Here is a 57671-nt window from a genome sequence, read left to right as displayed (position 1 = left end):
TGTAGGTTTTATCGGTTGGCGTGGTATGGTCGGTTCAGTTTTAATGGATCGTATGGTTCAAGAAAACGACTTTGCAAACATTAACCCAATTTTTTTCACTACCTCACAAGCGGGTCAAAAAGCACCGGTTTTTGCGGATAAAGATGCCGGTGATTTAAAGGACGCTTTCGATATTGAAGAACTGAAAAAGTTAGACATTATCGTAACCTGCCAAGGTGGTGACTACACTACCGAAGTGTATCCTAAATTACGTGCTGCAGGCTGGAACGGCTATTGGATTGATGCCGCATCAACCTTACGTATGGAAAAAGACGCAATTATCGTATTAGACCCTGTTAATCAACATGTTATTACAGACGGTTTGAAAAATGGTGTAAAAACATTTGTTGGCGGTAACTGTACCGTAAGTTTAATGTTAATGGCGATCGGCGGTTTATTCGAAAAAGATTTAGTAGAATGGGTTTCTGTCGCAACTTACCAAGCAGCTTCAGGCGCAGGTGCAAAAAATATGCGTGAGTTACTCTCACAAATGGGTGAATTAGAAGATTCTGTAAAAGCAGAATTAGCAAACCCTGCATCATCAATTTTAGATATTGAGCGCAAAGTAACGGCGAAAATGCGTGAAGACGGTTTCCCAACCGATAACTTCGGCGCACCGCTTGCTGGTAGCTTAATTCCTTGGATCGATAAATTATTAGAAAGCGGTCAAACTAAAGAAGAATGGAAAGGTTATGCGGAAACCAACAAAATTTTAGGTTTAAGCGATAACCCGATTCCGGTTGACGGTTTATGTGTGCGTATCGGTGCATTACGTTGCCACAGCCAAGCATTCACTATTAAACTGAAAAAAGACCTACCGTTAGCGGAAATCGAGCAAATTATTGCGGCGCATAACGAATGGGTGAAAGTAATTCCAAACGACAAAGAAACCACCTTACGTGAATTAACACCGGCGAAAGTGACCGGTACATTAAGCGTTCCGGTCGGTCGTTTACGCAAATTGGCAATGGGTCCGGAATATCTTGCGGCATTTACCGTAGGTGACCAATTATTATGGGGCGCGGCAGAGCCGGTACGCCGTATCTTAGTTCAATTAACCAAATAATTCGGATTAATTAGAGACGGACAAGCAGTCGGATTTTGCAAAAAAATTGCAAATTTTGACCGCTTATTGATGACATTAAAAAGCCCAAGCAATGCTTGGGCTTTGTTGTTTTCGGATAATATGAAATTACCAATAAGCACGGAAACCAACAACGGTTGTATAGTCACGTGATTTATTTACACCACGTGCTACTTTAGCTTCCGGATGTTTAGTGCGAGTTGCCTGCCATTCTACGAAAAGTTTAGTTTTTAGCTGATCAACCACTTTTGGTAAATAATATTCGGTACCCACCATAAATTGGTGTTTTCTTTCGTTATTGTCTCGACCAATCGCACGTTCAAGCTTATTGGTTTTATAAGCATACATGCCGTATGCACGCCAGTCATCGGTTAAACGATGATAAACAAGGGTGCGCACTTCTTTCTCTGTACGTTCGTTGCCTTGTACCGATTGGTTTTCGGTTTTACGACGTTCTAAATCCACACCGAATGTGGTTTTATCGTAAGTATATGCTGCACCTACCGAATAAGCATTGCGATCGTAAGCGGGCGCTGAACCGACACGCTCAAAACGCTCACGCGAGAAACCGGTTGCCACTTGTACGCTTTGTACATCATCAAATTTATGATTATAAATTGAACCGAAACCCCATGCTTCTTTGCGATCTTGGCTTAAATCCATATTCGTATTTGAGCGTTGGCTATGACCGCCATAGTACGCACCAACTTTTAAGCCTTCAATACCTTTGTAAACATACTGAACTGAACGACGAGCACTAGAAGCTAGTAAACCGTCTGATAAGCTTAAGGTATTTGGAATATCGGTTTGTTTTACTTCATCGGTAATTACCGTTTGATTACCGTAAGTCACTTCACCGTATTGTTTATGGCCTAAACCTGCATAAAGTTGGTGAGCATAGATGTGGTCTAAATCGTGTTGAGAACTAGATACGCCACGTTCGTCCGCACCGCGTAAACGCCATTCTACACGGCCTAAAGCGTAGAAGCCGCTACCAATCTGTTGGGTTAAACGGAAGCCGAAACGTGAACCGTTATTTTGTACCGGTTTATTTACGTGGTTACGGATTGCCGAACCGTTTTGGTAAGTGTCTTTGGTCGAAATACTTGTCCATTTTAAACGAGCAGAACCGATAAATTCCGCTTTAGTACCGGTTGAATCTAAGTTAAATAATTCAACCGCTGATGCTGAGCTTGCCACAAGAGCAGAAGCTAAAAGGGCTAACGTTGTTTTTTTCATATTCACTCCAAATGAAATATAAATTAAAAGCTATAGTTTACTTAGAGTGAAAAATTCAATCAATGTGATTTTGTTAGTTTATATTGTGATTGGTTATAATCAGCCTATAATAAAAGTGATGAATAATTGATGAGAGTGAAATTATGATGACAAAAGAAGCGCCTCTTATTGCCCTGGTTGCTGGTGAGATTTCCGGTGATATTCTAGGTGCAGGGCTGATTAATGCCCTTAAATTGCATTATCCAAATGCCCGTTTTATTGGGGTTGCAGGCCCGCGAATGATACAAGCCGGCTGCGAAACCTTATTCGATATGGAAGAGCTGGCAGTGATGGGGTTAGCAGAAGTGGTAAAACATTTGCCTCGTTTGCTCAAACGCCGTAAGCAAGTGATTGAAACAATGTTGGCGGAAAAGCCGGATATTTTTATTGGTATTGATGCGCCTGATTTTAATTTAACGGTTGAAGAAAAACTCAAAACGAGCGGAATCAAAACTATTCATTATGTTAGCCCATCAGTTTGGGCTTGGCGTCAGAATCGAGTGCATAAAATTGCCCGTGCAACAAATTTAGTGTTGGCATTTTTACCGTTTGAAAAGGCATTCTACGATCGTTTTAATGTGCCTTGCCGTTTTATTGGTCATATGATGGCGGATACCATTGCACTGAAACCGAACCGTTCCGAAGCTTGTGCAGCTTTGGAATTAGATGAAGCAAAACGTTATCTTACAATTTTAGTAGGTAGTCGGGCAAGCGAAGTCTGTTTTTTAACAGAACCTTTTTTAAAAACCGCACAGATTCTTAAACAGAGATATCCGGAATTAGAATTTTTAGTACCGTTAGTTAATGACAAGCGCATTGCTCAATTTGAACAGATTAAAGCGCAAATTGCGCCGGATCTGGACGTGAAAATTCTTAAAGGTAATGCTCGCCAAGCGATGATTGCGGCGGAAGCAACTTTGCTGGCTTCCGGTACTGCGGCGTTAGAAGGAATGTTATGTAAATCACCGATGGTCGTGGGCTATAAAATGAAAGCCAGCACTTACTGGCTGGCTAAACGTTTAGTGAAAACTAAATATATTTCCCTACCTAATTTATTAGCGGACGAAATGTTAGTACCTGAATTAATTCAAGATGAATGCAATCCTGAAAATTTAGCATGGTATTTGGGTAATTATTTGGCAGATGATGCAGACCATAGAAAACAGCGAAACGAATTAAAACAACGTTTTACTGAATTACATAAATTGATTCAATGTGATGCGGATACACAGGCGGCACAAGCAGTGGTCGATGTGTTAGAAGCGGAAACAAGCGGTCAAAATTAATTTTATTTTTACAAAAGGAACTTCACAGAATGTGGAAAGAAATTTTACTTAATTACGGTATTTTCTTATTGGAATTACTCACGATATTCGGCATTGTTGCGGTTGTTGTTATGTTGATTTTAGAAGCGAAAAAACAACCTGAAAATGGTGCAATTTCAATGACAAATTTAACTGAAAAATACAAAGAACGGAAAAAAGCTTTAGCGAGTTTTTTCCTTAGCGAAGAAGAGCAGAAACAGCAGGAAAAAGATGAGAAAAAAGCCGCAAAAGAAAAAGCGAAAGCGGAGAAAAAACGCCTTAAAGAAGGTGGAGAGAAAACCAAAGCGAAAAAAGCTCGTTTATTTGTGTTGAAATTTAACGGGGATTTACAAGCCAGTGCAGTTAATGCGTTAAGTCAGGAGATCAGCGCCGTGTTATCGCTGGCTAAATTGGAAGATGAAGTGTTACTTAAATTGGAAAGTCCCGGCGGTGTCGTTCACGGATATGGCTTAGCGGCTTCACAATTACAACGTTTACGTGATCACAACATTCCGCTCACGGTTGCGGTGGATAAAGTGGCGGCAAGCGGTGGCTATATGATGGCGTGTGTGGCGAATAAAATTGTTTCGGCGCCTTTTGCGATTATCGGTTCGGTTGGTGTGGTGGCACAAGTACCGAATATCCACCGATTACTGAAAAAACACGATATTGATGTAGATGTAATGACTGCCGGTGAGTATAAACGCACAGTCACTTTAGTCGGTGAGAATACTGAAAAAGGTAAGCAAAAATTCCAGCAAGAATTGGAAGAAACGCACGAATTATTTAAACAATTTGTGGCACAGAATCGTCCGCAATTAGATATTGAAAAAATTGCTACCGGCGAACATTGGTTCGGTAAACAAGCGTTGGCGCTTAATTTAGTCGATGAAATTTCAACAAGTGATGATTTATTGTTGAATGCGGTAAAAGAAAAAGAAGTGATTGAGTTAAGTTTTAAAGAGAAGAAAAATCTAACTCAGCGTTTAGGCGTACAAATGGAGCAATCGGTAGAAAATATTATTGCGAAGTTATTATATAAAAATCGTACCCCAATGATGTAAATCCTTCATGTGATAAAGATAAGCGGTCGAATTTCTGCAGTTTTTTACGTATTGGTAAAAATCTAACGAAATTCGACTGCTTGTTTTAGTGAACAAGTTCAACTGACTTGTTCAAGATTAGATAACTGCAGCTTCGTATTGCGGTGTGGCAAAGCCGGAGAAATTAGCCGCTTCAGGGTAGCTAAATTCACCATCATTCGCTGCTAAGCTAACTTCATCTAGACTGTCGTCATTCACACTAAATTCACTTAGTAAGTTCAATGTTTCAGCTTCAAGCGGTTGTTCGAATTCAGTCGCTAATAAGTTAGATTCAGTAGTTTTGCTTTCTAACGCCATCGGAGCCACAGTTTCTACTTTATGTGATTCAGCCATTAATGCTATAGGTTGCTCCGCATGAATACTGTATGCGGTACTGTTGCTATTTGCATTGAGATCAACGATCTGGATACCGTTGTCCGTAAGCGTTGGAATAATATTTGATGCAAGTGCGTCAGAGCCTAAGTGAGTTTCAAGCCCATCTGCATAGCCGTCATTATCTGTATCTGCATTGTTGATATCAGTGCCAATACGTTTTTCCATCACATCGGTTAAGCCGTCATGATCTCTATCATCATTTGAATAATGATAATCCATACGGTAGCCTTGAGAGAATTCTTCTTTTAGTTGATCGTCTTTTTCAAAGAAGCTAGATAAAGCGTGTAGTCCGGATAACTGACCTTTTTTGAAGTCAAAAGAGGTTGTTCCGTCATAACGGCCAAGGAATTTATCTACAAATTCGCCACTAATGATATAAGAATCCGTTTTATGTTTGGTGACAATATTTGATTTATCACTATCATCAATCATATCTGTTTTGGTAAATTTATTGGCTAAATCAGCCGCTTGTTTGAGTGTTTGGCTTGAAAGACCGTGATGTTTTAAAATCGCAGGGTTAAATAATGCGCTACGCTTGAACATATCATCCCAACCGGCACGGCTTTGAATGGTATGTGCCACGAAATATTCCGCTAAATAACCGCCCAGCGAGTGACCTGTCGAGTAAACATTTTTCGGTTTATACGCTTCAATATATTGCGCAGCTTGATCTAAGTAAGCAGTTTGCATTGGCGTATCGCCGAATGCTAGGCGTAAATCTGCAGTTAAATCCGCAAATTCGCTCGTACCACGGAAAGCGATGACGACATTATCATAGCTACCATCGGCATTTTTTCCGTTACCGAAGATCACGTAATCCAAACCGCTTCCTGGGCTTTCGGTGCGTAAAATTTCCCAGTTATTAACAACTTCCTTAATTTGTTGGGCATAAGGTGAGTCTGAATATTTACCGCTAAAGTAGGTACTGAGTTTGGCTTTGTCTTGATAGGAGAGAGAGGAGAAAATTCTCAGATCACGATCTGAAACATTCCACATATTTGGATTTTTATCATGTAAATCAATGATGCCATCTTTATCCGTATCGGGTTTATAAGCCGAGTTTACATTTTTAAAAGACTCTAGCTGATGTTGTGCAGCATAATCTTCTAAAGCTTTAATAACATTGGTGGGAATGGATGGTTTGGAGGATGTGGATAAGGCGGAAGGGTGCAATTCTAAATTCGGTTCGAATGTCGTCTCAGCTCGAGAGGCTGACATCAACTTCGAAATATTAGGGTATATGTGTGCATATTTTGCTAAAACATTATCAACGATATGTGTTGATGCGGTGTGTTTAGTAAATGTGTTGATCATAGTGATCTCCTTATAATTATAGACTGGGATAATTCCCATGGAGATTCTATGATAGTCAAATTTTAGCCGCAATAATGTTTACAAAAAAGCGGCTGAATTGGTAAAAAATTATTTAAATTCAACCACTTATTGTTATGTGTTTTGATCTATAAATTTAACTTTGTTAATTTGTCCACTTCTTCTTTAAATTCCATAATGGCATTTTTATCAAAGAAATATTGGGTGCCGCAGCACTCGCATTGCATATCAATTACGCCATTTTTTTCGGCAAGCATTTCATCAATTTCTTCCATTGGTAATAATAAAATCGCATTGCCTGAACGCTCACGAGAACAGCCGCAATGGAATTTGATCTCTTGCGGTGGATAAACTTCTACCTGTTCTTCGTGATATAAACGGAATAAAAGTTCTTCCGCTTCTAAGCCGAATAATTCTTCGTCTTTCACTGTTTCGGCAAGCGTCATTAAATGCTCGAAGTCTTCCGGCATACCGGTACCGTCAGGCATAATTTGTAATAATAGACCGCCGGCAACCGCTTTACCTTCATATTCGCCGGTGCGAATAATTAAATGGGTTTGAAGTTGCTCTGAACGAATAAAATAATCTTCTAAACATTCACGAATGGTCGGTCTGTCTAAGGCGATCACACCTTGGTAACGTTCTCCGTCATTTGGCATAATCGAAATGACTAATACGCCGTTACCAATCATTTCGCTCAATGTTGCGTTATCAGCAATTTCAGCTTGAGTACGCGCTAATGCACGTAATTGTTGCTGTTCATTACTATTTACCACTGCTAATTTGAGCGGGCCGTCACCTTGAATTTGTACCGTAATCGTCCCTTTAAATTTCATAATTGCGGTGAGTAAACTGGTTGCGACTAACATTTCACCTAATAGATTTTGTACCGCTTTCGGATATTGGTGGGTATTCAGCGTTTTGGTAAAGGTATCGTTTAAACGAACCCATTCACCACGCACGGCACGGTTTTGGAATAAATAGCGATAAAGTTTGTCGTTGTCTTTTGTATAACTCATGGTTTTTCCTAGTAAAAGCGGATCTGCAAAAAATTTGCAAATTTTACCGCTTGTTAAAATAAAAGAAGGCCCACGTAAAACGTGCGCCATAAATTTAGCCTGAATATGGAGATTAATTTATAAATTACAATATTTGATCTTTAAATTTTAGCAAATCACGGCGCTCTTTTTTATTTGGGCGGCGATCAGGATGTGGCATCGAAAGCGCATTCGCTTTGCGGGCAAAGGCAATTGCTTCACGTTGCTTAATACTTTTTTCGGTTTCTTGGTAAAGTAATTGCGCTTCCGGTGCGCCTCGGCGTTGGTCACTGAGTGCGGTAACGATTACTTCTTTTTCATCATTACCTTGGCGTAGTTTAATCGTTGCTCCAACTTCCACCGTTTTACTGGTTTTTGCCCGTTGCCCGTTATAATGTACTTTACCGCCTTCGATCATCGCTTTGGCAATCGAACGTGTTTTATAAAAACGTGCCGCCCATAACCATTTATCGAGGCGAACTTCATTATCTTCTTTTGATGTCGGCTGTTTCATTTTATTTCTCTTTAGTGCGTTTTTTATAGGCAATTCGCTGATGATTTCCTGTAAACACACATTAAAATTCAGAAAGTATTATGATAACAAGGTCATAAAAAAGAACAAATAATTTTGAGTAAATGTGGTATCTTAGTGACATCATTTTGATGTGGGAGCAAAGTATGCAGACTCAACAACTTCCTAAAATTTTGAATGTTGAAACAATCGCGAAAACCCGGATTTTTGAGGTTCAGTCGGTTGATTTGCGTTTTTCAAATGGTGAAGAGCGGACTTTTGAACGCCTCACACCGCAGCGCCGTTCTTCCGTAATGGTGATTCCGATTCAAAACCAAGAACTGATTTTTGTTAAAGAATATGCGGTTGCTTCCGAGCGCTATGAATTAGGATTTCCAAAAGGGATTGTTGATCAGAGCGAAGAACCCATCATAAGCGCAAATAGAGAATTACAAGAAGAGATCGGTTTCGGTGCAAAACGAATTGAATTTTTACGCTCGCTTTATACCGGTCCGAGTCATATGTTTGGGCTGATGCACGTATTTATTGCACAAGATCTCTATCCGTCTAAATTAGAAGGTGATGAGCCGGAGCTGCTAGAAGTGGTAAGAATGCCTTTGGCAAAAATAGATGAGCTACTTGCTGATCCAAATTTTGCGGAATCACGAAATCTGGCAGCCCTTTTTATGTTAAGAGAGTATCTTATAAGCGGTCAAAAATAGGGAAATTTAGCATGCAATCATTGAATTCAACGCTTTTACAATCAGTCAAACAGATTGCACAGCAAGCCGGAGAATATCTGAAAGATTTTTATCAGTGCTCGGTCGAAATCAAGATTAAAGCAGATCATACGCCGGTAACCGAAGCAGATCTGTTTATTAACCAATTTATCACGGAGAAATTGCGCCAACTCACGCCAAATGTGCCAATTTTATCGGAAGAAAATTGCAATATTCCATTGGAAGAGCGCCAGTCGTGGCAAGAATATTGGATTATTGATCCGTTAGACGGTACACAACAATTTATTGATCGCACCGATCAATTTGCAGTGGTGATCGGTTTGGTTCAACATAATCGCCCGGTGTTAGGTGTGATTTATGCGCCAATTTTAGCAAAAACGTATTTTGCCATGGTGGGAAATGGTGCTTTTTTGCAAAAAAATGGTGAAATTCGACCGCTTGTAGGGCATCAAGACTTGCTTAATCACAACCGCTTAAAGATTGCGATGGGGGCATCGGCACAAAGTAAAGTATTAAATTCGGTCAATCAATCTTATCAAGCGGAAATTTTTCAATATGGTTCAAGCAGCTTAAAAGCCGGTTTGATTGCTGAAGGAAAAGTCGATTGCTATGCACGGTTCGGAGATACCGGCGAATGGGATACCGCTGTGGCAGAAGTGTTATTGGCTGAGGTTGGCGGCAAAATTTTTGATTTGAATTTTGAGCCGTTAACTTATAATCAACGTCCGACTTTTGTAAACCCCCATTTTGTGATGGTGGCGGATAAACAGCTGGATTGGGAAAAAATCTTTCAATTTAATTCGTAATAGCTATTTGCAACATCAGTAAAAATGTTACATATTAGTTAAATGACTCACGAACTCGGGAATAATATAAAAATGAATATCGAAAATAGTTGTATTGTTATTTTTGGCGCATCAGGCGATTTAACCTTCCGTAAATTAATTCCTGCACTCTATAACTTATTTAAAATTGGTCGACTCGGGGAACGTTTCTCTGTATTAGGTGTGGCTCGTTCCGAGCTTACGGATGATTCTTTCCGTAGTAAAATGCGTGATGCGTTAATCAAGTTTGAAAAAGCAGAAGGACAATCATTAGAAGATTTCTGCTCCCACCTTTATTATCAAGCGATAAATACTTCTGATGCGGTAGATTATGCGAAGTTATTGCCTCGTTTAGATGATCTACATGATAAATACGGTAGTTGCGGTAACACGCTTTATTACCTTTCTACACCGCCAAGTTTATACGGCGTTATTCCTGAATGTTTAGCCGCTCACGGCTTGACCACTGAAGAGTTCGGTTGGAAACGTATCATTGTGGAAAAACCGTTCGGTTATGACATTAAAACTGCCAAAGAATTAGATGAAAAAATCCATCATTATTTTGAAGAGCATCAAATCTATCGTATTGACCATTATTTAGGTAAAGAAACGGTACAAAATTTACTTGTATTACGTTTTTCAAACGGTTTATTTGAGCCTTTATGGAACCGTAACTTTATTGATTACGTAGAAATTACCGGAGCGGAAGCGATCGGCGTAGAAGAGCGTGGCGGTTATTATGACGGTTCGGGGGCTATGCGTGATATGTTCCAAAACCACCTATTGCAAGTGTTAGCTATGGTTGCCATGGAGCCTCCTGCAATTATTAATGCCGACTCAATGCGTGATGAAGTGGCGAAAGTATTACATTGTTTACATCCGTTAACTGCTGAAGATGTGAAAAATAACGTAGTGTTGGGTCAGTACGTGAAAGGTGAAGTGGATGATCAAATGGTTGCCGGCTACTTAGAAGAAAAAGGCGTACCGGCTGATTCAAATACCGAAACTTATATGGCGCTTAAATGCGAGATTGATAACTGGCGTTGGGCAGGCGTTCCTTTTTATGTGCGAACAGGCAAACGTTTGCCGGTGCGTGTCACGGAAATAGTGATTCACTTTAAAACGACTCCGCACCCGGTATTTAGCCAAAATGCACCGGAGAATAAACTGATTATTCGCGTACAGCCGGATGAAGGTATTTCAATGCGTTTCGGCTTGAAAAAACCAGGCGCAGGTTTTGATGCGAAAGAAGTCTCAATGGACTTCCGTTATTCTGATTTAAGTTCGGCATCAAGCTTATTAACAGCTTATGAACGTTTATTATTAGATGCGTTAAAAGGCGATGCAACTTTATTCGCCCGTACTGATGCGGTACACGCTTGTTGGAAATTTGTGCAGCCGATTTTAGATTATAAAGCGGAAAGAGGCAGAATTTATGAGTACGAAGCGGGTACTTGGGGGCCGACCGAAGCGGATAAACTTATTGCGAAACACGGTAAGGTGTGGCGTAAACCGTCAGGTATGATGAAGAAAAAAGTATAAATTTAGCTAACAAATCTCCCCCTTCCCCTCTTTACTAAAGAGGGGAAGGGGGAGATTTAAGTATGAATTAAAAGGAAATGTTAATGAACTACATCACTTTCTCATCCGCCCAACAAGCGGTGGAAAAAATTGCACAAGAATTTGTGTTATACAGCCAATTAAACCGCCCTGTACATATTTCATTATCCGGTGGTTCAACCCCGAAATTATTGTTTAAAACATTAGCGCAAGCGCCATTTAATACGGCAATTCAATGGCAAAATCTGCATTTTTGGTGGGGTGATGATCGCATGGTACTACCAACTGACCCTGAAAGTAATTATGGTGAAGTACAAAAGTTACTCTTCGATCATATTCAGATTCCTCAACAAAATATCCACCGTATTCGTGGCGAAGAACCGGTAGAACAAGAACTTGCAAGATTTTCACAAGAATTGACCGCTTGTGTGCCCGATTTAGCTTTTGATTGGATCATTCTCGGCATGGGAAATGACGGCCATACCGCTTCACTTTTCCCTCATCAAACCGATTTTAATGACCCGAATGTGGCGGTGATTGCTAAACATCCTGAAAGCGGTCAAATTCGTATTTCAAAAACCGCTAAATTGCTTGAGCAAGCAAAACGTATTACTTACTTAGTCACAGGTGCAGCAAAAGCGGAAGTTTTAAAGGAAATCCGTGAAACAGAAGCGGAAAAATTACCGTATCCGGCGGCTCGTATTAAAGCGAAAAAAGGTGTGACCGAGTGGTATTTAGACCAAGAGGCGGCAAAATTATTATAGCTTATGGATTATGAATGAAATTCATAATAAAGCTTAATATTTTTCAATGCTGGTATTGCATATTTGCATTGTTCTTTGTGATTGTTTCATTTAGGATTCCAATTAAATGAAAATCTTTAATAAGGAATTCCTATGACGATTCAAACGCAGCAACATACAAATAATTTAAGGCATGCGATTGATAACAGCCCAATGGGCGTATATCAATGGGCAATCGTAATCATGGCGGCCGTGATGAACTTTTTAGACGGCTTTGATGTATTAGCGATTGCGTTTACAGCGACGAATATTTCTAAAGAGTTCGGTTTATCTAAAACCGAATTTGGTGTGTTAGTCAGCGCCGGTTTAGCCGGTATGACGATTGGTTCGCTTTTCCTTGCGCCACTTGCGGATAAATTCGGTCGCCGTCCGTTATTGTTACTTTCAGTGGCATTATCGGCGATTGGCTTGTTGATTTCAGGTTTAGCGACCACGCCATTTGTACTTGGTTTTTCACGTGTGATCACCGGTTTAGGGGTTGGCGGTATTTTAGTCGGCACCAATGTGATTACTAGCGAATATTCTTCAAAGAAATGGCGTAGTTTTGCCATTAGTGTTTATGCGGCGGGTTTCGGTATTGGTGCGATGATCGGCGGTATGATGGCAAAAGAATTACAAGCGGCTTATAGTTGGCATGCGGTTTATTTTGCCGGCGCTGCAATGACTGCGGTAGTGTGGGTGGTATTATTTATTTGGTTACCGGAGTCGATCGACTTTTTAACCACCAAGCAACCGGCAAATGCGAAAGCGCGTTTAAATCAAATTGCTACCAAAATCGGCTTTGGGTTTAATGGTGAATGGGATTTACTGGCAAAAGTAGAAGCGGTAAAAACCAAACTACCGATTTCACAACTGTTTAACGATAAATATCGCCGCTCGACATTACTATTATGGCTTTCATTCTTTGCCATTATGTTCAGTTTCTACTTTATTAGTTCGTGGACCCCTGCATTGCTCAAAGAAGCAGGAATGACGGTAGAAGATAGTATCAACGTGGGAATGGCAATTTCGATTGGTGGTGCTGGTGGTTCATTAATCTACGGTTTAATTGCCAGCCGTTGGCAGGCAAGAACGGTATTAATGCTATTTACCGTGTTATCAGCAATTGCGATAGTGGTGTTTATTCTTTCGTCTTCAGCGCTCGGTGTTGCGATGGCAATGGGAGTTGTTGTCGGTGCGTTAGTGAACGGTTGTATCAGTGGTTTGTACACCATCAATCCGGCAACTTATGATGCGGATATCCGTAATACCGGTGTGGGCTGGGCGATTGGTGCAGGGCGTGCAGGCTCGATTCTTGCTCCGACAGTCGCGGGAATGTTGCTCGATGGCGGTTTGGCAAAACGAGATTTATACATTGCCGTAGCAGGTGTAATGTTACTATCAACTTTGGCGCTAGCATTCAAGAAGTCGAATGTATAAACTCATTATTTAAGGTGGGAATACTCCCACCTTTAGGCATTTCCAAGTAGGTCGAATTTGCAAACTTTTCTGCAAATTCGACCGATTGCGTAAGGAGAAAGTATGAAAACACTTGGCATTCTAGGTGGAATGAGTCCGGAAAGTACGGCTTCTTATTATTTGAATATCAATCGAGCAGTCAATCAGGCACTAGGCGGTAATGCCAGTGCTAAGATCCTGATGTCTAGTGTCGATTTTGCCGAAATTGTCCAATGCCAGAAAAGTGGTGATTGGCACAAAGCTGGCGAAATTCTTGCGCAACAAGCTAAATTACTTGAACAAGCAGGAGCGGAAGGTATTTTACTTGCTACAAACACTATGCACAAAGTGGCTTCTCCGATTGTCGAAGCAATTTCTGTACCGTTTTTACATATTTTGGATGCGCTTGCAGACAGTGTAAAAGCGAAAGGTTTAACCACTGTTGCTTTACTAGGCACTGCTTTTACGATGAGCGATAATTTTTATGTGGATGGGTTACGACAGCGTGGCATCACGCCGTTAGTCCCTGATGAGCAAACGCAACAAGGAATTCACCGCATTATTTTTGAAGAACTATACATAGGGCAATTTTTACCACAGTCGAAAGCATTTTATCTTAAAACAATTGAAAAGCTAACCGCTCTCGGTGCTCAAGGCGTTATTTTAGGTTGTACGGAAATCGGTTTATTAATCAATCAATCGGATTCAGCGCTACCGTTTTTTGATACAGCGGAATTGCATAGTGAAATGGCTGTAGGGTTTGTATTAAATTGATAATATTAAAATTTTAGATATTGTGATGAGCGACATATTTTCCTTTTTAGGTATATTAATTGCTGTCTATGCAGGTTATTGGGGATATAAAGGGACTAAATTGACATCTAATAAGAATGATGATGAGCAATGGGATTATTTGGTTAGTCATTTAGATGATGTGAAAAGTAAAGATAAGATATATCAATGTTTATTATTAAAATCTATCTCATTCTTTAAAGGCTTTAACTTTGGTGAAGGGTATTTACTCACTAAATTTGCTCTTCGAGAAAATATAACATTGTTTGAATTGAATGAAATATTAAAGCTTAGAAAGAAAAAGTATTTAAAGTACTCTTATAGATATAATAGTGAGGTCGATTTATATTTATCTCTAAAAGCCAGAAAGAAATATAGCATGATGTTATTTATAACAGCAAACCTTTTTAAGATAGACACTAGAAAAGCTATAGAGAATTTCTGTCTTAAATATAATTAGTGAAGTGACAACCTAGCACTTACGTACTAGGTTATACATAGTATTGCCACGCTTATTGCCACGCTGTGGCAAATGAAAGATTAAGTTGGTTGTAGGGCAACCATACAAATTTATCACTCCATACGTAGTTAGTGTGGGGAGCAACAAGCGGTCAATTTTGCAAAAAATTTTACAAATTCGACCGCTTGTAACGAATCAAAACCAACAGGAGAAAACAATGTCAGTAAAAGGCGATATTGGCGTTATCGGTTTAGCGGTAATGGGTCAAAACTTAATTTTAAATATGAACGACAACGGCTTTAAAGTGGTGGCGTATAACCGTACCACTTCAAAAGTGGATGAGTTCTTAGCAGGTGCGGCGAAAGGTACGAATATTATCGGTGCTTATTCGTTAGAAGACTTAGCGGCGAAATTAGAAAAACCACGTAAAGTGATGTTAATGGTGCGTGCTGGTGAAGTGGTGGATCAATTTATTGAAGCGCTTCTTCCACATTTAGAAGAAGGCGACATCATTATTGATGGTGGTAACTCAAATTACCCTGATTCAAACCGTCGTGTTAAAGATTTAGCTGCGAAAGGTATTCGTTTTATCGGTACTGGCGTTTCAGGTGGTGAAGAAGGTGCGCGTCACGGGCCTTCAATTATGCCGGGCGGTAACATTGAAGCGTGGGAACACGTTAAACCGATTTTACAAGCGATTTCAGCGAAAACCGATAAAGGCGAGCCTTGCTGTGACTGGGTAGGTAAAGAAGGTTCTGGTCACTTTGTGAAAATGGTTCACAACGGTATCGAATACGGTGATATGCAGTTAATTTGTGAAGCTTACCAATTCTTAAAAGACGGTTTAGGTTTAAGCTACGATGAAATGCAAGCGATTTTCCAAGAGTGGAAAAAAACTGAATTAGACAGCTACTTAATCGACATCACCACAGATATCTTAGGCTATAAAGACGAAGACGGCACACCGTTAGTTGAGAAAATCTTAGACACCGCAGGCCAAAAAGGTACAGGTAAATGGACCGGTATCAATGCGTTAGATTTCGGTATTCCATTAACCTTAATCACTGAATCGGTATTTGCTCGTTGCGTATCTTCATTTAAAGATCAACGTGTGGCAGCTTCGAAATTATTCAACAAAACCATCACGCCGGTTGAAGGTGATAAAAAAGTGTGGATTGAAGCAGTTCGCAAAGCGTTACTTGCCTCAAAAATCATTTCTTACGCACAGGGCTTTATGTTGATTCGTGAGGCGTCAGAAAACTTCGGTTGGGACATCAACTACGGTGCGACCGCGCTGTTATGGCGTGAAGGTTGTATCATTCGTAGCCGTTTCTTAGGCAACATTCGTGATGCGTATGAAGCAAATCCGGACTTAGTATTCTTAGGCTCGGACGATTATTTCAAAGGTATTTTAGAAAATGCGATGGCAGACTGGCGTAAAGTGGTGGCGAAATCGATCGAAGTGGGAATCCCAATGCCGTGTATGGCGTCTGCGATCACCTTCTTAGACGGCTACACTTCAGAACGTGTACCAGCAAACTTACTGCAAGCGCAGCGTGACTACTTTGGTGCGCACACTTATGAACGCACCGACAAACCACGTGGCGAGTTTTTCCACACCAACTGGACTGGTCGTGGCGGTAACACCGCCTCAACCACTTATGATGTGTAAGATATCTCTGAACTAATTGCTTAGAGAAGCTTCTAAAAAGCGGGTAATAAATGAATTACCCGCTTTTTTTCAACTCAAATTAGGATTTCACTATGAAAAAATTACTCGGTATTTCTACTTTGGCGGTATTATTAGCAGCATGTTCATCACCAAATGAGCCGTCTCAAGTCTCTCAAGTGGCGGAAACAAATTCGCTTTCAAAAGTAGAAGAAGCGCTAAAAGCTTGCCAAGAGTCTGTCGGTGAAAGCAAAGATCAGATTAAATTTGATGCTTGTATGAAAGAAAAAGGATTTGAAAGACCGGCAGCGCAGCAGGAACAGGCTGTGCAACAAGTGCAAGAAACGGTAAAAGAAAACGCTACGATGGCAAAATCGGAAGCTAAAAAAGCAGTTAAAAAGGTGAAAAGCACTAAAACTAAATAACTAAAAAGCCTCTCGAATGAGAGGCTTCTTTTTGCAAAAAACAGCAGAAATCAGACCGCTTAGTGGGGCGTAATATCACCACTACGTACGTCAGGATTTACTACGCCAGAATGTGTTTCTGTACTGAGTTCTCTGCTTGGTTTTGTGGTGTAGTCCGCACTGTCAAAATCACCGGTTTTCCCTAACATAAAGTTACGGTATTCTTCTACCCACATTGCAGTTGCACCGCATACGGCAACAGGCATCACAACTAAATTCACAAAAGGTAAAGCGGTAAAAATACTTACAAATGTGCCAAAGGTGAAATTTAAAATTTTGCGTTGCCCAAGAGCGTTACGCATACGTTTAAAACTGATTTTATGGTTATCAAACGGGTAGTCACAATATTGAATTGCTAATAACCAAGTGCCGAAAATAAAAGTTAATACAGGCACCGCAGTTTGTCCGATAACCGGTACAAAACTTAATAAAAACAACGCAATGAAACGAGGGATGCTATACATCATCTTTTGCCATTCACGTTTTAGCATACGCGGTACGTCTTTTAGCATTTCCATCATCGTCATATTATTAAGCTGTTCACCAGTCAATTGTAGTTCAACTTTTTCCGCTAGCAACGCATTAAACGGGGCGGCAATAAAATTGGTAATGGTAGTAAAGGTAAAGTAAAACAGCATAATTAAAGACAGCACGGCAAGCGGTACTAAAATAATGGTTAACCAATCCAACCATGACGGCATAAAGCTGACGATCCAATCCGCCCAACCTACAATATTGCCAATAAAAAACCATAGCAGTGCAATCATCAATGCGCTATTAATCGCAATGGGAATTAATACAAATGGCAGGAGTTTGCGCTGCAGCATAAGCCTCCAGCCATAAATAAAGTAATGAAACCCTAAGCCTAAATCGCTTTGCGGTTCGTTAAATGCAGATGACATATAGATTCGATCCTTAATTTGTTCAAAATCTGGAAAGAAATATGTTAAGCTACGCACATTATTTTCGCAAATAGTGAAATTTAAATTTTGTAGATTATCTTAAGTGAAAGAGGACCCCAGATGGAGCTTCATATTCTTTTCTTTATTCTCGCCGGCTTATTAATTGCCGTGTTAATCGGTTTCAGTATTTGGTCTGGACGTCGTGAGAAATCACGTATTTTTTCCAATACGTTTTCAACTCGCCCGCCGGCAACACCGATTAATAATGTTGTGTCGGATATGCCAGCATCGCTTAACCCGCAACAATATAATGCGCCTGCATCAACTTCTCATATTGAAGAAGCAGAGAATCCGGTGCAAATACAGCAAGAAGTCGAAAGCACATTACGCGAAATTAAAATTAATTTACCGGGGCAAGAAGCGAGCGTATATCAAAACGAACCAGCCGTACCGATTTATGGTACAGCACCTATTCAGCCTGTAGTGAAGCAGCAAGTGGCTTATCAACATTCAGTTGAGCCAGCATTTACCCAAGCACCTCAATCACCGATTGCTGAAGCAACTTCAGTATTAGAACAGTCTGTTGAAGAATTAGAGCGTCAAGCCGCATTGGGTGAAGTAGATATTTATTCTGATGCATCGGTACGTGTTGAATTAGCGAAGAATTCAGTTCAGGCTGAAGCAGAACAAACGCAAGAGCCGGCAGTTGCAGAAAATAATATGATTACCCTTTATGTTGTTGCATCGGAAGGGCAGCAGTTCCGTGGTGATTATGTGGTGCAAAGCCTTGAAGCGTTAGGTTTCCAATATGGTGAATACCAAATTTTCCACCGTCATCAGCATATGGGCAACAGCGCATCACCGGTAATTTTCAGCGTGGCGAATATGATGCAACCGGGCGTGTTTGATTTAGCTAAAATTGAGCAGTTCTCAACCGTAGGTTTAGTATTGTTTATGCACTTGCCGTCAGAAGGTAATGATGCAGTGAACCTCAAATTATTACTCAAGACGACAGAGAATCTCGCACAAGCACTCGGTGGTTTTGTGTTAAATGAACATCGAGAAATCTTTGATGAGCATTCACGCCAAGCTTATTTAGCTCGTGTAAGCTAATTTGCAAAACTTTTAGCATAAATGACCGCTTGTTAAGCGGTCTTTTTTATCGAGAATTTTCCCAATGTCTTTATTATCACAAATGCAAGCTCAAGCGGACACGATTTTCGCACACTTAGAAGCTTTACGTCAAAAATTACGAGAATACGAATACCATTATCACGTGCTAGATAATCCGTTAGTGCCGGATGCGGAATACGACCGCTTAATGAATGAATTAAAAAATCTGGAATGGCAACATCCGGAATGGATTACTGCAGATTCGCCGACCCAACGTGTCGGTGCGAAACCGTTGGACGGTTTTGCACAAGTGACACACGAAATTCCAATGTTATCGTTAGATAATGCCTTTTCTGATGAAGACCTAGACGGCTTTTTACGCCGTATGGAAAGTTATATCTCAGAAGATCCGCTTTCACTTTCTTTCTGCTGTGAACCGAAATTAGACGGTTTGGCGGTCAGTATTTTGTATGTGGACGGTGTGTTAAGCCAAGCAGCAACACGCGGGGACGGTACAACCGGCGAAGATATTACCTCGAATATTCGTACTATTCGTAATATCCCGTTAAAACTGAATATGGATGACCCGCCGGCACGCTTAGAAGTGCGTGGCGAGGTGTTTATGCCGCAAAAAGGCTTTGAAGAACTGAACGAACGTGCGTTGGAAAAAGGTGAGAAAACCTTTGCTAACCCACGTAATGCGGCGGCAGGTTCATTACGTCAGTTAGATCCGAAAATTACCCGTCAGCGTCCGCTCGTGTTAAATGCTTACGGGATTGGGGTGTATGAATCGGATGATGAATTACCCGCAACCCATTTTGAACGTTTGCAATGGCTGAAATCTATAGGTATTCCGGTAAATAACGAAATTCGTTTAGCAAAAGGACGTAAGCAATTACTTGCGTTTTATGCGGATATTCAAGCGAAGCGTCCAACATTGGGCTATGACATTGACGGCACAGTGTTAAAAGTGAATGACATTGCTTTGCAGGAGCAACTCGGTTTTATTTCTCGTTCGCCGCGTTGGGCGATCGCCTATAAATTCCCGGCACAAGAAGAAATGACGGTACTGAATGATGTGGAATTTCAGGTGGGAAGAACCGGTGCGATTACTCCGGTAGCGAAATTAGAACCAGTATTTGTTGCCGGTGTGACGGTAAGTAATGCCACTTTGCATAACGGTGATGAAATTGAGCGTTTAGGCATTGTCATCGGCGATACGGTGATTATTCGCCGTGCTGGAGATGTGATTCCGCAAATTGTCGGGGTGGTGATGGAACGCCGTCCGGAAAATGCAAAAAAAATTGAATTTCCGACCGCTTGTCCGGTCTGTGAATCGGCGGTGGTGCGTGTTGAAGGCGAAGCGGTTGCTCGCTGCACCGGCGGCTTATTCTGTGGTGCACAGCGTAAAGAGGCGTTAAAGCATTTTGTTTCTCGTAAGGCGATGGATATTGATGGTGTCGGCGAGAAATTGATCGAACAATTAATGGAACGTGAGCTGGTGCATACACCGGCAGATCTATTTAAACTTGATCACACCACTTTAATGCGTTTGGATCGAATGGGTGAGAAATCAGCGCAAAATGCGTTAAACAGCATCGAAAAAGCGAAAAATACCACTTTAGCTCGTTTCCTATTTGCATTAGGGATCCGTGATGTCGGTGAAGCAACAGCACAAAACTTAGCGAATCATTTCCATAATTTAGAGGCAATTCGAGTGGCAACCTTTGAGCAATTACAAGAAGTGCAAGATGTCGGTGAAGTGGTGGCAAATCGTATCGTGCGTTTCTGGCAAGAACCGCACAATGTTGCTGTGATTGATGATTTAATTGAACAGGGCGTACATTGGCAGGATGTAGTTCAGGCTGAAATTGCGGATAACCCGCTAAAAGGTAAAAATGTGGTGTTGACCGGTACCTTGGCTCAATTAACCCGAGATCAGGCAAAAGCGCTCTTACAAAGTTTTGGTTGTAAGGTGTCCGGCTCGGTTTCAAGCAAAACCGATTATTTGGTTGCCGGCGAAAAAGCCGGTTCAAAATTAGCGAAAGCGCAGGAGTTAGGGGTTAAAGTCTTAACTGAACAAGAATTGGTCGATTTAATGTCAGCTCAATAAATAAAACCACGGAATACACTGATTACACAAAAAAGTTTTTGAAGGGCTAAGTGTTCCGTAGCAAACGGCTAGTAGAATTTTATAGAAATTTAACCGCTTGTAAGCTTTAATTATAAGAAAAGCCATCCGTGATAGGATGGCTTTTTTTGTTCAATTATTGATAACGATTATTAGCGGTTGGTTTAGTACAGTTCAGAACAAAACCATTTAATTTTACGCTAGCTCTTTCAAAATGCTGCAGTGTTGCTTCTAGCTCAGGATGAGTTGTCTCTTCAAACCTACCGACTAAAATTGTCGAGCCTGCATAGCGACCGATAATTGCGGCGTCACTTGAACTCAATACCGGCGGTGTATCAATAATGACTAAGTCATAATGTGTATTTGCCCATGATAGAAGTTGTTGGAAACGCTCACCAAGTAAATGTTCGGAGAGATTTTCCGTGATTTTACCTTTTGAGATTACATCAAAAGGCGCATTAGCCGCAGAACTTACTACCGACTCGAATGATAATGATTGGGTTAAGGCTTCGCCAATACCATTTTTATTTTCGGTATTAAATAGTTTGTCTAAATAGCTATAACGTGTATCAACATCAATCAGTAAAACTTTTTTGCCTGATTTCGCCACGATATTGGCTAAGTTTGTAGCGATAAAGGTATTACCGGTGCCATACGAAGCACTTGAAACCATTAAAACTTTATTTTCCGCTTCTTGCATTGCAAAGTGAATATCTGCTCGTAAGCCACGAATCGCTTCAATTGCTGCATCTGTCGGTGCGCTTTCTGATAATAATTTTGCATTATTTATATTTAAACGCCCTTGTTTGAATTTATCAAATGAGAAATTCGGCTGCTTCTTGCTATTTGGTATGCTGGTATAGGCAGTCAGCCCTAATTTTTTCGCCATAGCCGGTGATTGAATCGTACGGTTAAATAGCGCTTTAATTAACGAGATGATAAGCCCTAATACAAATCCTAAAAAGCCGGATAACAAAGTCGCCACTGCTTTGCTTAATACGCTTGGATTCGGTAGTACTTGAGCCGTATCCAGAATGCGCGCATTTCCGACCGCACCGGCTTTAACTACATCCAGCTCCTGTAATTTATTAGAAAGCTGCATATAGATTTGCTGATCAACTTCAAGTTCACGGTTCAAGCTGACCATATCTCGTTGAGTTGCCGGTAGATTTTCCATTTCCTTAGCGATTTTTGCTTTTTCATTACGTAAGGTTTTTTTCTGGTTTAATAAGGCAACATAAGTTGGGTGGCGCTTAGTAAACTTCTGAGCGATTTCACCTTCTTTAATGGTTAAAGCGTTTAAATCCGCATCAATACGTACAAGGCGATCTAAGTAAGACTTCGCTTCTAAATCTAAGTCGATAGAGCTATTGTCTTCTTTATACTTATTTAAGCTGTTTTCCGCTTCAACTAATTTTTCTCTTACTTCAGGTAAGCGATTTCGAAGTAGTTCTAAGCTTTTTGAGGCTTCAGCCGCATTTTTATGCGCATTTTGTTGCACATAACTTTCGGAAACGCTTTTAATGATATTTTTGATATCTCGCTGGTTTTCACCACGGATAGCAATTTCAATCACACCGGTTTGTTTACCTTTTTCATTAATATGTAAACGTTGTTGTAATCTTTCTATTGCCGCCAGTTCTGCGATCTTTTTCAAACTAAAGCGTTGCCCTGCATTGCCGTGCAAGATAGACACTTTAAATTTAAGTTGATCGTTAGCGTAAGAACGATTAACCAATCCTTCTAAAATTAGTGTTTCGCCATCTTTGTGATAGAGACGATACTCCCCCTTATTTGCTCCGATTTCGAGAACTAACTCTTCTAAATCCTCATTTTCAGGGGTAAATTCAGTCACAAAAATATCTGGCATATAACCTGAAAGATTTTCAAGCCCTTTGCTGATAAAAGGAATTGAGCGTATCGGTTTTACTTCTGTGGTCAGATTGAGATCCTCAACGGTTTTTGCCAGAACTAAGCGAGATTTAATCACCTCAATTTCAGTATTCGGTGAAGACTCTTGCGTAAAACCATCGGACAGTTCTTTTAAAATATTACCCGACTTCTTTTCATCAACCTGCACAACCGCATTCGCGGTATAAACAGGTGTAGAAAGAGTACTGTAACTTAAACCTAAGGTGGCACAAACAATGGTGCAGAATAGGAGCAGATACTTATTATCAAGTAATACATTGATGAATCTCATTAAATCAATATCATCATTTCTAGTGTCTTTGTTATTCATTCCATTACCTTTTTGATTGAGGTTTTATTACCAATTCTTAATGCGAAGTGTACCTTCGGTTAAATCGTTAAAGCCGGTAATTGTTGGTAATACTTGGGTGATCACACGGTTCCAGCGGGTAAGTGGTGCTGTTGTAACATAAACGACATCGTACGGTTTCAAGAAGAATTCGGTTCCTAAAATATAAGAGGTTGGGTTGGTTACGTCCAGTTGATAGATATTTGCCACTTTTTCGATTTGGTTACCATGATTATCATCAACCAACTGTTTTGAGCCTCTTTCTCCTCGGATAACGAAAATGCCGGTTGCATCGGCTGCGAGTTTATCAATACCTCCGCTAGCGGAAATAGCTTCGGTTAAACTCATACCGTTACGCCCGATTTTTAATAATTGCGGCGCTTGTACTTCTCCTATTACAAACACTTTTTGCGCATCATTACGTGGAATATGAATAATATCGCCGTCGGTTAATAAGCGGTTTTGTGTAAGATCACCTTTCTGTAACAGCGCTTCTACTGATACGATTTCATCTTGTCCACGATGAGTAATCGTAACGTTATTCCAATCCGCATCAGCAGAAAGTCCGCCGGCTTTATTAATGGCATCAAGCAAAGTTAAAGGTACATTGCTGATGAATTGTTGTCCCGGATTTTTCACTTCACCAGTAACGTAAGCCTTTTTAGACTGGAAAGAAGCGACTGTTACTTCCACTTGCGGCTCCATAATGTAGTCGGCAAGGCGGCTAGTGATACGCTCACGAATTTGGTTGACGGTTAAGCCATTTACTTTAATTGTGCCTACATAAGGGTAAAAAATCGTACCGTTCGCATGGACTTGGTTACCGCTATCCGCTGCCGAGCGATAAGTCCCAGCCGGCGTAGTTAGCTCTGGGTGATCCCAAACAGTGACATTTAATACGTCACCGATCCCGACGTGATATTGATAAGCCTTGATTTGCTGATCCAGTGCGGGATTGTTCTGTGCGCTCGCTTTGAAAGGAGCGAGTTCTTTCAATAACTGTGGGGTAATCAGATAAGCATCAACCGCTTTATCGACATCAAGCGCTTTACCCTTTACTTCTACGTTTTTATAACGAATCGGAGAATAACTACTCGGAAAAAGAGAGCAACTCGCCAATACTAAAGAAGCGGTAAGAATTGAGAGTTTTTTTACTAATTTCTTCATAAATATAATACTCTTTTGCAAAAAATAGTCGAAAATAGACCGCTTAGCGGGCGCCAAAGCCGGTTAACATGGTTTGGATCGTCTTAAAGAAAATTAATACGTCAAGCGCAAAAGAGAAATGTCTAATATAGTAGAAGTCATGTTCAATTTTCACTTGCGTTTCATCTTCCGTTGCAGCGTAACCATGTGTTACTTGCGCCCAACCGGTAATGCCCGGTTTTACAATATGGCGGTAGTTATAAAACGGAATATTTTGGTCGAACTGTTCCACGAACGCTTTTTGTTCTGGGCGCGGGCCGATTAATGCCATATCGCCTTTCAGTACATTGAAAAATTGCGGCAATTCATCAATACGTGTTTTACGAATAAATTTACCGACCCGAGTGACACGTATATCGCCTACGGTTGCGAGTTTTGCGCCGTCTTTTTCCGAGTCTTTACACATACTTCGGAATTTATAAATGCTAAATTCTTCGCCTTTCTGACCAATACGTTTTTGAATAAATAGTACTGGTCCTTCGCTTTCTAACTTGATCAGAATTGCGGTAATCAGCATCACAGGTAATACGATTGGGAAGCTGAGTAAGACTAATACGGAATCAATAAATTGCTTAGTTCTTAAATAGGCTACTGAAGGTTGAAGTGAACCAAGGTCATTTTCATACATATGAGTAATTTTAGTACGCCCGGTAAGTGATTCACGGATTTGGCGCACGTTATAAGTATTAACACCCGCTAGTGTTTGTTTTGAGATAAAGCGTTCCCACTCATCGGTTAATTTTGGTGAGTACAGGTCTGCAACAAGCGTTTGCATATTTGAAACAACTTGATTCGGAGCTTCGAGTTTTACCCAATTTATGTTTGGGATTTGTTCAAGATTTTTAGCTTTACCTAATGGAATATAGTGAATGGTCGGATTTGGACCGCTATATTTCATTCGGTTCGACCAATAATCTAAACCAATCACCAATAGGATATGCCAAACAAAATAAGCAACAGAATAAGTTACTTGGAATAAAGTGATGACAACTAAACTAAAGCTATATGTTACGATTACGCTTGGTAATAAAATGAGATTCTCATATTTACCTGGGTAATTTGATAATTTATGTGAAAGTAATAAGTGGAATACATAGCACACTGCCCCGATAAAAATACTGTGCGAAATAAAACCTTCCGGTAAATCGGCAAATATACTTAATATGAATGCAGGTAGAAAAATGGCAATTACGCCACAAATAATAAATCTCATCTTAGCTCTCCTCTAGAATAGAAATCAGTTTGTCGTTGACTTTGGCGATATCAAATTTTTGTTCGGCCATTTTGCGGCTCTCAATGCCCATGTTGAGAATTTCCTGTTTATTTTTAACAAAATAGCGCATTGCTTGTGCAAGTTCATCAACCGAGTATACTGGCACTAATAGTCCGTTTTTACGATGCACAACGGTTTCTCTACATCCCGGTACATCTGTCGTAATAACAGCTCGGCCGATTGCCATTGCTTCTTGGGTACTTCTTGGTACGCCTTCGCGATAAGACGGCAATACGAATATCGAACTGTTAGCAATCACTTCTGGGACGTTATCTACATAGCCAAGATATTCAATAACACTGTGTTTGATATAATCGTCCAATGCATCTTTTGATATTGCAAAAGGGTTACCTTCATCAAAGCCACCAATAATAGTGAAGCGTGTAGTTGGATATTCCGCTTTGATTTTTTTTGCCGCTTCAAGATATTCAAAGATCCCTTTTTCTTTTAATAGGCGAGCGATAAATAAGAAGGACACTTCTTTTGTGATATCTACTTCTTGGTAGCCAAATCGTTTCAGATCGACACCAATTCCCCCGAGGATCGCCGTAGATTTTGTTGAAATACGATAGCTATCAACTAAATCTGTTTTATCATCAGGATTTAAGAAAATTAGCTTATCTAAGAAAGGAAGAGACACTTTATAAAGTAAGATCTGAATAGCCTGAACAATCTTTGCTTTTTGAGTTTTTCCTTCTTTATAAGGCGTAAATGCATTACCTAAGCCTTCAATCATGCCGATTACTTTAGGCACTCGAGCGAGTTTTGCAGCCAATGAGCCAAAAATAACTGGTTTGATAAAGGTGCTAAATACGATATCAGGCTGAAGCTGTTTTAGTTCCTTCATAAGAAGATAAACTGCTTTTAAATCTTTAACTGGATTCATTCCTTTTGGATTGATGAAATGCGCCTTAGGAATTGCTCCCCAATCGTTGACTTCTTTTTGCTCCTTTTCCGTATAGCCATAGGCATAACAATAGACTGTATAACCTCTGTTCACTAATTCAATAACTAGTTCTTTACGGAAATTAGTAATCATAGAGGCAACATTGCCGACAAGTACGATCTTTTTCATAATAAGCTACATAAATAAAACATTTCTGTAATCGAAACAGCACAAAGCATAAGGTGAATAATTTATCCAAATGAAAAATAGCATAGTATTTTCAATAATTAGAGCAATTAAAAATAATGCTTTTAATTCAAAGGATTTTAAATATTCAAAAAATTTTCCGAATACAACAACGTCGAAAATCACAAAATAAAGATTAAAACGGTCAGCAATGGTTGAGTAAACAAAGCTAACGGGTAAGAAAATTAGAATTAAAATACACATTAAATCTAATAATCGGTAAGTATTCGGATAGCTTTCCACAAAAATATGTCTTTGCCATAAATAAACGGCAATAGGCAATAAATGGAGGGCAATCCTAAATACCGCACCTGCAGAAGATAATTCACCGGAGGTGTATGCACTTTCTCCTTGCGAAATCATATAAATGATATAGAAAGAAAAAAGAATCACGAATAAAGAATATAAATAAAATATTTTATTCTTATAAAATTTCGAGTTAATTAATGGTAAAAATGCGAGAAAAATAATTGCGGATTTATGAAATAAATAGGCAAATGAAATCCACACGAAAAATTTCCATTTTTTCGGGTTTTGTGCAAATAAAGTTGAAAATGCATAACATACTAAACCTATTGCGGCAGATTGACGGGTATACCCCATACCTACTGCGATAATGGTGTAGGAAAATGCAATCAGAAATGCAAGAAATAGGTGTTCAAATCGGCGAGATAATTGGTAGAAGCCAATGATCAAGCAGAATGCGCAAACAAAGTTAACAAATGAAATAGAATAATTTAATTGATGAGCTAACCAGTTAAAAAAACCATATCCATATTCGGATGAGCCGGCTACTTTGAAAAAACTATCTGCTTTATATAAGTCAAAAATATATAGGTAACTGAACCAGTCACCACCTACTTCAAATCTTCCACCAATAAAAATAAAAATAAATGCGGAGAAAATAAATAAGAAAATTTCTCCACCTTTATTTTTAGGAAGATTTACGAGGTTCATGACAACAATGGTTGCCCAAATATACCAATATATAAACATAAATACTTATTTATTTGTTTTCTAAAATGTGGGTCAAAAATTCCGTGAAGTGACAATTGTCTAGAATAGCTTCCCAAGAATACATAGACATATTGATACAATGATTTTTATCTTGCGATAAATCGCATTGTTTAGCGTTTATGTTTTCAAGCCAAATTGGTTCATAGCCAATTTTTTTGCAAAATTCTTCAACCCAATAATAACGATTTGAAATCAAGCGTAATCCTGATGCTAAATATTCCAACGTTTTTGTGCTAGTTTGAATATTAAATGGGTACGCATCTGGTGTGTAATTTAATCCAAAACGCGCATTAGCATAAATTTGCGGTAAGTCGGTTCGATCGACTTTACCTGTCATATAGATGCCAGCTGATTTTAAAATTTCATAGGTTTCATTATCGACTTCGCCGACTACAACCGCTTTATAGTATGCAGAGAGATTAATCAGACTCTGAATCAGCCCCGTTCGTCCAACAATGGATCCTGCATAAACCACATCGTATTCGGGATGCGGATTTGGCGTTTGAAAGAGTGCCGAATCAATGCCCATATCTCGATAGATATAAGGAATGTTATCGGAGAAACCAAACTCTTTTTTCACAATTTCATTAAGAAATATGCGCCCTTGTGGTTTTGTATTAGCATATTTTTTAATGAAATTTTTTACACTGGAATATTTAGGCATTGAAAGACTTTGGTATTCATGTATTTCTAATGCCGATTGCGGGGCATACCGTTTCCAAACAGGACGCATTCCCAAAAAATAGATATTAATATCGTTATTAGGATCTAAATTTTCTTCGTAATCTAACTGAACTAAATGGTTGCGTTTAGTTAAGTAATCTTGATAAGCAAAGGCCTCTGGGGTATAGGCCTGCCTTTTTAACGTAATGCCGATTTTCAATTGTTATTACCACCTAAATAATGCCAAGCTTAATATTTTCTTTCCGATAATAATTCCACACTAAGGCTTTGATCATATTCACGCCCAGTGCCGTGGAGATAGCCGCACCGATAATGCCGTATAGATGAACTAAGAATACGCATAAGAGAGCGCTAATACAGAAAACAACGGCTTGATATTTCAATAATATCTTTTTATTTTCCGTATAGCTGGCGAGTGTCATTCCAAATCCCCATATTTGGGAAAGCGATACCCCTAACATTAAAATCAGTAATGAAGCATATCCTTCGTATGTATTTTCAACACCGTAAAGATAAAACAAGAAATCACCAATTACCGCACTTACTGCGGCAATTGAGAAACTAAATAAGCATAAGAAAACCGTGTATTTTTTAGTGTAGCTATAAAGTTTCGTATATTTCTGTTGTTTATATAAATTGACGATATTTGGTGTTACCACCGCCATTACAGAAGCGGAAAAGTAAGAAATTAGCGCCATAAAGCTGTAACAAATGACATAAATTCCTACGGCATTATCATCAACAAAATAAGAGAGGATAATACGGTCGAATTGAGCATTAAGTAGTACAAAAAGTGCCGATAGTGTCGGGATCGAGCCGTATTTCAGCAAATCTTTATAGCGATAAGCGGTCGATTTCGAGTCATTTGAGTCATTTTTTACATATTTTTTAGTTAAGCACGCAGCAAATAGAAAGAGCGCAAAAGTAGCATAAAAATACAACCAGAAGAAATTTACGTCTTCCATAAAATAGCTAAATACCAAGATAAAAATTAGTGGTAACAAATAACGTAACCCGTCATCAATTGAGGTATTGAGATACTGCATCTGGTTTACGATAAAAATAGAGGATTTAAAGTAGAAGAAAGAATAGAACAGCACTACAAATCCTATATACCAAAGCCCGAATTCAAACTGAAACAGCCAAACGGAAAAGGTGGTAATCAAACATGAAGTCAATGCCCAAAAACCAAGGAATTTCGGGCTAATCATACGTTGATTAAACTCAATAATGCGAACATAATTCCCCCAGTTGGCAATTAATGAAAGAATCAAAATATAGGTTGTAACTAACCCATATTGACCTAACACATCAACCCCGAAATATCGAGAAATTGCCATACCTAGCAGTAATGATGACCCAGCACCAATCACTTTTAGTAAAAGTAGGAAAAATACTTTTTTCATTCTTATTCAATAAATGTCACGTTATTAGAGTTGGACATACTTTGTTCGTATACACCCTTGCATTTATAGTATCCATTGTTATAAATTCTCAATTTTTTATTTAGTAGGTAAGCACCGACTGCTACGTGTAATCTATCTGTTTTGATTTCTTCGTATAAGTTAATAAGTTTTAGAAATTGTTTAGCGCTATAAAGCGAAGTCTGATAATTATCTGTTCCGAAACTGGCAACGAGTGATAAATCATTTGCCAAACTTCTTTTTACATTTAAATTTTGATTACTCTCTTTATCGGTACGTATTGCATTAATTTGAGAGGTAAATAGTGCGCGTAAACGGTGGAAATTAATTAATATTTTACGAATAATGTTTTTACTCGATAATTTAATTTTGAAATGAGGATTGCTTGTCAAAATTTGTGCTGGATTTATGTAAAAAGCCATATCGTCAGCAAGATAAACGGCTTTAGCATTGGATATATTTTGACAGTATTCAAAACTATATTTTTCTCTACAGAAGATTATGCTGTCTTCCGGTAAATTTGAAATTAAATCATCAATGCCACGAATTGAATGAGGTAAAATAATTAATTTTAGTTTTAGCTTTAAGTTAATCAGAGATTTTAAAAAATTAGGTGTTGAATTCCATTCCGGAACTAAACAGCCGCCTCCACCGATTAATACGATATCATTATCTTTTAATTGACTGACTTTACCCTGTGAGATTAATGAAAATTTCAGATTAAACTGTTGTGCCAGAGTATAGAATCCCATATCTATCAATGCATCACCCGCATTTCCGCCATTAGGATAATAAAAAATATTTCCTTGTTGATTTGCTGATAATTCTTTAAAAATAGTGTGTAAATTAGACATAAAGACCCCTGTAATATTTATTAGTTAGTAGATGCACTCTCTAGTTTTTAAAACTACATATGTATTTTTATTTTTCATTGAGTATTCTTTTTGTGTATATAACCATGTTTATAGGCTATCTGGATAAATGGGGGTATATGTAATTCGTTTAGTTTTTGAAATATACAAGTATATTGCTTAACTTTAGTATAAGAACAATATGTTTAAATCTGTTCGTTTTGTTTGAAAATCTATTTAAATGTATAAATATAGTTTAATTCATTATAGATTAATGTTTATAGTATAATCAATAGTGATAGAGGTCTTATATGTTATATAAAATAGTGAAATGAGTGGTGGTCTTATATGTTTTAAATATTGAACTTTCCTAAAGTATTTGCAATACGAATATTATTATCCTTTAATAACTTGTGAAAAGTTAGATGTAAACCTATGTGAAGCTTGTTCACTGTTATCCTAAAACGGGTATAATAGAACTGAGAGTACTTTAACCTAGGGGGCTTGTATGGCTATTTTAGTGACTGGTGGTGCGGGTTATATCGGTTCGCATACGCTCGTTGAATTATTAAATGCAAATCGTGAAATTGTCGTGTTAGATAATTTATCTAATTCCAGTGAGGTTTCATTGGAACGAGTAAAGCAGATTACAGGTAAAACGGTTACTTTTTATCAAGGTGATATTTTAGACCGTAATATTTTGCGTAAAATTTTTGCAGAAAATAAAATTGAGTCTGTTATTCATTTTGCCGGTTTAAAAGCGGTTGGTGAGAGTGTGCGCGAACCATTACGTTATTATCAAAATAATGTAACTGGCTCAATTGTGTTAGTCGAAGAAATGTTAGCGGCAGGCGTGAATACGATTGTATTCAGTTCATCTGCAACAGTTTACGGTGATCCGCAAATTATTCCGATCGTAGAATCTTGCCCAGTTGGCGGTACGACAAATCCATACGGCACATCAAAATATATGGTTGAGCGAGTATTGGAAGATACAGTGAAAGCATTCCCACAATTAAGTGCGGTAGTGTTACGTTATTTCAATCCGGTCGGTGCGCATGAAAGCGGCTTAATCGGTGAAGATCCAAACGGTATTCCAAATAACTTATTACCTTATATTAGCCAAGTTGCAGTTGGTAAATTAAAAGAGCTTTCAGTATTCGGCAGCAATTATGAAACACACGATGGCACTGGTGTACGTGATTATATCCACGTGGTAGACCTAGCGCTAGGACATTTAAAAGCGTTGGATAAACACCAAGGCGATGCAGGTTTCCATGTTTATAATTTAGGTACAGGAGCGGGTTATTCAGTGCTTGATATGGTAAAAGCATTTGAAACGGCAAATGAAATTAAAGTACCTTATAAATTAGTTGATCGCCGCCCGGGGGATATCGCAGTTTGTTATTCCGAACCGTCTAAAGCGTTAAAAGAGTTAGGTTGGAAAACCGAACGTGGTTTAGAACAAATGATGAAAGACACTTGGAATTGGCAAAAAAATAACCCAAACGGTTATAAAGGCTAACAAGCGTTAATTAAATGATGGCACAAGCGTTTACGTTTGTGCCTTTTTTATCTCTGAATATTTCTGTTATGATGTTTGATAATTAAGCTAACACAAAGTTGGTGTATTATCATTTCATTTGCAAAAGAAAAGGAAAAAATGACCGCTTATCATTCTTCACCTCAACCCTCAATTTGGCGACAAATTTTTACTAAAAATATGTTGCTTTGTATTTATACCGGTTTTTGTTCCGGCTTGCCTTTATTTGTGCTTATCCAATTAATGCCGGCTTGGTTTACTTCGGCAAACCTTGATATTAAAACCATCGCTGCTTTTACCTTAACCTCATTGCCTTATACGTGGAAGTTCTTATGGGCAGCATTATTAGATCGCTATTTCCCACCGTTTTTAGGTCGCCGCCGCAGTTGGATTTTTCTTGCTCAATTAGGCTTATTGGCAATTCTAGCCGGCTTTGGCTTTTTTGATCCAGTAACGGATATCGGTATTATTACTGTGCTTTCAGTGATTTTAGCCTTTCTGTCTGCCACTCAAGATATTGTGGTGGATGCTTACCGCCGAGAAATTTTATCGGACAATGAATTAGGGCTAGGTAATTCAATTCACGTGAATGCTTATCGTATCGCCGGGCTGATACCGGGCGGTTTATCGCTTTTCTTAGCCGATCATTACCCATGGCAAACGGTATTTATTATTACCGCTACATTTATGTTGCCATGCCTATTCGTTACGCTATTTGCTAGAGAGCCACAAAGTACACTGATTGACCGTAGTAAACCGTTTTATATGGCGTTTGTTGATCCGTTTAAGGAGTTTTTCAGCCGTAAAGGTGTATGGGGTGCAGTAGGACTTATTCTATTTATTTTCTTATATAAGCTTGGTGATTCGCTGGCGACTTCACTACAAACCAAATTTATCTTGGATATGGGCTTTACCAAATCGCATATTGCTGCGGTGGTTAAAACAACTTCGCTTTGGTGTAGTATCGGTGGTGGGATTATCGGCGGAATAGCAATGCTGAAACTGGGGGTAAATCGTGCGTTATGGATTTTCGGAACGGTACAGTTAATTACCATTTTGGGTTTTGCTTATCTTGCAAGTTTTGAGTATTTTCCGACTGTTTCTATCGGATCTGCCGAGCTATTTAAATTAGGTATTGTGATGGCTGGCGAATATCTCGGTGTCGGCTTGGGTACGGCAGCATTTGTTGCCTTTATGGCTCGGGAAACCAACTCGATGTACACTGCAATGCAATTGGCAATTTTCACTAGCCTTGCTGCTCTACCAAGTAAATTTTTAGGTGCTTATACCGGACATTTGGTCGAAGCTTTCGGTTATTATCAGTTTTTCTGGATTTGTTTCTTTGTTGCCATTCCAGGGATGTTGATGCTGATTAAGGTTGCACCGTGGAAGACATCTAAATCGTAAAAAATGATATAAATTTAACCGCTTGTAATTAAGCGCTTACATAAAAATTTGCCCCCTAATTGTTTGGAGTTTATTCAACTTTTAGGGGGCAAATATTTACTTTGTACGATCTCTAAACTTGGTTTAGAAAGTGTAATTCACGTTTAAGCGTAAGTCACGTCCAACAGCCGGTAAGGTTGTACCGCGTTGGCTATGCGGGTAGTAGAATTTATTGAATGCATTATTTAATGCTAAATTTACATTTAAGCTATCATTTTTCAATGGTTTCCAGTTAACGTAGAAATCATGATTGATATAGCTGTCACGATGTGTATTTGCGATAGTCTCGTCTGCATTCGCTAGTGCATAGCCATCTTCATCTTCTACATAACGACCTTTCCAACCTAATTCTAAATTAGGGTTTTCAAAGCGATAAGCTAAACCTGCAGTCCAAGTACGACCTACTTGTACGGCAAATTCCGGATTTAAAGTAGAATTAACTTTTGTATCATTTAAGTAGAATCTTGGTTTACTTTCCGATACACCGAAGCGAGCGGTTAAGCCTTCATAGCGATAAGCAGCATTTAACTCATAACCGTGGTTTTTAGAATAACCATCATTTACTGCTTGTGTAATACCGTTAATGATATTGCCATTTGCATCATGTCTTGCTTGAGGGTTAACAATTAAGTTATTTACTTTTTGCCAGAAGTAGCTACCTTCAAAAGTAAAGTCGCCATTATTATAGTTGAAACCGATTTCAGTATTACGCGCACGTTCAGCTTCGATATTTGGATCTACTGATACACGTCTTAAGCCAACCATTAATGCATCGTATAAACGAGGGCTACGTGATGCGTAGTTGTGGTTTGCACTCAAGCTTAATTCAGGTGTCGCTTGATAAATCAAGCCAACACTTGGATTCCATTTACCGTCTGACGCTTTTACCCCATCGTTGGCTTTCATATCGAAATAATCGTAACGTAAACCGGTTGTGAAAGTGAAATCATTGATGCCGCTAATCATTTCAACATAAGCACCACTATCAGTTTTTTCCGGATTATTGGTTACAAATGGGCGTTTAGTATGCGGCTCAATTTCCTGATGGCGGTAATTTATACCGTATTTAACCAAGATGTCTTCGCCAATGAATGAATCAAAGTTCACATTTGTACCTTGAGTTTTAATTACGGTTGTTGTAGGGCCTTTAACGCTACCGCAATATCCACAACCGCTATCATCAGCAGAATAGCGTTTATTCTTCATTAAATACGCATTTGCAGTTAATTCATTAACGAAGCCTAAGTTTTTACCGATATATTCAAGATTGGTATTGCTTAAGGTTGTTTCTCGATAAGATGGTGATTGACGAGCAACACTAAGGCGAGGATTGTTGGCTGCACTAAATGTAGCAAACTCTTCACGTACTAAACGCTCACCACGATGTTGATCTTGTAAGTGGCTTAATACAAAGCGATGATCACCAAAAGTTGCACCTAATTTAGCGATATAGTTACGTTTATCTAATGCGCTATAAGGTACTTTATTACTACCGTCTAAACCGTTTACAAAGTTTCTTCCTGCCTTGTAATCATCTTCATTGTTACGGTTGAAAGAAAGTAATGCATCGAAGTTACCCGCTTTACCGAAAACAGTTGCACCATAAGAGTGACCATCGTTGCTGGAATAGCCGCTATTCAGTTTAAATCCGTAATCACGATCACTATTTTTTAAGAGATCTAAAGCATCCACGGTTTTCACGATAATCGCACCATTCGTTGCACCGATACCGGCGCTTGCTGAACCTGCACCTTTTTGTACAGAAACACTTTTAAGTAATGATGGATCGATAATAAAACGTCCTTGGTGATATAAAATTTGACTGTCAGATGATGCGCCGTCCACTTTAATATCTACCGAGTTTTGTCCCATGCCACGAATAGTTAGGAATTGAGACGTTCCGTTACCACCGGCAAATTCAATAGCGGGTTCTTTTGAAAGTAAACCGCGTAAGTCCGTTTCGGTACGTTCATTTTTTTCAGCCAGAGTTATAACATTCGTTTTAACTTTAGCACCTTGGCGATCAGTTACAACAATTTCCGATAACTCTGTAGTGTCTTTTGGTCGTTCAGGATTTGCATAAGCAAATGAACTAATAGTAGCTAGTACTGCGATGGTAATTTGGTTTCTTTTCACAGATAAATCCTCGTCAATATAGAATGCGCTTTAAGATAACGGGAATTATTATCAATAAGAATTGTCTTGTCAATGGAAAATATAACTTTACGATAAATTTAAATTTATTTTTGTTATAGCGCCCTACAAGCGGTCAAATTTAGTAAAAAATTTGCAATTTAAGGCAGTAATCGGTAAGGTTACTGCCTTAGCTTTTTTATTCATTCATCTTTTATTTTCAAGAGGCTTTACAATGAAAATTATCCTATTAGGTGCGCCGGGTGCAGGTAAAGGTACACAAGCACAATTTATTATGAACAAATTCGGTATTCCACAAATTTCAACGGGCGATATGTTCCGTGCGGCGATCAAAGAAGGTACAGAACTTGGTAAACAAGCAAAAGCGTTAATGGATGAAGGTAAATTAGTGCCGGATGAATTAACCGTTGCATTAGTAAAAGATCGTATCGCACAACCGGATTGCGCAAACGGCTTCTTATTAGACGGTTTCCCCCGCACAATTCCACAAGCGGATGCATTAAAAGATTCAGGCGTGAAAATTGATTTAGTATTAGAGTTTGATGTAGCGGATGAAGTGATTGTTGAACGTATGAGCGGTCGCCGTGTACACCAACCGTCAGGTCGTACTTACCATGTGGTGTACAATCCACCGAAAGTTGAAGGTAAAGATGATGTAACCGGCGAAGATTTAATTATTCGTCAAGATGATAAGCTTGAAACGGTATTAGAGCGTTTAGCAATTTACCATAAACAAACTAAGCCATTAATTGTTTACTACACAGCGGAAGCTGAAGCAGGTAATACGCGTTATGAACGTTTAGACGGTACAAAACCGGTTGAAGAAGTAAGTGCTGAATTAACAAAAATCTTAGGTTGATTTAAATAATATAAATATAAACAAGCGGTTATTTTTGATGAATATTTTGCAATATTTCACTTAAAAATAACTGCTTGTTTATTTTATTACTCAGAATGGTAACGAGAAATAATTTGTTTTGCGCCACCGTTGCCGACACAAGCTTCATTTAGCGGTGAAGTTGAGTAACTTCCGTCTACACAAATTGCTGTGACATTAGCAGGTAAAGCTTGTTGAGGAGAATGCGGATTACGAATAGGTGTGTATTCCGTTTTTGTTGAAGGTTCTTTAACGATTTGAACAGGTTGATTTGAGCTACAAGCAGTAATCGTTACAGCAAGAGCCAGTAAAGAAAATAAATGTGCTTTCATACATAAATCCTTGTATATTCATAGACTACAATTAATGCTTATTACCATACTTGAGTTTATAAAAAAGGGTTGAATTGCTCAACCCTTTTATAAATTTCAAGTTATGAATTTACAAAATTTTTCCCTAATTCAATATCTGCTTTAAGAATCGGTTTAATTTCGTCTAATTTTGCCTGTTCATATTCACTTAATTTACCGATTGGTAGAATGTCTTCTACACCAGTTAAACCAAATCTTACAGGATGTGCAAAGAATTCTGGATAATCTGAACTTTCTTTACTTTCTACATAAGCGTAGCGTACACAATCTTCACCTAATAATGCTTTGAAAACCGCCACGGCAAAACGTGCACCGGATTCCGCCATTGAAAGTGTTGCAGATCCGCCACCTGCTTTTGCTTCCACCACTTCTGTACCGGCATTTTGAATACGATAAGTTAATGACTCAATTTCTTCTTGAGTGAATGAAACCGGACAACCTTCTGCAAGTGCTTGAGAAAGTAACGGTAGAATAGTTGGACCTGAGTGACCGCCGATAACGGGCACTTTAACTGTTTCGACATTTTTATCTTTTAATTCAGACATAAATGTTTTTGCACGAACAACATCAAGTGTAGTTACACCGAATAATTTACGTTTGTCATACACGCCGGCTTTACGTAATACTTCAGCAGCAATTGGAACAAGTGTATTTACTGGGTTTGTTACAATGCCGATACAAGCGTTCGGACAAACCTCAGCGACTTTTTCAACCAAGTTTTTAATAATGCCCGCATTAATATTAAAGAGATCCGCACGAGTCATGCCTGGTTTACGTGCGACACCTGCAGTTAATAGGACAAGATTAGCGTCTTTAAGTGCTTCGCTCGGATCTTCACCCGAATAGCCGACAGCATTTACCGATGTTGGAATGTGACTGATATCTACCGCAATACCTGGAGTGACTGGCGAAATGTCATATAACGCAAGATCCGTTCCGGCTGGTAAACGAAGCTTTAATAAGAGAGCAAGAGTTTGCCCGATTCCTCCAGCAGCGCCTAAAAGTGCAACTTTCATAAACAACTCCTAATCAATAATAGTTATAAAATAAGATTAAGCTAAGTTTAGCAAATATTTATTAAGATTGATGCTAAATAAAACGAATCATTGGGAAAAATTTTTCTAATGTTTGATTTAGATTGATTTTTTAACACTTGTAGGCAAAAATTATACTTTCAATTGAAGCAATATTGCATAAGAGAGATGAGATGGAAAAGCTTGATAATTTATCCGAAGCGTTTAAGGCATTACTAAAGCAAGAAAAATTCGGTTCTCAAGGTGAGATAGTAAATGCATTACAAGAATTGGGCTTTGAGAATATTAACCAATCTAAAGTATCACGTATGCTGTCTAAGTTCGGTGCGGTAAGAACGCGTAACACTAAGATGGAAATGGTCTATCAATTACCTGCCGAATTAGGTGTGCCAGCAACTTCTAGCCCTTTAAAGAATTTAGTGGTTGATATTGATTATAATGATGTGCTGATTGTAGTAAAAACCAGCCCGGGTGCGGCCCAATTAATTGCTCGTCTATTAGATTCAATGGGAAAAAGCGAAGGTATTTTAGGCACGATTGCCGGTGATGATACGATTTTTATCACCCCAACACGCTTAACAGCAATGGAAGATCTAATCCAAAATATTACTGAGTTATTTGAGTCATCGCTCTAATGAAAATTTTAATTACGGGTGGAACCGGTTTTATCGGACAGCGCCTAGTTCAAGCGTTGTTGGCGGAGGGGCATTTGCTGACAATCGTTACTCGTCAATCAAAGCCGAATGCTCCTTTTAGACAAGCGGTAGAATTTTGTCAAAATCTTGCAAGTTTTACGAATTTGGATGGATTTGACGCCGTCATTAATTTGGCTGGAGAGCCGATTTTTGATCGGGCTTGGACTCCGGCACAAAAACAGCGGTTATTGGATAGCCGCTTACAAATCACTTTGTTATTAGTAAAACTAATTCAGGCAAGTCAAACACCCCCACATACTTTTATTTCAGGCTCAGCAACCGGCTATTACGGTAATGTCTGTTCTGACTCCTTAATGGATGAATCTCTTGCTTGTGGTACGAATTTTAGTGCAGAGCTTTGTCAACAATGGGAAGCGACTGCATTAACTGCCGAAAGCCTAAGAACACGAGTATGCTTAATTAGGACGGGTATGGTACTTGCTCCGCAAGGCGGTGCATTATTAAAAATGTTACCGTTATATCGGTTGAATTTAGCCGGTAGACTTGGTTCTGGGCGGCAACATTGGGCATGGATTGCTTTGGAAGATCATATACAAGCGGTCTTATTTTTATTAAAAAAAGCAAATTGCCGAGGTGCTTTTAACCTCGTTGCTCCTCACCCTATTATGAATGCGGAATTTAATTTTCGTTTAGCCGCCTATTTGAAGCGTTGTGCGTGGTTTGCGGTGCCGTCTTTTATGTTGAAACTGGTTTTAGGCGAGCGTTCGCAATTATTATTAGATAATCAACCTCTTATCCCAAGCAAATTATTAGAAAATGGCTTTACGTTCCGGCAGCCTGATTTGGATTTTAAACAGATCTTTGAGCAATAAAAAAACCCACCGACCGGTGGGATTTTTTATGCCTTATTATTGAAGGATTAAGTAGAAGTTTGAGTTACCGCGTAAAATATTTAATGCGATAACAGAAGGTTTCGAATCTAACACTTCACGTAATTGTTTGATATTGTCGACTTTAACACGGTTTACACCGACGATAATATCGCCTTCCGCTAAGCCTCGGTTTTCAGCAAATGAACCTTTAGTCACTTTTGCGATTTCGATACCTTTTACACCGTCTTTATCAAGGTTAGCAAATTCTGCGCCTTTTAAAGCCGGAATAATGTCTTTGGTGGTAGCTTTATTGGAATTTTTGCTATTTTTTGCCATATTGTCAGTACTATCCGATTGGAGCGTTACTTTCGCTTTTTCTTCTTTACCGTCACGTAAATACGTTAGTTCAATTTCCGTACCCGGACCTGAAGTCGCTACTTTGGCGCGCAATTCACTGAAGCTATTGATTTTTTTGCCGTTTAGCTCAGTAATCACATCACCTGCTTTTAAACCGGCTTTAGCCGCGGCAGAGTCAGCAAGTACTTCGCTGATAAATGCACCTTTTTGGGCGTCAATCTTGAATTCTTTTGCCAGATCAGCATTTAATTCTCCGCCTTTAATACCTAACATACCGCGTTTTACTTCACCAAACTCAATAATTTGTTGCACGAGATTGTTTGCCATATTACTTGGGATCGCAAACGCAATACCGGCATTGCCGCCGCTTGGTGAAATAATTGCGGTATTAATACCGATTAACTCACCGTTTAAGTTAATTAATGGACCGCCAGAGTTACCTTGGTTTACCGCAGCATCCGTTTGGATATAACTTTCGTAGCCTTCATCAGAATTACCTGTTGAACGACCTAATGCTGAGATAATCCCTGAAGTTACGGTTTGACCTAAACCGAATGGGTTTCCAATCGCCACACTGAAATCGCCGACTCGTAATTTATCTGAATCGGCAAATTTTAGTTCAACTAAATTTTTAGGATTTTCAATTTGCACTAGTGCGACATCCGATAGCGGATCCGCACCTAATAATTTCGCTTTAAATTCACGACCGTCTTCTAATTTAATCGTAATTTTATCCGCATTTTTAATAACGTGATTATTCGTAATTACATAACCTTTTTCGGCATTGATAATTGCACCTGAGCCTTGCCCGCGGAAATTACGTGGAGCGCTGCGTTCACCAAACATATCAGGACCAAAGAAAAATTCAAATTCTTCAGGAATGTCACGACGATAACGAGTTCTTTCTTCCGTTTTTCCTTCTACTGAAATACTAACTACCGCAGGACGAACTTTTTCAATCATTGACGCTAAGCTTGGAAGTGCTTGGTCTTCAACAACGGTAGGTAATGTAGCTTGTGTCGTTGTTGAAACTGAGAATAAACCGAGACCTAATACTAGTGAAGTTAAGATCGATTTTTTCATTACTTTATTCATTTATATTTATCCTTTTTGTTGTGTTAAAAAATTCAACGAGCTTCAAGTCAGCTCGTATCCATTCAGACTATCTAATTTGGTGGCGGTTCCTTTAAAAAGCAAGAGTGTTGCTAAAAAATAATCAATTGTTTATGCAAAAGTTTATTAAAAATGGTTATTAAATTGTACATTTTCTGTCAAAAGTTAAAAATCCTTTGACTTTATGTGGCGGTTAATAGAGTATTGTCAACCATTCTATGTTTTATATAAATTACTAAAGAAAATTCCAATGCGAGATAATAAATACTTAGTTGAAGTGAAAAACCTCACCTTTAGTCGGGGTGAAAAGGTGATTTATAACAACTTAAATCTGCGAGTGCAGAAAGGAAAAGTTACCGCGATTATGGGACCGTCAGGAATTGGTAAAACGACTTTACTACGCTTAATCGGCGGGCAAATTATTCCTGAAAAAGGCCAAATATTATTTGATGGCGAAGATGTGTGTAAGGCGTCTAATAAAAGGCTTTATGAGATTCGTCAGCGTATGGGGATGTTATTCCAATCAGGTGCATTATTTACTGATTTATCTACCTTTGATAATGTTGCCTTCCCTATTCGTGAACATACAAGATTACCGGAAGCATTAATTAGAAAATTGGTGCTAATGAAGCTAGAATCGGTCGGATTACGTGGTGCAGCACAATTAATGCCGGCGGAACTTTCGGGCGGAATGGCGCGTAGAGCGGCGTTAGCGCGAGCAATAGCGTTAGATCCCGAGTTAATTATGTATGATGAACCGTTTACCGGACAAGATCCGATTAGTATGGGCGTGATTGTCGAGCTAATCAGAAAACTTAATCTGGCACTGAATTTAACCTCAATTGTGGTTTCACATGATGTGACGGAAGTACTGAGTATCGCTGATTATGCTTATATTGTAGCGGATAAGCATGTGATTGCTGAAGGTACGCCGGAAGCATTGATGGCAAGTCAAGATCCGCAAGTGGTTCAGTTCTTAGCTGGTAAGGCAGACGGTCCGGTTCGTTTTCATTATCCGGCTAAAGAATATACGGAGGAGCTGTTTAGTGATTAATTTTATTAGTGGCATCGGTTCTTCTGTGATTGGTTTTGTACGAGCGTTTGGTCGGGCAACTTTCATGTTGCTTGGTGCATTGATCGGCAAACCACAATTTCGTAAGCATACACCGTTATTAATTAAGCAATTATATGTATTAGGAGTTCAATCTCTCCTGATTATTATGCTGTCAGGCTTATTTATCGGTATGGTATTAGGCTTACAAGGTTATGTGGTATTAGTCGATTTTGCCGCCGAAACCAGTTTAGGTACGCTAGTTTCACTATCACTGTTAAGAGAACTTGGGCCTGTTGTGACTGCACTGCTTTTTGCGGGGCGCGCCGGATCTGCATTAACGGCAGAAATCGGTTTAATGAAAGCAACGGAACAGCTATCAAGCCTTGAAATGATGGCGGTTGACCCGTTAAGACGTATTATTGCGCCGCGTTTTTGGGCGGGTGTGATTTCAATGCCGATTTTAGCGGCAATTTTTACCGCTATCGGGATTTGGGGCGGTTCGTTAGTCGGAGTCGATTGGAAAGGTGTTGATGGTGGTAGCTTTTGGTCGGTAATGCAAAACTCGGTCGATTGGAGCGATCTGATAAACGGCTCGATTAAAAGCATTGTTTTTGCTTTTGCCGTAGTATGGATTGCGTTATTTAACGGTTATGATGCCGTTGCGACTTCAGAAGGCATTAGCCAAGCAACAACAAGAACAGTAGTACATGCTTCGTTAGTAGTACTTGGGCTTGATTTTATTTTGACCGCTATTATGTTCGGTGGTTAATTCACAAAGGAAAAGACAATGCGTCAATCAATTAAATATGAATTTTGGGTGGGCTTATTTGTATTACTTGGCTTAGCTGCTTTAGTGTTTTTAGGCTTGCGTGTTGCGAACGTACAGGGCTTTACCTCAGATAAGACTTACACTCTTTACGCAACTTTTGATAACATCGGGGGACTAAAAGTCCGTGCGCCGATTAAGGTTGGAGGGGTTGTTGTAGGACGTGTGGCGGAAATTAATTTAGATGCACAAACCTATACACCTAAAGTAACTTTAGCGGTAAATGAGGATTTTAATAAGATTCCTGATACCAGTTCACTTTCAATTAAAACTTCAGGTCTGTTAGGCGAGCAATATATCGCTTTAAATATTGGTTTTATGTTGGAAGGCGAAACGGAATATATGAAAGAGGGTAGCAGCTTTGTTGATACGAATTCAGCAATGGTGTTGGAAGATTTAATCGGTCAGTTCTTATACGGAGATAAAAAATCGGATAAAACTGGCGGAGAAAAAGCGGAAGGCGAAGCAGAGCCTAAAGCGCAATAATTGCACAGTGATTTTCACTGAGTGATATTTTATTTCGGGTGGGAAGACACCTTACATTTGGAGATTTTAAATGTTAAAAAACATCAAAAAAGTAATCGTAACCGGTTTTGTAGCAGTCGCAACGTTATTCTCAGCACAAGCATTTGCTGAAACAAGTCCATACGTTTTAATGCAACAAACAGCAGATAAACTCTTTAACGATATTAAAGCGAATCAAAGTAAAATTAAGGCGAATCCAGAATATTTACGTACAATTGTACGTAATGATTTAATGCCTCGTGTACATGTGAAATATGCAGGTCAATTAGTATTAGGTAAATCACTTTCTTCTGCATCAGAAGCACAACGTGAGCAATTCTTTACTGCTTTTGGTCAGTTTATTGAACAATCATATGCGCAAGTGTTAACGCAGTACCAAGACCAACAAGTACAAATTGAGAGCGAGAAGCCGGTAGGTGACAAATCTATCGTAAGCATTCGTGTAAATGTGTTATCATCAGGCAACTCCGCGCCAATCAAATTAGATTTCAAATGGCGTAAAAACAGTAAGACTGGTGAATGGCAAGCATATGATATGGCAGCGGAAGGTGTGAGTATGATTGCGACCAAACAAAATGAGTGGAGCGGCGTCTTACGTCAAAAAGGGATTGATGCTTTAACGGCACAAGTTGCGCAATCCGCTAAACAACCGATTACATTAAGTAAATAATTTTAGTTTTATGAAGCCACAAAAAACATTACGATGGGGCGTTCAGCAGAATACTGAAAGCCTATTTTTAAAATTGTCAGGCGAATTAACTCGAGACACGTTGCTTCCGCTTTGGAAGCAACGTGCTTCTTTTTTATCGCTGAAAGGTAACCAACATATTTATTGGGATTTAAAAGATCTTAAGCGTGTTGATTCCGCCGGTTTTACATTGCTTGCTGAATTGCTCAATCGTTATCAAAAACAAACGTCGAACTGGTTAATTAATATTCCTGAGACATTGAAAGCACTAGCCGAATTATTTGATTTATCAGAATGGCTTAACCGATTTATAGTTTGCGAAAAAGGCAAATTATGTTGTGAAAAAGCTTAAGGAACTTATAAGCACATGGAACCAAAACAACTCGAAGAAATTTTAAGAAATGCGTTACCGACAGCTGCGGAGATTCATGCGCAAGGTGAAAATTCGCATTATGGTGTAATCGTTGTTAGCGACGAATTAGCACAGTTATCAAAAGTAAAACAACAACAAGCGGTATATGCACCATTGGGTGAATATTTTGCAACGAATGCTATCCACGCATTGACGATTAAAGTTTTCTCGACAGAACAGTGGAAAAAAGATCGCTTACTTAATATGGTAAGCTAGCATGTTCGATAAATAATAGAGAATGATAGCTAAGCGGTCGCTTTTGTAAAAAATTTTGCAAAAATGACCGCTTGAGTTTTACGTATTATCCTTATCTATTATCACTAATTTATTTTCTAAGGATTTTATAATGGAAAAATTTCGTGTTCACGGCCCTTTTACATTAAGTGGGACAGTTGATATTTCAGGTGCCAAAAATGCCGCACTTCCAATTTTGTTTGCAGCCATTTTGGCTACCGAACCTGTTACTTTAACGAATGTGCCAGATCTTAAGGATGTGGACACGACTTTTAAAATCTTACGTAAATTAGGCGTAGTAGTTGAGCGTGGTGAGACCGGAGTGGTACAAATTGATGCAAGTCAGATTGATCACTATGTTGCGCCTTACGAATTAGTAAAAACTATGCGAGCTTCGATTTGGGCATTAGCACCGCTTGTAGCGCGTTTCCACGAAGGCCAAGTTTCATTACCGGGCGGTTGTACGATTGGTGCTCGCCCTGTTGATATGCATATTTCCGGCTTAGAAAAAATGGGGGCGGCAATTGAGTTGGATGAAGGCTATGTAAAAGCAACTTCAAATGGCCGTTTACAAGGAGCTCGCATTTATATGGATAAAGTGAGTGTGGGGGCGACACTATCTGTGATGATGGCGGGTACTTTAGCGGAAGGCACAACAGTGATTGAAAATGCTGCGCGTGAACCTGAAATTGTGGACACAGCATTATTCTTAAATGCAATGGGGGCAAAAATTTCAGGTGCAGGTACAGATACTATCACGGTTGAAGGCGTGGAACGTTTAACAGGTTGTCAGCACCGTGTTGTGGCTGACCGTATTGAAACGGGTACATTCTTAGTTGCTGCTGCAGTATCCGGCGGTAAAATTACTTGTCGAGGAACTAAGGCGGATACATTAGACGCTGTAATTGAAAAATTACGTGAAGCTGGTATGGAAGTTACTGTAACCGAAGATACGATTACTTTAGATTCGAAAGGTCAGCGCCCGAAAGCAGTAAATATTCGTACTATGCCGCATCCGGGGTTCCCAACCGATATGCAAGCGCAATTTACTTTGTTGAATGTTGTGGCGGAAGGCACAAGCCGTATTACTGAAACGATTTTTGAAAACCGTTTTATGCATATTCCGGAACTTAACCGTATGGGAGCCAAAGGTGAAATCGAAGGTAATACTGCGATTTGTCACGGTGTAGAAAAATTAAAATCAGCAGAAGTGATGGCGACAGACTTACGTGCGTCAATTAGTTTAGTATTAGCCGGTTGTATTGCTTCAGGTGAAACTATTGTTGATCGTATTTATCATATCGATCGTGGTTATGAGCATATTGAAGAGAAATTACGTGGAATCGGTGCGAAAATCGAACGTTTTTCTGAGCCGTTTACAGGCGAATAATTTAATATAAATATCAAAAGGGCTGTTTTAGAGTATGAATACTTTAAACAGCCCTTTTTTGTTAATGTCGTTTATTGACTAGCTTTTTTCATCATTTTCTTTTTATGTTTTTTTGACATCATTTTATCGTCTTTCATCATATGCTTATCAGACATCATTTTGTCATCTTTCATCATATGTTTATCAGACATCATTTTGTCGTCTTTCATCATATGTTTATCAGACATCATTTTGTCGTCTTTCATCATATGTTTATCAGACATCATTTTATCGTCTTTCATCGTATGTTTATCAGACATCATTTTATCGTCTTTCATCGTATGTTTATCAGACATCATTTTGTCATCTTTCATCATATGATGAGAATCTTTCATGTCATTTGCATGTGCGTTAACCATAAGCGCGAAGCCCATCATAATAGCTGAAAGTGAAGTAAGTTTTTTCATTAAAGTCTCCTTTTATAAATTATAAGAATAATAGGTTGTGCATAAAATAAGTTGCGAAAATTGGACGCTATAAAAGGGAACTTCTTACAAAATATTTCCTATCAAGTAGCACTCTTTGCTTGTAAAAAGACAAAAGACTGCAATACAAGCGGTCTTTTATGTGAATTTTTTTACGATTATTTTATGCCTTTACGCAATAAATCTTGGTAGCCACCGTGGTTTGTCACTTGGCGATAGCCCAGCTTCTGTAATTCAGTTAATGCTACGTCAGCACGACTCCCTGAACGGTAATATAAGTGAATCGGTACATCTTTATCTTCTGTCAGTTGATGGATTTTTGCACTAACCTGTTCAACTGGAATATTGATTGCGTCTTCAATATGTCCCGCGGCAAATTCTTCTGTGGTACGTATGTCAATCCAAATACCTTGCGCTTTTTTTTCAGTGATTGATTGGCTGTTTGCAACTTGTTGATTGCTTTCATTTGCTGATACTGTAATAGGAAAGCTTAATAAAAGTGCCGCAATAGGCGGGAAAGTTCTTTTTAGCATAGTGGTAGCTCCTAGTCTTGATTATAGCTTTTAGTGTATATTTGTCTAAATATCTTACAACAAGCGGTCGAATTTTATGAAAAATTTGCAAATGTAGGAATCCCTATATTTCGCCCCTGTTTTCAAGTAAAATAGATAAAATTTTTTTATGAGGAATACATAATGTCAACTCAATTTGTATATACGATGCATCGCGTCGGCAAAGTCGTGCCACCGAAGCGTCATATTCTTAAAGATATTTCTTTAAGCTTTTTCCCAGGCGCAAAAATCGGGGTACTTGGTTTAAACGGTGCGGGTAAATCAACCTTATTACGTATCATGGCGGGCGTAGATAAAGAGTTCGAAGGTGAAGCTCGTCCGCAACCGGGTATTAAAATCGGTTATTTACCGCAGGAACCAAAATTAGATCCGCAACAAACCGTGCGTGAAGCAATTGAAGAAGCGGTTTCGGAAGTAAAAAATGCGCTAACTCGTTTAGACGAAGTTTATGCGTTATATGCCGATCCGGATGCAGATTTCGATAAGTTAGCTGCAGAGCAAGCTAACTTAGAAGCGATTATTCAAGCACATGACGGTCATAATCTTGATAACCAATTAGAACGTGCAGCGGATGCGTTACGTTTACCGGAATGGGATGCGAAAATCGAACATTTATCCGGTGGTGAACGTCGTCGTGTTGCGCTTTGCCGTTTATTACTCGAAAAACCGGATATGTTATTGTTAGATGAACCGACCAACCACTTGGATGCGGAATCGGTAGCGTGGTTAGAGCGTTTCTTACATGACTATGAAGGTACAGTAGTAGCGATTACCCACGACCGTTATTTCTTAGATAACGTAGCGGGTTGGATCTTAGAGCTTGACCGTGGTGAAGGTATTCCTTGGGAAGGTAACTATTCTTCTTGGTTAGAGCAGAAAGAGAAACGTTTAGAACAAGAAGCAGCGGCTGAATCCGCTCGACAAAAATCGATTGCGAAAGAGTTGGAATGGGTACGTCAAAATCCGAAAGGTCGCCAAGCGAAAAGTAAAGCACGTATGGCACGTTTTGATGAGCTTAATTCAGGCGAATATCAAAAACGTAACGAAACCAACGAACTCTTTATTCCACCTGGTCCACGTTTAGGTGATAAAGTGATTGAGGTGCAAAATTTAACCAAATCTTACGGCGAACGTACTTTGATTGATGATCTCTCATTCAGCATTCCGAAAGGGGCGATTGTTGGCATTATCGGTGCTAACGGTGCGGGTAAGTCCACCTTATTCCGTATGCTTTCAGGGCAAGAGCAACCAGACAGCGGTTCAATCGTGATGGGAGAAACCGTAGTATTAGCGTCTGTGGAGCAGTTCCGTGATGCAATGGACGATAAGAAAACCGTGTGGGAAGAAGTATCAAACGGACAAGATATTTTAACCATCGGCAACTTTGAGATCCCAAGCCGTGCTTACGTTGGACGTTTCAACTTCAAAGGTGTGGATCAACAAAAACGTGTCGGCGAATTATCAGGCGGTGAACGTGGTCGTTTGCACTTAGCGAAACTTCTCCAACGTGGCGGTAACGTATTATTATTAGACGAACCGACCAATGACTTGGACGTTGAAACCTTACGTGCGTTAGAAAATGCGATCTTAGAATTCCCGGGCTGTGCAATGGTTATCTCGCACGACCGTTGGTTCTTAGACCGTGTCGCAACCCACATTTTAGATTACGGCGATGAAGGTAAAGTGACCTTCTACGAAGGTAACTTCTCTGATTACGAAGAGTGGAAAAAGAAAACCTTAGGTGATGCGGCAACGCAACCTCACCGTATCAAATATAAACGTATTGCGAAGTAATACTTAAATAAGCGGTCGGATTTTGGTGAAAATTTGCAAATTTTCCTTGAAATTCGACCGCTTGCATCTTTTGATTAGGCAATAAAATGAGTGAACAACCGATAGTAAGACAGGTGGTGCTGGATACCGAAACCACCGGTATGAGTTTTAGCGGGCCACCACAAATTGGGCATAATATTATTGAAATCGGTGCGGTTGAAGTGATTAACCGTCGCTTAACCGGACGTACTTTTCACGTCTATATTAAACCTCCACGCGAAGTGGAAGAAGAGGCGATTAAAGTTCATGGCATTACCAATGAGTTTTTGCAAGATAAGCCTGTGTTTGCCGAAGTTGCGGACGAATTTATTGAATTTATAAAAGGTGCAGAACTAATCATTCATAATGCCCCCTTCGACGTGGCGTTTATGGATCAAGAGTTTTCTTACTTGGAAAACCCACCGCCGAAGACGGCTGAAATGTGCAGTGTGACCGATAGTCTTGCGGTAGCTCGAAAAATGTATCCGGGCAAGCGTAATAACTTAGATGCATTGTGCGATCGTTTAGGCATTGATAACAGTAAACGAGTACTTCACGGGGCGTTACTGGATGCGGAGATTCTAGCGGATGTTTTCCTAATGATGACTGGTGGGCAGCTGGCGTTATTAGGTGAAGATGATGCCAGTGCGAATCATGAAAATATTGCAGATCTCGGTTTAGGTACGATAACGAAGTTTGAAACAAGCAGTTTAATTGTGTTACAACTGAGTGAAGAAGAGCAGGCAGCGCATGAAGAATATCTCAAACTGATTGATAAGAAATCCAAAGGGAATTGTATTTGGATGCGCCCGAATGAAACAGAATCGGAACAAATTCATTAATTGCTTGATTTATTTGATTTTAAAATAAGCAAATAAATTCATTTCGTGAAAAATTATTTGACGCTTGTGGCATAAATCCGTATTATGCGGCTTACCGGTTGCGGAGTGGTAGTTCAGCTGGTTAGAATACCTGCCTGTCACGCAGGGGGTCGCGGGTTCGAGTCCCGTCCATTCCGCCAATTAATTTTTAATTATTGAATTTAATTTGATAATGCTGTGTGGAGCGGTAGTTCAGCTGGTTAGAATACCTGCCTGTCACGCAGGGGGTCGCGGGTTCGAGTCCCGTCCGTTCCGCCACTTTTTCAAAAAAAAGCCTCTGAGAAATCAGAGGCTTTTTTGCTATTTAGCTTTTGAGGCTTTTCTATGTCTAAACCCTTTAATGGTCGCTACCAACTTGCCGTTGTGATAGTAACGGTTGGGCGCGAATCTTTACTACGTGCCGTTCGTTCTGCTTTTTCGCAGCAATTTAGCGGAAATATTCAAATTTTGATTGGTGTCGATCTCGATTTATCCGGTCAGCTTCCGCATTATCGACAAATCCTAAATCAAGAACGCCCGACTAATGTGGATATCGTTTGGCTAGATCTCGGTTATTCAACCTCTAAACGTCACGGCGGTGTACATGATTGCTATTACGGTGGTTCATTGCGTTCAGCATTGACCTTACTTGCTGATAGTGAATTAGTTACTTATCTGGATGATGACGATTGGTTTTTACCGCAACATATCGACAAAATGTATTCAGTATTCTGCCAATATCCGGATGTGAATTGGGGACACGCTTTGTGTTACTACGCTGATGGTAATACCAGTGAAATACTGTGTTTAGACGAATTGGAAAGTGTTGGTGTTAATCAGGGTATTTTTAAGGATAGTTTCGGCGGCTTTGTGCGTCCATCGGGCTTAACACTTAATAAGCTTAAAACGCTGCCCTATCTCCATTGTTGGTCGCAATCTTTAGCGCAAGGAGACGGAGAAGATCGAGTGTTGTTTGATCAGCTAAAAACACTACGACATTTTTCTTTGGCGGAAGGCACAGTTTGTTGTGCGTTGGATCCGAAAGATCCGGGGCATGAAATTCGCCTTGCTTTCATCAAGCAAAAAACAGGGCGAGAAGTGGTGATGCAAGCCAAGCAAGGCTCAACCCGTTAAAGTTAAGTCGTAAGAATCAGTTTGTTAATTTGCTGTAATCCGTTTAAACGTGTACTCGTCAGATTTTGTGAGATTTTTAATTGTTCAAACAGCTGAGCCAAATCAATACGAGCGAATTGTGCTGAATCGGCTTCGTTTAACAGTGTTACGACAATAAATAAAATCCCTTGCATTAAACGAGCATCACTATAGGCGCTAACTTTACGTGGTGTTGCTTGAAATTCAAACCATAAACGGCTTTCACAGCCGTGAATTTCAGGTAATTGTGCTAATTCTTCTTCAGTTGGTTTAGCTAACTGACGGCTTAATTGGATCAGCAAGCGGTATCTTTCTTCCCAAGATTTGCAAAGTTCGAATTTTTGATAAATATCGGCTAAAGTCATATTTTTATTGATTAAGGCTAAGTTTTGCAAAATATTGTAACAATCTGACCGCTTGTTGTTAATGATTTTCTTAAAGTTTGATAGAATTAACAGTATTTCTCAGATTTCGGATAAGGAACCCAAAATGGCAGTAATCCCAATGGTGGTTGAACAAACCTCAAAAGGCGAAAGATCATACGATATTTATTCACGTTTACTTAAGGAACGTATCATTTTTTTAAACGGTGAAGTTGAAGACCATATGGCAAACTTGATCGTGGCACAGCTTCTTTTCTTAGAATCGGAAGATCCTGAAAAAGATGTTTATTTATATATTAACTCACCGGGTGGCGTGGTAACTGCAGGCTTGGCAATTTACGACACAATGAATTTTATTAAACCGGATGTTGCAACACTTTGTACCGGACAGGCTTGCTCAATGGGTGCTTTCTTATTATCCGGCGGTGCAAAAGGCAAGCGTTTTGCTTTACCTCACGCACGTGTGATGATTCACCAACCTTTAGGCGGTGCAAGAGGGCAGGCGACTGATATTCAAATTCAAGCGCAAGAAATTTTAAAATTAAAAGAAATGCTGACAAGAAGAATGGCGGAACATAGCGGTCAACCGTTTGAGAAAGTAGCGGCAGATACCGAACGTGATAATTTTATGTCTGCATTTGAAGCGGCTGAATACGGTTTAATTGATAAAGTTTTAACACACAGAGATACAAAATAATGACAAATTTCGAGAAAGAACCACATTGTAGTTTTTGTGGCAAAAGACGTACCGAAGTTGATCAATTGGTTGAAGGTACGGAAGGTTATATCTGTAATCACTGTATTGAGGAGTCTTACGCATTGTTAAACGGCGAAGAAGAGCCGTTAATCAATGAAAAACAAGATGAAGAGAAATTCTTTGAAAATGTACCGACTCCACACGAAATTCATGCGCATTTAGATGAGTATGTTATCGGTCAAGAACATGCGAAAAAAGTGTTGTCCGTAGCGGTTTATAACCACTATAAACGTTTACGCAATGCGCTTTCAGGTCATAAAGAAACTAACGGTGTAGAGTTAGGGAAAAGTAATATTTTATTAATCGGTCCGACCGGTAGCGGTAAAACCTTGTTAGCGGAAACCTTAGCTCGCCGTCTAAATGTACCGTTTGCCGTGGCGGATGCAACGACACTTACTCAAGCTGGTTATGTCGGCGAAGACGTAGAAAACGTGATTCAAAAATTACTAATGAAATGTGATTTTGATGCGGAACAAGCGGAGCGTGGTATCGTCTTTATTGATGAGATTGACAAAATTACCCGTAAATCGGAAAGTCCGTCAATTACCCGTGATGTATCCGGCGAAGGTGTACAACAGGCGTTATTAAAATTAATTGAAGGAACGGTCGCGAATATCAACCCGCAAGGCAGCCGTAAACACCCGAAAGGCGAAACGATTCCGGTTGATACCTCTAAAATCTTATTTATTTGTGGTGGTGCATTTGCCGGTTTAGATAAGCTTGTTGAAGCACGCACCAACAAACAAGGCGGAATCGGTTTTGGTGCAGAACTGAAAAAAGATAAAGAACGTGAAGATCTCACCGAGTTATTCAAACAAGTTGAGCCAGAAGATTTAGTCAAATTCGGCTTAATTCCGGAATTAATCGGTCGATTACCGGTTGTGACTCCGTTACAAGAACTTGATGAAGAGGCGTTAATTCAAATTTTAACCGAACCCAAAAATGCGATTATTAAGCAATATCAAGCATTATTCCAAATGGAAGGTGTTGAGTTGAAATTTACCAAAGACGCGTTAATTGCGATTGCGCAGAAGTCTATTTCGCGCAAAACCGGTGCGCGTGGTTTACGTTCGATTGTTGAGAATCTACTGTTAGATACGATGTATAACCTTCCGACACTTAAAGCAGAGAAAGATGTGAAAAAAGTGACGATTGGTAAAGGTTGTGTTGAAAACGGCGATAAGCCGAAGGTAGAGTAAGCATAGCTAAAATGGACAATGTTTTTCATTGTCCATTTGTTTTATGGGTATGAATGTATCATGATACAAGCAACGTATCGTTAAAGAAATAATATGAATATTTGGCAATCCACATCACTTATCACTTGGCTGCTTGCGCCGTTTTCATTGCTGTTTTGGCTGATTAGCCAAATCCGCTTGTTTTTGTTTCGCAAAAAAATCTTAAAATCTTACCGCTCTTCGGTGCCGGTGTTAGTTGTCGGTAATATTTCGGTGGGCGGTAATGGAAAAACACCAGTGGTTGTATGGTTAGTGGAACAGCTACAACAACATGGTGTTAAAGTCGGTGTGATTTCACGTGGCTATGGAGGCAAAAGCAAAGACTTTCCTCAGTTAGTCACCAAACAGAGTTCAGCGGAAATGGTGGGCGATGAACCGGTATTGATTGTACAACGAACCGGTGTGCCACTAGCAATTTCACCGAATCGTCAGCAAAGTATAGAATTGCTATTAAGCCAATTTGAGCTGGATTTAATTGTCACTGATGACGGTTTGCAACATTATGCCTTACAGCGAGATATCGAATGGGTGGTGGTTGATGGCGTGCGCCGTTTTGGTAACGGTTTTGTTCTGCCCGCCGGTGGCTTGCGTGAGCTGCCAAGCCGTTTACAAGCGGTACAAGCAATTATCTGTAATGGCGGAGTAGCTCAACCGAATGAACATTTAATGACGCTCGAATCTGAATTTGCTGTTAACTTAAAAACAGGTGAACAAAAGCCGATAAGCGATTTTATCAGGCAAGAGTGTGTGGCGATCGCAGGGATCGGACATCCGCCGCGTTTTTTTAATATGCTTGAAGATTTAGGTATTAAATTATTTAAAACACAAGGTTTTGCCGATCACCAAGCATTTGAAGCGAATCAGCTTAAAGCGCTTGCATCTGAACAAATTCCGTTACTGATGACAGAAAAAGATGCGGTAAAATGCCGAACCTTTGCCCAGTCAAATTGGTGGTATGTGCCTGTTTTTGCAAAATTTTCGCCGAAATCGACCGCTTGTTTACTTGAACCGATTTTAAAACGATTAGGAAAATAATATGAACGAAAAATTTATCAATCATCTTGCTTGTCCGGTAACGAATACCAAACTGGAGTGGGATAAAGCCAATAATCGTTTGATTAGCCATGAGGCAAAATTAGCGTACCCAATCCAAAACGGCATACCAGTGTTATTACCGGAAGCGGGCGAAAAGCTCGAAGACTAAATGTCTTAAAAATTTAAAGTACAAGCGGTCAATTTTTACGGACTTTTTGCAAAAATCGTTGAAACTTAACCGCTTGCGAACTATGGTCATCATAACCATAACTCGTCAGCAATAAAAAAGCCCTATCCATTTCTGGATAAGGCGTTTTAAATTACTGATCATAATGGTATCTACAAGCTACTATTAAAAGTGCTTCATCTTCCACACTGTAAATTAAGCGGTGTTCTTCATTGATTCGTCTTGACCAAAAGCCCGAAAGATTGAATTTTAACGGCTCCGGTTTTCCTATACCTTCGAATGGTTGGCGTTGAATGTTTTTAATCAGGCTATTTATACGTTTCAAAATTACTTTATCTGTTTTTTGCCAGTATAAACAATCTTCCCATGCATTAGACGAGAAAGTTAGCTTCATTTGATTAAATCTCTTTCAATGCCTTGCCCCTGTCTTAATTCCGCTACACTATCCAATAGCCGTTTTGCATTGGTAGGCGAACGCATTAAGTAGGCTGTTTCTTCAAGTGAACTATACTGCTCATACGACATAAGCACGCAATTTCCGCCCTTGCTTCTCGTAATTAAAATAGGCTCAAAATCTTCTGTTACTTTTGACATTGTACCGGCTAGATTTTGGCGTGCTTCTGTGTAGGTTATTGCTTGCATTTATTACCCCCTTTTTGATTTTTATGTACAATATATTGTACATGTGGATGTAATAAAAGACAACGATAAACAACAAAATAGAGCCGATTAGTTATGCTCCGATCATTAAATGGTCGCTATCGTCGAGGTTATACTCTTTATCTTGCGGTTTAGCTTTATCTACTTCGGTATTAGTAAGGGGCTTCGTAGTTATTGCCATGTGTAACACTCATTTTAGTAACACTGATTTTTACTATTTGTGCCGATGTTACTTACAGTGTTACTAAAAATCAATGATTTAAGAAGATGTGAATTGACAATAAAAAAGCCTTAAAGCGTTGTGCTATAAGGCTTACGTAGACGTTTATTTACATCAGTTTATTTTGAATTGGTGGAGATAATCGGGATCGAACCGACGACCTCTTGAATGCCATTCAAGCGCTCTCCCAACTGAGCTATATCCCCAAAAAGTTGCAACATAATAAATGCTGCAATTTTAGCTGTCAATAGGAAATTATGCTTGTGCTTGAATAAACTCAATCGCTTTTTGGATACGAGCTAAAGTACGCTCACGACCGACTAATTTTGCGGTGATATCCATTGACGGTGATTGACTAGAACCAGTTACCGCTAAGCGGAATGGCATCCCCACTTTACCCATACCGATTTCTAAATCAGTTGCTGTTGCGTTCATCGCATCATGAATCGCTTCTACACTCCAATTCGTTAAAGCGGTTAGTTTTTCCAATAATTTTGCAAGTGGTGCAACTGCTTCCGCTTTGAAGTTTTTCGCGGCAGCTTTTTCATCATAACCGTCAAATTCTTGATAGAAATAACGGCTTGAGGCAGCTAATTCTTTTAATGTTTTCGCACGTTCGCTTAATACCGGAATAATTTCTTCTAACATAGGACCGTTTGACGTATCAATTGCTTGATCATTCATATGCCATGCTAAATATTTCGCCACGTGGTCAGCCGGCAAGCTACGCATATAGTGTTGGTTTAACCATTGTAATTTATCGGTATTGAACGCACTTGCTGATTTACTCACCGAGTGAATGTCGAATAATTCGATCATTTCTTCACGGCTAAAGATTTCTTGGTCACCGTGACCCCAGCCTAAACGTACTAAATAGTTTACTAAGGCTTCCGGTAAATAACCGTCATCACGATATTGCATTACGCTTACCGCACCGTGGCGTTTCGATAATTTTTGACCATCGTCACCGTTAATCATGGATACGTGTGCATAAGTTGGAATCGGTGCGCCTAATGCTTTTAAAATATTGATTTGACGAGGTGTGTTGTTGATATGGTCTTCGCCACGTACAATGTGAGTAATGCCCATATCCCAGTCATCTACCACCACGCAGAAGTTATAAGTTGGCGAACCGTCTGTGCGGCGAATAATTAAATCGTCTAACTCGCTGTTACTGATTTTGATACGACCACGTACCGCATCGTCAAACACTACCGAACCTTCTTGCGGGTTTTTAAAACGTACAACGTGCGGTTCATCCGCTGAATGTTCGTGATTACCTAAGCAGTGACGATCGTAACGAGGTTTTTCTTTATTTGCTTCTTGTTCGTTACGTAAGTTTTCTAAACGTTCTTTTGAACAGTAGCAACGGTACGCTAAACCTTGCTCGATCATTTGATCGATTACTTGGTTATAACGATCAAAACGTTTGGTTTGATAGTACGGGCCGTGTTCCCAAGCGAGATTTAACCATTCCATACCTTCAAGAATAGCTGCGGTAGCTTCCGGTGTAGAACGTTCTAAGTCGGTATCTTCGATACGTAATACGAATTCACCGTTAAAGTGTTTTGCATATAACCAAGAATATAAAGCGGTACGCGCACCACCAACGTGTAAATAGCCAGTCGGGCTAGGCGCAAAACGTGTGCGCACTTTTACATTCGGATCTAAAGGGAAAAGAGTTTCGATATTCATTATTGTCAGCCTATTAAGTAATTTGCCGAGGACGGCCTTTTTAAACAAAAGATTTATCTATTCTACTACGGTTAACCTAGCGGTTGAAGGTTAAAAACGTAAAAAATGAAGGTTTTGGACGAAAAATTCAACAAACAAGCCGAAATGTTAAAAAAAGGGTTTGACGATAGGTGAAAAATCTCTATAATGCCACTCCACAACACGGGCGATTAGCTCAGTTGGGAGAGCACCTCCCTTACAAGGAGGGGGTCACTGGTTCGAGACCGGTATCGCCCACCA

56 protein-coding genes, 4 tRNA genes and 1 pseudogene (1 of these 61 running past the window's edge) are annotated in these 57671 nt (G+C 39.4%); 36 read left to right on the top strand and 25 right to left on the bottom strand.

The annotated features are described in order from the left end of the window. Nucleotides 1-1105 carry the 3' portion of an aspartate-semialdehyde dehydrogenase gene (gene asd, locus C228_RS0104160; RefSeq protein WP_018651436.1) on the top strand. It extends 8 nt beyond the left edge of the window, so 1105 of the gene's 1113 nt are visible here — the last part of the coding sequence; its start codon lies off the left edge, out of view; the stop codon is at nt 1103-1105. 126 nt (nt 1106-1231) lie between these two features. Here asd and C228_RS0104155 read toward each other — a convergent pair whose 3' ends face one another. After that, nucleotides 1232-2362, bottom strand: a complete 1131-nt coding sequence (locus tag C228_RS0104155; RefSeq protein ID WP_018651435.1) for a porin — start codon at nt 2360-2362, stop codon at nt 1232-1234. A gap of 143 nt (nt 2363-2505) precedes the next feature. Here C228_RS0104155 and lpxB point away from each other — a divergent pair, with 143 nt between their 5' ends. After that, entirely contained in the window at nt 2506-3687 is a 1182-nt protein-coding gene (gene lpxB / locus C228_RS0104150) for a lipid-A-disaccharide synthase (RefSeq protein WP_026313184.1), read from the top strand. Between the two features lie 29 nt (nt 3688-3716). Next, nucleotides 3717-4769 carry a protease SohB gene (gene sohB, locus C228_RS0104145; RefSeq protein ID WP_018651433.1) on the top strand — a complete coding sequence of 351 codons (1053 nt, stop codon included), beginning with the start codon at nt 3717-3719 and terminating at the stop codon, nt 4767-4769. A gap of 117 nt (nt 4770-4886) precedes the next feature. Here sohB and C228_RS0104140 read toward each other — a convergent pair whose 3' ends face one another. From C228_RS0104140 to hslR, 3 genes are all read right to left on the bottom strand, one after another. Beyond that, nucleotides 4887-6497 carry a Tle-like phospholipase domain-containing protein gene (locus tag C228_RS0104140; RefSeq protein ID WP_018651432.1) on the bottom strand — a complete coding sequence of 537 codons (1611 nt, stop codon included), beginning with the start codon at nt 6495-6497 and terminating at the stop codon, nt 4887-4889. Nucleotides 6498-6643: 146 nt separating this feature from the next. Continuing rightward, on the bottom strand, nt 6644-7534 hold the full coding sequence (gene hslO, locus C228_RS0104135) for an Hsp33 family molecular chaperone HslO (RefSeq protein ID WP_026313183.1): 891 nt from the start codon (nt 7532-7534) through the stop codon (nt 6644-6646). Nucleotides 7535-7658: 124 nt separating this feature from the next. Beyond that, nucleotides 7659-8066 (bottom strand): ribosome-associated heat shock protein Hsp15, encoded by a 408-nt coding sequence (gene hslR, locus C228_RS0104130; RefSeq protein WP_018651430.1) that lies wholly within the window; start codon nt 8064-8066, stop codon nt 7659-7661. 164 nt (nt 8067-8230) lie between these two features. Here hslR and nudE point away from each other — a divergent pair, with 164 nt between their 5' ends. The 9 genes from nudE to C228_RS0104085 all read left to right on the top strand — a co-directional run bounded on the left by nudE (nt 8231) and on the right by C228_RS0104085 (nt 16773). Further along, entirely contained in the window at nt 8231-8785 is a 555-nt protein-coding gene (gene nudE, locus C228_RS0104125; RefSeq protein WP_018651429.1) for an ADP compounds hydrolase NudE, read from the top strand. A gap of 11 nt (nt 8786-8796) precedes the next feature. Then, nucleotides 8797-9609 (top strand): 3'(2'),5'-bisphosphate nucleotidase CysQ, encoded by an 813-nt coding sequence (gene cysQ / locus C228_RS0104120; protein ID WP_018651428.1) that lies wholly within the window; start codon nt 8797-8799, stop codon nt 9607-9609. 72 nt (nt 9610-9681) lie between these two features. After that, on the top strand, nt 9682-11169 hold the full coding sequence (gene zwf / locus C228_RS0104115) for a glucose-6-phosphate dehydrogenase (RefSeq protein ID WP_018651427.1): 1488 nt from the start codon (nt 9682-9684) through the stop codon (nt 11167-11169). Between the two features lie 83 nt (nt 11170-11252). Next, complete coding sequence (gene pgl / locus C228_RS0104110) at nt 11253-11951, top strand: 6-phosphogluconolactonase (protein ID WP_018651426.1); 699 nt, start codon at nt 11253-11255, stop codon at nt 11949-11951. A gap of 132 nt (nt 11952-12083) precedes the next feature. Next, on the top strand, nt 12084-13409 hold the full coding sequence (locus C228_RS0104105; RefSeq protein WP_018651425.1) for an MFS transporter: 1326 nt from the start codon (nt 12084-12086) through the stop codon (nt 13407-13409). A gap of 102 nt (nt 13410-13511) precedes the next feature. Then, nucleotides 13512-14201 carry an aspartate/glutamate racemase family protein gene (locus C228_RS0104100; protein ID WP_018651424.1) on the top strand — a complete coding sequence of 230 codons (690 nt, stop codon included), beginning with the start codon at nt 13512-13514 and terminating at the stop codon, nt 14199-14201. Nucleotides 14202-14226: 25 nt separating this feature from the next. After that, on the top strand, nt 14227-14679 hold the full coding sequence (locus C228_RS13285; RefSeq protein WP_018651423.1) for a hypothetical protein: 453 nt from the start codon (nt 14227-14229) through the stop codon (nt 14677-14679). A 217-nt stretch (nt 14680-14896) separates the two neighbouring features. Then, the gene (gene gnd, locus C228_RS0104090) at nt 14897-16351 is read left to right on the top strand and encodes a decarboxylating NADP(+)-dependent phosphogluconate dehydrogenase (RefSeq protein WP_026313182.1); all 1455 of its coding nucleotides are present in this window, start codon (nt 14897-14899) and stop codon (nt 16349-16351) included. A gap of 92 nt (nt 16352-16443) precedes the next feature. Continuing rightward, nucleotides 16444-16773: a putative periplasmic lipoprotein gene (locus tag C228_RS0104085; RefSeq protein ID WP_018651421.1), complete on the top strand. Its 330-nt coding sequence runs from the start codon at nt 16444-16446 to the stop codon at nt 16771-16773. A gap of 59 nt (nt 16774-16832) precedes the next feature. Here C228_RS0104085 and cysZ read toward each other — a convergent pair whose 3' ends face one another. Further along, complete coding sequence (gene cysZ, locus C228_RS0104080; RefSeq protein WP_018651420.1) at nt 16833-17714, bottom strand: sulfate transporter CysZ; 882 nt, start codon at nt 17712-17714, stop codon at nt 16833-16835. 120 nt (nt 17715-17834) lie between these two features. Between cysZ and zipA the strand changes: the two genes are divergently transcribed. Together zipA and ligA are read left to right on the top strand one after the other, a co-directional pair. Continuing rightward, nucleotides 17835-18827 carry a cell division protein ZipA gene (zipA, locus tag C228_RS0104075; protein WP_018651419.1) on the top strand — a complete coding sequence of 331 codons (993 nt, stop codon included), beginning with the start codon at nt 17835-17837 and terminating at the stop codon, nt 18825-18827. A gap of 64 nt (nt 18828-18891) precedes the next feature. Continuing rightward, a complete protein-coding gene (ligA, locus tag C228_RS0104070; RefSeq protein WP_018651418.1) occupies nt 18892-20940 on the top strand; it encodes an NAD-dependent DNA ligase LigA in 2049 nt (682 codons plus the stop codon). Between the two features lie 154 nt (nt 20941-21094). Here the strand turns inward: ligA and C228_RS0104065 are convergent, their stop codons facing one another. Genes C228_RS0104065 through C228_RS0104030 form a run of 8 tightly spaced genes read right to left on the bottom strand, consistent with a single transcriptional unit; the run spans nt 21095 to nt 30808 of the window. Continuing rightward, the gene (locus tag C228_RS0104065) at nt 21095-23200 is read right to left on the bottom strand and encodes a polysaccharide biosynthesis tyrosine autokinase (protein WP_018651417.1); all 2106 of its coding nucleotides are present in this window, start codon (nt 23198-23200) and stop codon (nt 21095-21097) included. Between the two features lie 27 nt (nt 23201-23227). Beyond that, the gene (locus tag C228_RS0104060; RefSeq protein ID WP_018651416.1) at nt 23228-24385 is read right to left on the bottom strand and encodes a polysaccharide export protein; all 1158 of its coding nucleotides are present in this window, start codon (nt 24383-24385) and stop codon (nt 23228-23230) included. 43 nt (nt 24386-24428) lie between these two features. Next, on the bottom strand, nt 24429-25637 hold the full coding sequence (locus tag C228_RS14035; RefSeq protein WP_018651415.1) for an exopolysaccharide biosynthesis polyprenyl glycosylphosphotransferase: 1209 nt from the start codon (nt 25635-25637) through the stop codon (nt 24429-24431). Nucleotide 25638: 1 nt separating this feature from the next. After that, a complete protein-coding gene (locus C228_RS14765; RefSeq protein ID WP_018651414.1) occupies nt 25639-26772 on the bottom strand; it encodes a glycosyltransferase family 4 protein in 1134 nt (377 codons plus the stop codon). A gap of 6 nt (nt 26773-26778) precedes the next feature. Continuing rightward, the gene (locus C228_RS0104045; RefSeq protein WP_169334418.1) at nt 26779-27786 is read right to left on the bottom strand and encodes an EpsG family protein; all 1008 of its coding nucleotides are present in this window, start codon (nt 27784-27786) and stop codon (nt 26779-26781) included. 49 nt (nt 27787-27835) lie between these two features. Then, nucleotides 27836-28729, bottom strand: a complete 894-nt coding sequence (locus C228_RS0104040; protein WP_018651412.1) for a CgeB family protein — start codon at nt 28727-28729, stop codon at nt 27836-27838. A 13-nt stretch (nt 28730-28742) separates the two neighbouring features. Continuing rightward, nucleotides 28743-29936: an oligosaccharide flippase family protein gene (locus tag C228_RS0104035; protein ID WP_018651411.1), complete on the bottom strand. Its 1194-nt coding sequence runs from the start codon at nt 29934-29936 to the stop codon at nt 28743-28745. 2 nt (nt 29937-29938) lie between these two features. Next, complete coding sequence (locus tag C228_RS0104030) at nt 29939-30808, bottom strand: polysaccharide pyruvyl transferase family protein (RefSeq protein WP_018651410.1); 870 nt, start codon at nt 30806-30808, stop codon at nt 29939-29941. Nucleotides 30809-31313: 505 nt separating this feature from the next. Between C228_RS0104030 and galE the strand changes: the two genes are divergently transcribed. Together galE and C228_RS0104020 are read left to right on the top strand one after the other, a co-directional pair. After that, nucleotides 31314-32330 (top strand): UDP-glucose 4-epimerase GalE, encoded by a 1017-nt coding sequence (gene galE / locus C228_RS0104025; RefSeq protein ID WP_018651409.1) that lies wholly within the window; start codon nt 31314-31316, stop codon nt 32328-32330. A 138-nt stretch (nt 32331-32468) separates the two neighbouring features. Beyond that, on the top strand, nt 32469-33755 hold the full coding sequence (locus C228_RS0104020; RefSeq protein ID WP_018651408.1) for an AmpG family muropeptide MFS transporter: 1287 nt from the start codon (nt 32469-32471) through the stop codon (nt 33753-33755). A gap of 123 nt (nt 33756-33878) precedes the next feature. Here C228_RS0104020 and C228_RS0104015 read toward each other — a convergent pair whose 3' ends face one another. Then, complete coding sequence (locus tag C228_RS0104015) at nt 33879-35930, bottom strand: TonB-dependent siderophore receptor (protein WP_018651407.1); 2052 nt, start codon at nt 35928-35930, stop codon at nt 33879-33881. A 232-nt stretch (nt 35931-36162) separates the two neighbouring features. Here C228_RS0104015 and adk point away from each other — a divergent pair, with 232 nt between their 5' ends. Then, nucleotides 36163-36807: an adenylate kinase gene (adk, locus tag C228_RS0104010; RefSeq protein WP_018651406.1), complete on the top strand. Its 645-nt coding sequence runs from the start codon at nt 36163-36165 to the stop codon at nt 36805-36807. An 86-nt stretch (nt 36808-36893) separates the two neighbouring features. Here adk and C228_RS0104005 read toward each other — a convergent pair whose 3' ends face one another. Both C228_RS0104005 and mdh read right to left on the bottom strand, forming a co-directional pair. Further along, complete coding sequence (locus tag C228_RS0104005; RefSeq protein WP_018651405.1) at nt 36894-37157, bottom strand: hypothetical protein; 264 nt, start codon at nt 37155-37157, stop codon at nt 36894-36896. A gap of 101 nt (nt 37158-37258) precedes the next feature. Next, a complete protein-coding gene (gene mdh, locus C228_RS0104000) occupies nt 37259-38212 on the bottom strand; it encodes a malate dehydrogenase (RefSeq protein WP_018651404.1) in 954 nt (317 codons plus the stop codon). A 191-nt stretch (nt 38213-38403) separates the two neighbouring features. On the opposite strand from mdh, the gene argR reads away from it, so the two are divergent. After that, nucleotides 38404-38865 (top strand): transcriptional regulator ArgR, encoded by a 462-nt coding sequence (gene argR / locus C228_RS0103995; RefSeq protein ID WP_018651403.1) that lies wholly within the window; start codon nt 38404-38406, stop codon nt 38863-38865. Continuing rightward, nucleotides 38865-39758, top strand: a complete 894-nt coding sequence (locus tag C228_RS0103990; RefSeq protein ID WP_018651402.1) for a TIGR01777 family oxidoreductase — start codon at nt 38865-38867, stop codon at nt 39756-39758. The genes argR and C228_RS0103990 overlap by 1 nt, the downstream gene beginning before the upstream one ends. Nucleotides 39759-39794: 36 nt before the next feature. Here C228_RS0103990 and C228_RS0103985 read toward each other — a convergent pair whose 3' ends face one another. Continuing rightward, nucleotides 39795-41210: a DegQ family serine endoprotease gene (locus tag C228_RS0103985; RefSeq protein WP_018651401.1), complete on the bottom strand. Its 1416-nt coding sequence runs from the start codon at nt 41208-41210 to the stop codon at nt 39795-39797. Between the two features lie 268 nt (nt 41211-41478). Between C228_RS0103985 and mlaF the strand changes: the two genes are divergently transcribed. The 7 genes from mlaF (at nt 41479) to murA (ending at nt 46357) form a co-directional block, all read left to right on the top strand. Beyond that, entirely contained in the window at nt 41479-42282 is an 804-nt protein-coding gene (gene mlaF, locus C228_RS0103980; protein ID WP_018651400.1) for a phospholipid ABC transporter ATP-binding protein MlaF, read from the top strand. Further along, a complete protein-coding gene (mlaE, locus tag C228_RS0103975) occupies nt 42275-43051 on the top strand; it encodes a lipid asymmetry maintenance ABC transporter permease subunit MlaE (protein ID WP_018651399.1) in 777 nt (258 codons plus the stop codon). The genes mlaF and mlaE overlap by 8 nt, the downstream gene beginning before the upstream one ends. A gap of 18 nt (nt 43052-43069) precedes the next feature. Next, nucleotides 43070-43594, top strand: coding sequence for an outer membrane lipid asymmetry maintenance protein MlaD (mlaD, locus tag C228_RS0103970; protein ID WP_018651398.1), 525 nt, complete (start codon nt 43070-43072; stop codon nt 43592-43594). Between the two features lie 70 nt (nt 43595-43664). Beyond that, nucleotides 43665-44303 (top strand): phospholipid-binding protein MlaC, encoded by a 639-nt coding sequence (mlaC, locus tag C228_RS0103965; protein WP_018651397.1) that lies wholly within the window; start codon nt 43665-43667, stop codon nt 44301-44303. Between the two features lie 10 nt (nt 44304-44313). Then, nucleotides 44314-44673: an STAS domain-containing protein gene (locus tag C228_RS0103960; protein ID WP_018651396.1), complete on the top strand. Its 360-nt coding sequence runs from the start codon at nt 44314-44316 to the stop codon at nt 44671-44673. A gap of 15 nt (nt 44674-44688) precedes the next feature. Next, on the top strand, nt 44689-44949 hold the full coding sequence (locus C228_RS0103955) for a BolA family protein (protein WP_014990892.1): 261 nt from the start codon (nt 44689-44691) through the stop codon (nt 44947-44949). 130 nt (nt 44950-45079) lie between these two features. Next, entirely contained in the window at nt 45080-46357 is a 1278-nt protein-coding gene (murA, locus tag C228_RS0103950) for a UDP-N-acetylglucosamine 1-carboxyvinyltransferase (RefSeq protein WP_018651395.1), read from the top strand. A 71-nt stretch (nt 46358-46428) separates the two neighbouring features. Here the strand turns inward: murA and C228_RS0103945 are convergent, their stop codons facing one another. Both C228_RS0103945 and C228_RS0103940 read right to left on the bottom strand, forming a co-directional pair. Next, entirely contained in the window at nt 46429-46773 is a 345-nt protein-coding gene (locus C228_RS0103945) for a hypothetical protein (protein WP_245552746.1), read from the bottom strand. Nucleotides 46774-46979: 206 nt separating this feature from the next. Beyond that, entirely contained in the window at nt 46980-47354 is a 375-nt protein-coding gene (locus tag C228_RS0103940; protein WP_018651393.1) for a rhodanese-like domain-containing protein, read from the bottom strand. A 162-nt stretch (nt 47355-47516) separates the two neighbouring features. On the opposite strand from C228_RS0103940, the gene ettA reads away from it, so the two are divergent. The 5 genes from ettA (at nt 47517) to C228_RS0103915 (ending at nt 51199) form a co-directional block, all read left to right on the top strand. Further along, nucleotides 47517-49187 carry an energy-dependent translational throttle protein EttA gene (gene ettA / locus C228_RS0103935; RefSeq protein ID WP_018651392.1) on the top strand — a complete coding sequence of 557 codons (1671 nt, stop codon included), beginning with the start codon at nt 47517-47519 and terminating at the stop codon, nt 49185-49187. Between the two features lie 86 nt (nt 49188-49273). Beyond that, nucleotides 49274-50047, top strand: coding sequence for a DNA polymerase III subunit epsilon (gene dnaQ / locus C228_RS0103930; protein WP_018651391.1), 774 nt, complete (start codon nt 49274-49276; stop codon nt 50045-50047). Between the two features lie 102 nt (nt 50048-50149). After that, nucleotides 50150-50226, top strand: a tRNA-Asp gene (locus tag C228_RS0103925). A gap of 41 nt (nt 50227-50267) precedes the next feature. Next, nucleotides 50268-50344, top strand: a tRNA-Asp gene (locus C228_RS0103920). Nucleotides 50345-50410: 66 nt separating this feature from the next. Next, nucleotides 50411-51199, top strand: coding sequence for a glycosyltransferase family A protein (locus tag C228_RS0103915; RefSeq protein WP_018651390.1), 789 nt, complete (start codon nt 50411-50413; stop codon nt 51197-51199). A 2-nt stretch (nt 51200-51201) separates the two neighbouring features. Here the strand turns inward: C228_RS0103915 and C228_RS0103910 are convergent, their stop codons facing one another. Further along, nucleotides 51202-51582 (bottom strand): SufE family protein, encoded by a 381-nt coding sequence (locus C228_RS0103910; RefSeq protein ID WP_026313181.1) that lies wholly within the window; start codon nt 51580-51582, stop codon nt 51202-51204. Nucleotides 51583-51706: 124 nt separating this feature from the next. Between C228_RS0103910 and clpP the strand changes: the two genes are divergently transcribed. The 4 genes from clpP to C228_RS0103890 all read left to right on the top strand — a co-directional run bounded on the left by clpP (nt 51707) and on the right by C228_RS0103890 (nt 54799). Further along, entirely contained in the window at nt 51707-52297 is a 591-nt protein-coding gene (clpP, locus tag C228_RS0103905; RefSeq protein WP_018651388.1) for an ATP-dependent Clp endopeptidase proteolytic subunit ClpP, read from the top strand. Then, a complete protein-coding gene (gene clpX, locus C228_RS0103900; protein ID WP_018651387.1) occupies nt 52297-53556 on the top strand; it encodes an ATP-dependent protease ATP-binding subunit ClpX in 1260 nt (419 codons plus the stop codon). The genes clpP and clpX overlap by 1 nt, the downstream gene beginning before the upstream one ends. Before the next feature lie 93 nt (nt 53557-53649). After that, nucleotides 53650-54630, top strand: a complete 981-nt coding sequence (gene lpxK, locus C228_RS0103895) for a tetraacyldisaccharide 4'-kinase (RefSeq protein ID WP_018651386.1) — start codon at nt 53650-53652, stop codon at nt 54628-54630. Between the two features lies 1 nt (nt 54631). Then, nucleotides 54632-54799 carry a Trm112 family protein gene (locus C228_RS0103890; protein ID WP_018651385.1) on the top strand — a complete coding sequence of 56 codons (168 nt, stop codon included), beginning with the start codon at nt 54632-54634 and terminating at the stop codon, nt 54797-54799. A gap of 151 nt (nt 54800-54950) precedes the next feature. Here C228_RS0103890 and C228_RS0103885 read toward each other — a convergent pair whose 3' ends face one another. The 5 genes and pseudogenes from C228_RS0103885 to gltX all read right to left on the bottom strand — a co-directional run bounded on the left by C228_RS0103885 (nt 54951) and on the right by gltX (nt 57392). Further along, complete coding sequence (locus tag C228_RS0103885) at nt 54951-55211, bottom strand: Txe/YoeB family addiction module toxin (protein WP_018651384.1); 261 nt, start codon at nt 55209-55211, stop codon at nt 54951-54953. Beyond that, the gene (gene yefM, locus C228_RS0103880) at nt 55208-55459 is read right to left on the bottom strand and encodes a YoeB-YefM toxin-antitoxin system antitoxin YefM (protein ID WP_018651383.1); all 252 of its coding nucleotides are present in this window, start codon (nt 55457-55459) and stop codon (nt 55208-55210) included. Before yefM ends, C228_RS0103885 begins: the two co-directional genes overlap by 4 nt. 100 nt (nt 55460-55559) lie before the next feature. Continuing rightward, a pseudogene (locus C228_RS15230) lies at nt 55560-55658 on the bottom strand (integrase arm-type DNA-binding domain-containing protein); the annotation flags it as partial. Nucleotides 55659-55827: 169 nt separating this feature from the next. After that, a tRNA-Ala gene (locus C228_RS0103875) sits at nt 55828-55903 on the bottom strand. Nucleotides 55904-55952: 49 nt separating this feature from the next. Beyond that, entirely contained in the window at nt 55953-57392 is a 1440-nt protein-coding gene (gene gltX / locus C228_RS0103870; protein WP_018651382.1) for a glutamate--tRNA ligase, read from the bottom strand. Nucleotides 57393-57595: 203 nt separating this feature from the next. On the opposite strand from gltX, the gene C228_RS0103865 reads away from it, so the two are divergent. Then, nucleotides 57596-57671, top strand: a tRNA-Val gene (locus C228_RS0103865).

It is taken from the genome of Actinobacillus capsulatus DSM 19761 (assembly GCF_000374285.1).
Taxonomy (GTDB): domain Bacteria; phylum Pseudomonadota; class Gammaproteobacteria; order Enterobacterales; family Pasteurellaceae; genus Actinobacillus; species Actinobacillus capsulatus.
Note: the sequence above shows the minus strand (reverse complement) of the source record. Positions and strands in the feature narration are given on the sequence as shown.

Excerpts from the sequence above, each read along its gene's own strand:
- C228_RS0104155 (WP_018651435.1), bottom strand. The coding sequence starts at position 2,362 with ATGAAAAAAACAACGTTAGCCCTTTTAGCTTCTGCTCTTGTGGCAAGC.
- lpxB (WP_026313184.1), top strand. The coding sequence starts at position 2,506 with ATGATGACAAAAGAAGCGCCTCTTATTGCCCTGGTTGCTGGTGAGATT.
- sohB (WP_018651433.1), top strand. The coding sequence starts at position 3,717 with ATGTGGAAAGAAATTTTACTTAATTACGGTATTTTCTTATTGGAATTA.
- C228_RS0104140 (WP_018651432.1), bottom strand. The coding sequence starts at position 6,497 with ATGATCAACACATTTACTAAACACACCGCATCAACACATATCGTTGAT.
- hslO (WP_026313183.1), bottom strand. The coding sequence starts at position 7,534 with ATGAGTTATACAAAAGACAACGACAAACTTTATCGCTATTTATTCCAA.
- hslR (WP_018651430.1), bottom strand. The coding sequence starts at position 8,066 with ATGAAACAGCCGACATCAAAAGAAGATAATGAAGTTCGCCTCGATAAA.
- nudE (WP_018651429.1), top strand. The coding sequence starts at position 8,231 with ATGCAGACTCAACAACTTCCTAAAATTTTGAATGTTGAAACAATCGCG.
- cysQ (WP_018651428.1), top strand. The coding sequence starts at position 8,797 with ATGCAATCATTGAATTCAACGCTTTTACAATCAGTCAAACAGATTGCA.
- zwf (WP_018651427.1), top strand. The coding sequence starts at position 9,682 with ATGAATATCGAAAATAGTTGTATTGTTATTTTTGGCGCATCAGGCGAT.
- pgl (WP_018651426.1), top strand. The coding sequence starts at position 11,253 with ATGAACTACATCACTTTCTCATCCGCCCAACAAGCGGTGGAAAAAATT.
- C228_RS0104105 (WP_018651425.1), top strand. The coding sequence starts at position 12,084 with ATGACGATTCAAACGCAGCAACATACAAATAATTTAAGGCATGCGATT.
- C228_RS0104100 (WP_018651424.1), top strand. The coding sequence starts at position 13,512 with ATGAAAACACTTGGCATTCTAGGTGGAATGAGTCCGGAAAGTACGGCT.
- C228_RS13285 (WP_018651423.1), top strand. The coding sequence starts at position 14,227 with ATGAGCGACATATTTTCCTTTTTAGGTATATTAATTGCTGTCTATGCA.
- gnd (WP_026313182.1), top strand. The coding sequence starts at position 14,897 with ATGTCAGTAAAAGGCGATATTGGCGTTATCGGTTTAGCGGTAATGGGT.
- C228_RS0104085 (WP_018651421.1), top strand. The coding sequence starts at position 16,444 with ATGAAAAAATTACTCGGTATTTCTACTTTGGCGGTATTATTAGCAGCA.
- cysZ (WP_018651420.1), bottom strand. The coding sequence starts at position 17,714 with ATGTCATCTGCATTTAACGAACCGCAAAGCGATTTAGGCTTAGGGTTT.
- zipA (WP_018651419.1), top strand. The coding sequence starts at position 17,835 with ATGGAGCTTCATATTCTTTTCTTTATTCTCGCCGGCTTATTAATTGCC.
- ligA (WP_018651418.1), top strand. The coding sequence starts at position 18,892 with ATGTCTTTATTATCACAAATGCAAGCTCAAGCGGACACGATTTTCGCA.
- C228_RS0104065 (WP_018651417.1), bottom strand. The coding sequence starts at position 23,200 with ATGAATAACAAAGACACTAGAAATGATGATATTGATTTAATGAGATTC.
- C228_RS0104060 (WP_018651416.1), bottom strand. The coding sequence starts at position 24,385 with ATGAAGAAATTAGTAAAAAAACTCTCAATTCTTACCGCTTCTTTAGTA.
- C228_RS14035 (WP_018651415.1), bottom strand. The coding sequence starts at position 25,637 with ATGAGATTTATTATTTGTGGCGTAATTGCCATTTTTCTACCTGCATTC.
- C228_RS14765 (WP_018651414.1), bottom strand. The coding sequence starts at position 26,772 with ATGAAAAAGATCGTACTTGTCGGCAATGTTGCCTCTATGATTACTAAT.
- C228_RS0104045 (WP_169334418.1), bottom strand. The coding sequence starts at position 27,786 with ATGAACCTCGTAAATCTTCCTAAAAATAAAGGTGGAGAAATTTTCTTA.
- C228_RS0104035 (WP_018651411.1), bottom strand. The coding sequence starts at position 29,936 with ATGAAAAAAGTATTTTTCCTACTTTTACTAAAAGTGATTGGTGCTGGG.
- C228_RS0104030 (WP_018651410.1), bottom strand. The coding sequence starts at position 30,808 with ATGTCTAATTTACACACTATTTTTAAAGAATTATCAGCAAATCAACAA.
- galE (WP_018651409.1), top strand. The coding sequence starts at position 31,314 with ATGGCTATTTTAGTGACTGGTGGTGCGGGTTATATCGGTTCGCATACG.
- C228_RS0104020 (WP_018651408.1), top strand. The coding sequence starts at position 32,469 with ATGACCGCTTATCATTCTTCACCTCAACCCTCAATTTGGCGACAAATT.
- adk (WP_018651406.1), top strand. The coding sequence starts at position 36,163 with ATGAAAATTATCCTATTAGGTGCGCCGGGTGCAGGTAAAGGTACACAA.
- C228_RS0104005 (WP_018651405.1), bottom strand. The coding sequence starts at position 37,157 with ATGAAAGCACATTTATTTTCTTTACTGGCTCTTGCTGTAACGATTACT.
- mdh (WP_018651404.1), bottom strand. The coding sequence starts at position 38,212 with ATGAAAGTTGCACTTTTAGGCGCTGCTGGAGGAATCGGGCAAACTCTT.
- argR (WP_018651403.1), top strand. The coding sequence starts at position 38,404 with ATGGAAAAGCTTGATAATTTATCCGAAGCGTTTAAGGCATTACTAAAG.
- C228_RS0103990 (WP_018651402.1), top strand. The coding sequence starts at position 38,865 with ATGAAAATTTTAATTACGGGTGGAACCGGTTTTATCGGACAGCGCCTA.
- C228_RS0103985 (WP_018651401.1), bottom strand. The coding sequence starts at position 41,210 with ATGAATAAAGTAATGAAAAAATCGATCTTAACTTCACTAGTATTAGGT.
- mlaF (WP_018651400.1), top strand. The coding sequence starts at position 41,479 with ATGCGAGATAATAAATACTTAGTTGAAGTGAAAAACCTCACCTTTAGT.
- mlaD (WP_018651398.1), top strand. The coding sequence starts at position 43,070 with ATGCGTCAATCAATTAAATATGAATTTTGGGTGGGCTTATTTGTATTA.
- mlaC (WP_018651397.1), top strand. The coding sequence starts at position 43,665 with ATGTTAAAAAACATCAAAAAAGTAATCGTAACCGGTTTTGTAGCAGTC.
- C228_RS0103960 (WP_018651396.1), top strand. The coding sequence starts at position 44,314 with ATGAAGCCACAAAAAACATTACGATGGGGCGTTCAGCAGAATACTGAA.
- C228_RS0103955 (WP_014990892.1), top strand. The coding sequence starts at position 44,689 with ATGGAACCAAAACAACTCGAAGAAATTTTAAGAAATGCGTTACCGACA.
- murA (WP_018651395.1), top strand. The coding sequence starts at position 45,080 with ATGGAAAAATTTCGTGTTCACGGCCCTTTTACATTAAGTGGGACAGTT.
- C228_RS0103945 (WP_245552746.1), bottom strand. The coding sequence starts at position 46,773 with ATGATGGGCTTCGCGCTTATGGTTAACGCACATGCAAATGACATGAAA.
- C228_RS0103940 (WP_018651393.1), bottom strand. The coding sequence starts at position 47,354 with ATGCTAAAAAGAACTTTCCCGCCTATTGCGGCACTTTTATTAAGCTTT.
- ettA (WP_018651392.1), top strand. The coding sequence starts at position 47,517 with ATGTCAACTCAATTTGTATATACGATGCATCGCGTCGGCAAAGTCGTG.
- dnaQ (WP_018651391.1), top strand. The coding sequence starts at position 49,274 with ATGAGTGAACAACCGATAGTAAGACAGGTGGTGCTGGATACCGAAACC.
- C228_RS0103915 (WP_018651390.1), top strand. The coding sequence starts at position 50,411 with ATGTCTAAACCCTTTAATGGTCGCTACCAACTTGCCGTTGTGATAGTA.
- C228_RS0103910 (WP_026313181.1), bottom strand. The coding sequence starts at position 51,582 with ATGACTTTAGCCGATATTTATCAAAAATTCGAACTTTGCAAATCTTGG.
- clpP (WP_018651388.1), top strand. The coding sequence starts at position 51,707 with ATGGCAGTAATCCCAATGGTGGTTGAACAAACCTCAAAAGGCGAAAGA.
- clpX (WP_018651387.1), top strand. The coding sequence starts at position 52,297 with ATGACAAATTTCGAGAAAGAACCACATTGTAGTTTTTGTGGCAAAAGA.
- lpxK (WP_018651386.1), top strand. The coding sequence starts at position 53,650 with ATGAATATTTGGCAATCCACATCACTTATCACTTGGCTGCTTGCGCCG.
- C228_RS0103890 (WP_018651385.1), top strand. The coding sequence starts at position 54,632 with ATGAACGAAAAATTTATCAATCATCTTGCTTGTCCGGTAACGAATACC.
- C228_RS0103885 (WP_018651384.1), bottom strand. The coding sequence starts at position 55,211 with ATGAAGCTAACTTTCTCGTCTAATGCATGGGAAGATTGTTTATACTGG.
- yefM (WP_018651383.1), bottom strand. The coding sequence starts at position 55,459 with ATGCAAGCAATAACCTACACAGAAGCACGCCAAAATCTAGCCGGTACA.
- gltX (WP_018651382.1), bottom strand. The coding sequence starts at position 57,392 with ATGAATATCGAAACTCTTTTCCCTTTAGATCCGAATGTAAAAGTGCGC.